Source organism: Aromatoleum toluolicum, from assembly GCF_012911005.2.
GTDB lineage: Bacteria > Pseudomonadota > Gammaproteobacteria > Burkholderiales > Rhodocyclaceae > Aromatoleum > Aromatoleum toluolicum.
In genome coordinates, this window is the sequence record NZ_WTVS01000023.1 from 1 (window position 1) to 57,671 (window position 57,671).

General features: G+C 65.7%; 47 protein-coding genes. 37 read left to right on the top strand and 10 right to left on the bottom strand.

Annotated features, from left to right (window positions below; all coding sequences use genetic code 11):
* The first annotated feature begins 1,117 nt into the window (after positions 1–1,117).
* Positions 1,118–1,408, top strand: a complete 291-nt coding sequence (locus GPA27_RS12260; protein ID WP_169140823.1) for a GYD domain-containing protein — start codon at positions 1,118–1,120, stop codon at positions 1,406–1,408.
* Between the two features lie 263 nt (positions 1,409–1,671).
* Positions 1,672–2,016, top strand: coding sequence for a TfoX/Sxy family protein (locus GPA27_RS12265; protein WP_246261059.1), 345 nt, complete (start codon positions 1,672–1,674; stop codon positions 2,014–2,016).
* A gap of 37 nt (positions 2,017–2,053) precedes the next feature.
* Here GPA27_RS12265 and GPA27_RS12270 read toward each other — a convergent pair whose 3' ends face one another.
* The gene (locus tag GPA27_RS12270) at positions 2,054–2,185 is read right to left on the bottom strand and encodes a hypothetical protein (protein ID WP_256222916.1); all 132 of its coding nucleotides are present in this window, start codon (positions 2,183–2,185) and stop codon (positions 2,054–2,056) included.
* A gap of 316 nt (positions 2,186–2,501) precedes the next feature.
* Here GPA27_RS12270 and GPA27_RS12275 point away from each other — a divergent pair, with 316 nt between their 5' ends.
* A complete protein-coding gene (locus GPA27_RS12275; protein WP_169140837.1) occupies positions 2,502–2,936 on the top strand; it encodes a CBS domain-containing protein in 435 nt (144 codons plus the stop codon).
* Positions 2,937–3,165: 229 nt separating this feature from the next.
* Here GPA27_RS12275 and GPA27_RS12280 read toward each other — a convergent pair whose 3' ends face one another.
* On the bottom strand, positions 3,166–4,551 hold the full coding sequence (locus GPA27_RS12280; RefSeq protein WP_169140839.1) for an alanine/glycine:cation symporter family protein: 1,386 nt from the start codon (positions 4,549–4,551) through the stop codon (positions 3,166–3,168).
* 40 nt (positions 4,552–4,591) lie between these two features.
* Positions 4,592–5,845, bottom strand: coding sequence for a D-amino acid dehydrogenase (locus GPA27_RS12285; protein ID WP_169140841.1), 1,254 nt, complete (start codon positions 5,843–5,845; stop codon positions 4,592–4,594).
* 282 nt (positions 5,846–6,127) lie between these two features.
* Here GPA27_RS12285 and GPA27_RS12290 point away from each other — a divergent pair, with 282 nt between their 5' ends.
* Complete coding sequence (locus tag GPA27_RS12290; protein ID WP_169140842.1) at positions 6,128–7,657, top strand: sigma-54-dependent transcriptional regulator; 1,530 nt, start codon at positions 6,128–6,130, stop codon at positions 7,655–7,657.
* A 29-nt stretch (positions 7,658–7,686) separates the two neighbouring features.
* Here the strand turns inward: GPA27_RS12290 and GPA27_RS12295 are convergent, their stop codons facing one another.
* Positions 7,687–8,610, bottom strand: a complete 924-nt coding sequence (locus tag GPA27_RS12295) for a LysR family transcriptional regulator (RefSeq protein ID WP_169140843.1) — start codon at positions 8,608–8,610, stop codon at positions 7,687–7,689.
* Positions 8,611–8,754: 144 nt separating this feature from the next.
* On the opposite strand from GPA27_RS12295, the gene GPA27_RS12300 reads away from it, so the two are divergent.
* The 9 genes from GPA27_RS12300 (at position 8,755) to GPA27_RS12340 (ending at position 19,155) form a co-directional block, all read left to right on the top strand.
* Positions 8,755–9,855, top strand: a complete 1,101-nt coding sequence (locus GPA27_RS12300; protein WP_169140844.1) for an alkene reductase — start codon at positions 8,755–8,757, stop codon at positions 9,853–9,855.
* A gap of 246 nt (positions 9,856–10,101) precedes the next feature.
* Positions 10,102–10,884: a S1 family peptidase gene (locus tag GPA27_RS12305; RefSeq protein ID WP_246261061.1), complete on the top strand. Its 783-nt coding sequence runs from the start codon at positions 10,102–10,104 to the stop codon at positions 10,882–10,884.
* Positions 10,885–10,991: 107 nt separating this feature from the next.
* Positions 10,992–12,053, top strand: coding sequence for a GGDEF domain-containing protein (locus tag GPA27_RS12310; RefSeq protein WP_256222918.1), 1,062 nt, complete (start codon positions 10,992–10,994; stop codon positions 12,051–12,053).
* A gap of 176 nt (positions 12,054–12,229) precedes the next feature.
* Positions 12,230–13,192, top strand: a complete 963-nt coding sequence (locus GPA27_RS12315; protein ID WP_169140845.1) for an MBL fold metallo-hydrolase — start codon at positions 12,230–12,232, stop codon at positions 13,190–13,192.
* A 300-nt stretch (positions 13,193–13,492) separates the two neighbouring features.
* Entirely contained in the window at positions 13,493–15,160 is a 1,668-nt protein-coding gene (locus tag GPA27_RS12320) for an FAD-dependent oxidoreductase (RefSeq protein ID WP_169140846.1), read from the top strand.
* 11 nt (positions 15,161–15,171) lie between these two features.
* A complete protein-coding gene (locus tag GPA27_RS12325; RefSeq protein WP_169140847.1) occupies positions 15,172–15,396 on the top strand; it encodes a DUF2783 domain-containing protein in 225 nt (74 codons plus the stop codon).
* 20 nt (positions 15,397–15,416) lie between these two features.
* On the top strand, positions 15,417–15,962 hold the full coding sequence (locus tag GPA27_RS12330; protein ID WP_169140848.1) for a VOC family protein: 546 nt from the start codon (positions 15,417–15,419) through the stop codon (positions 15,960–15,962).
* The gene (locus GPA27_RS12335) at positions 15,959–16,969 is read left to right on the top strand and encodes a fumarylacetoacetate hydrolase family protein (RefSeq protein ID WP_169140850.1); all 1,011 of its coding nucleotides are present in this window, start codon (positions 15,959–15,961) and stop codon (positions 16,967–16,969) included. The genes GPA27_RS12330 and GPA27_RS12335 overlap by 4 nt, the downstream gene beginning before the upstream one ends.
* A gap of 197 nt (positions 16,970–17,166) precedes the next feature.
* Positions 17,167–19,155, top strand: coding sequence for an acetoacetate--CoA ligase (locus tag GPA27_RS12340; protein WP_169140852.1), 1,989 nt, complete (start codon positions 17,167–17,169; stop codon positions 19,153–19,155).
* A 41-nt stretch (positions 19,156–19,196) separates the two neighbouring features.
* Here the strand turns inward: GPA27_RS12340 and GPA27_RS12345 are convergent, their stop codons facing one another.
* Together GPA27_RS12345 and zwf are read right to left on the bottom strand one after the other, a co-directional pair.
* Positions 19,197–20,198, bottom strand: coding sequence for a glucokinase (locus tag GPA27_RS12345; protein WP_169140854.1), 1,002 nt, complete (start codon positions 20,196–20,198; stop codon positions 19,197–19,199).
* Between the two features lie 53 nt (positions 20,199–20,251).
* A complete protein-coding gene (zwf, locus tag GPA27_RS12350) occupies positions 20,252–21,712 on the bottom strand; it encodes a glucose-6-phosphate dehydrogenase (protein WP_169140856.1) in 1,461 nt (486 codons plus the stop codon).
* Between the two features lie 384 nt (positions 21,713–22,096).
* Between zwf and GPA27_RS12355 the strand changes: the two genes are divergently transcribed.
* The 4 genes from GPA27_RS12355 (at position 22,097) to GPA27_RS12370 (ending at position 26,435) form a co-directional block, all read left to right on the top strand.
* Entirely contained in the window at positions 22,097–23,362 is a 1,266-nt protein-coding gene (locus tag GPA27_RS12355; protein WP_169140858.1) for an ABC transporter substrate-binding protein, read from the top strand.
* 109 nt (positions 23,363–23,471) lie between these two features.
* On the top strand, positions 23,472–24,416 hold the full coding sequence (locus GPA27_RS12360; RefSeq protein WP_169140860.1) for a carbohydrate ABC transporter permease: 945 nt from the start codon (positions 23,472–23,474) through the stop codon (positions 24,414–24,416).
* Positions 24,409–25,287, top strand: coding sequence for a carbohydrate ABC transporter permease (locus tag GPA27_RS12365; RefSeq protein ID WP_169140862.1), 879 nt, complete (start codon positions 24,409–24,411; stop codon positions 25,285–25,287). The genes GPA27_RS12360 and GPA27_RS12365 overlap by 8 nt, the downstream gene beginning before the upstream one ends.
* Positions 25,288–25,322: 35 nt before the next feature.
* Complete coding sequence (locus GPA27_RS12370; RefSeq protein WP_169140864.1) at positions 25,323–26,435, top strand: ABC transporter ATP-binding protein; 1,113 nt, start codon at positions 25,323–25,325, stop codon at positions 26,433–26,435.
* 166 nt (positions 26,436–26,601) lie between these two features.
* On the opposite strand, the gene GPA27_RS12375 is transcribed toward GPA27_RS12370, so the two are convergent.
* Positions 26,602–27,675, bottom strand: coding sequence for an oxidoreductase (locus GPA27_RS12375; protein ID WP_211164965.1), 1,074 nt, complete (start codon positions 27,673–27,675; stop codon positions 26,602–26,604).
* Positions 27,676–27,911: 236 nt separating this feature from the next.
* On the opposite strand from GPA27_RS12375, the gene GPA27_RS12380 reads away from it, so the two are divergent.
* Entirely contained in the window at positions 27,912–29,792 is a 1,881-nt protein-coding gene (locus tag GPA27_RS12380; protein ID WP_169140868.1) for a glucokinase, read from the top strand.
* A gap of 140 nt (positions 29,793–29,932) precedes the next feature.
* Here GPA27_RS12380 and GPA27_RS12385 read toward each other — a convergent pair whose 3' ends face one another.
* Entirely contained in the window at positions 29,933–31,201 is a 1,269-nt protein-coding gene (locus tag GPA27_RS12385) for an ABC transporter substrate-binding protein (protein WP_169140870.1), read from the bottom strand.
* A gap of 93 nt (positions 31,202–31,294) precedes the next feature.
* Between GPA27_RS12385 and GPA27_RS12390 the strand changes: the two genes are divergently transcribed.
* A complete protein-coding gene (locus GPA27_RS12390) occupies positions 31,295–33,883 on the top strand; it encodes a response regulator (RefSeq protein WP_246261063.1) in 2,589 nt (862 codons plus the stop codon).
* Positions 33,884–33,946: 63 nt separating this feature from the next.
* Here the strand turns inward: GPA27_RS12390 and GPA27_RS12395 are convergent, their stop codons facing one another.
* Complete coding sequence (locus GPA27_RS12395) at positions 33,947–34,828, bottom strand: helix-turn-helix transcriptional regulator (protein WP_169140872.1); 882 nt, start codon at positions 34,826–34,828, stop codon at positions 33,947–33,949.
* Positions 34,829–35,059: 231 nt separating this feature from the next.
* Here GPA27_RS12395 and GPA27_RS12400 point away from each other — a divergent pair, with 231 nt between their 5' ends.
* The 4 genes from GPA27_RS12400 to GPA27_RS12415 all read left to right on the top strand — a co-directional run bounded on the left by GPA27_RS12400 (position 35,060) and on the right by GPA27_RS12415 (position 40,122).
* Entirely contained in the window at positions 35,060–35,869 is an 810-nt protein-coding gene (locus GPA27_RS12400; protein ID WP_169140874.1) for a ThuA domain-containing protein, read from the top strand.
* Complete coding sequence (locus GPA27_RS12405) at positions 35,866–36,966, top strand: Gfo/Idh/MocA family protein (RefSeq protein WP_169140876.1); 1,101 nt, start codon at positions 35,866–35,868, stop codon at positions 36,964–36,966. The genes GPA27_RS12400 and GPA27_RS12405 overlap by 4 nt, the downstream gene beginning before the upstream one ends.
* Entirely contained in the window at positions 36,963–38,132 is a 1,170-nt protein-coding gene (locus tag GPA27_RS12410; protein WP_169140878.1) for an MFS transporter, read from the top strand. Before GPA27_RS12405 ends, GPA27_RS12410 begins: the two co-directional genes overlap by 4 nt.
* A 448-nt stretch (positions 38,133–38,580) precedes the next feature.
* Positions 38,581–40,122, top strand: a complete 1,542-nt coding sequence (locus tag GPA27_RS12415; RefSeq protein ID WP_169140880.1) for a carbohydrate porin — start codon at positions 38,581–38,583, stop codon at positions 40,120–40,122.
* A gap of 90 nt (positions 40,123–40,212) precedes the next feature.
* Here GPA27_RS12415 and GPA27_RS12420 read toward each other — a convergent pair whose 3' ends face one another.
* Positions 40,213–41,265, bottom strand: coding sequence for a substrate-binding domain-containing protein (locus tag GPA27_RS12420; protein WP_169140882.1), 1,053 nt, complete (start codon positions 41,263–41,265; stop codon positions 40,213–40,215).
* A gap of 248 nt (positions 41,266–41,513) precedes the next feature.
* Between GPA27_RS12420 and GPA27_RS12425 the strand changes: the two genes are divergently transcribed.
* The 14 genes from GPA27_RS12425 (at position 41,514) to GPA27_RS12490 (ending at position 57,632) form a co-directional block, all read left to right on the top strand.
* Positions 41,514–43,163, top strand: a complete 1,650-nt coding sequence (locus GPA27_RS12425; RefSeq protein WP_169140884.1) for a glycoside hydrolase family 13 protein — start codon at positions 41,514–41,516, stop codon at positions 43,161–43,163.
* A gap of 16 nt (positions 43,164–43,179) precedes the next feature.
* On the top strand, positions 43,180–44,886 hold the full coding sequence (locus tag GPA27_RS12430) for a glycoside hydrolase family 13 protein (protein ID WP_169140885.1): 1,707 nt from the start codon (positions 43,180–43,182) through the stop codon (positions 44,884–44,886).
* A gap of 52 nt (positions 44,887–44,938) precedes the next feature.
* Positions 44,939–46,207, top strand: a complete 1,269-nt coding sequence (locus GPA27_RS12435) for an ABC transporter substrate-binding protein (protein WP_169140887.1) — start codon at positions 44,939–44,941, stop codon at positions 46,205–46,207.
* Between the two features lie 261 nt (positions 46,208–46,468).
* Entirely contained in the window at positions 46,469–47,464 is a 996-nt protein-coding gene (locus GPA27_RS12440; RefSeq protein WP_169140889.1) for a carbohydrate ABC transporter permease, read from the top strand.
* Positions 47,461–48,306 (top strand): carbohydrate ABC transporter permease, encoded by an 846-nt coding sequence (locus GPA27_RS12445; protein WP_169140891.1) that lies wholly within the window; start codon positions 47,461–47,463, stop codon positions 48,304–48,306. The genes GPA27_RS12440 and GPA27_RS12445 overlap by 4 nt, the downstream gene beginning before the upstream one ends.
* A 34-nt stretch (positions 48,307–48,340) precedes the next feature.
* On the top strand, positions 48,341–49,522 hold the full coding sequence (locus tag GPA27_RS12450) for an ABC transporter ATP-binding protein (protein ID WP_169140893.1): 1,182 nt from the start codon (positions 48,341–48,343) through the stop codon (positions 49,520–49,522).
* A 137-nt stretch (positions 49,523–49,659) separates the two neighbouring features.
* Positions 49,660–51,168 carry an alpha,alpha-trehalase TreF gene (gene treF, locus GPA27_RS12455; protein ID WP_169140895.1) on the top strand — a complete coding sequence of 503 codons (1,509 nt, stop codon included), beginning with the start codon at positions 49,660–49,662 and terminating at the stop codon, positions 51,166–51,168.
* Positions 51,169–51,214: 46 nt separating this feature from the next.
* Positions 51,215–52,372 carry an MFS transporter gene (locus GPA27_RS12460; protein WP_169140897.1) on the top strand — a complete coding sequence of 386 codons (1,158 nt, stop codon included), beginning with the start codon at positions 51,215–51,217 and terminating at the stop codon, positions 52,370–52,372.
* Positions 52,373–52,449: 77 nt separating this feature from the next.
* The gene (locus tag GPA27_RS12465) at positions 52,450–53,415 is read left to right on the top strand and encodes an aldo/keto reductase (RefSeq protein ID WP_169140899.1); all 966 of its coding nucleotides are present in this window, start codon (positions 52,450–52,452) and stop codon (positions 53,413–53,415) included.
* Positions 53,416–53,549: 134 nt separating this feature from the next.
* Entirely contained in the window at positions 53,550–54,035 is a 486-nt protein-coding gene (locus GPA27_RS12470) for an adenosine-specific kinase (RefSeq protein ID WP_169140901.1), read from the top strand.
* Between the two features lie 161 nt (positions 54,036–54,196).
* Positions 54,197–56,602 carry a bifunctional diguanylate cyclase/phosphodiesterase gene (locus GPA27_RS12475; protein WP_246261065.1) on the top strand — a complete coding sequence of 802 codons (2,406 nt, stop codon included), beginning with the start codon at positions 54,197–54,199 and terminating at the stop codon, positions 56,600–56,602.
* A gap of 212 nt (positions 56,603–56,814) precedes the next feature.
* A complete protein-coding gene (locus tag GPA27_RS12480) occupies positions 56,815–57,003 on the top strand; it encodes a hypothetical protein (protein ID WP_169140903.1) in 189 nt (62 codons plus the stop codon).
* Between the two features lie 30 nt (positions 57,004–57,033).
* Positions 57,034–57,312 (top strand): type II toxin-antitoxin system RelE/ParE family toxin, encoded by a 279-nt coding sequence (locus GPA27_RS12485; protein WP_169140956.1) that lies wholly within the window; start codon positions 57,034–57,036, stop codon positions 57,310–57,312.
* Between the two features lie 11 nt (positions 57,313–57,323).
* Entirely contained in the window at positions 57,324–57,632 is a 309-nt protein-coding gene (locus tag GPA27_RS12490) for a HigA family addiction module antitoxin (protein ID WP_169140905.1), read from the top strand.
* The last annotated feature ends 39 nt before the right edge of the window (positions 57,633–57,671 follow it).

Consider the following 57,671-nt stretch of genomic DNA (forward strand, 5'->3'; position numbering starts at 1 on the left):
CGTGCTCCTGTCGAAGACGAGGCCGATTGCCTCATCTCCAACTTGGCAGAGCACTGCCTATAAAACCCGGGACGCCATGACCGTACGGAGCGGTTCAGCATGCCCTACCGCGCGAGCGGTTTAGTCCAAGGCCGATTATGTGGAGCTGTCGATTATGTGGAGCTGCGGGGGCGGATTGCGGCTGAGGGTAAGCAGCGAATGGGCAGGGGGTTACGCAGTGTCACTGCGAGCTCTACATAATTTCCGCGTTTGGCTGCCATCGTGCCGCCGTGTTCGCGGACGTCTAGAGGTCGCGGCGTCTCCGTTGCCAACGGCCAGCATGCCGGAAACCCCGGTCGGTTAAGGATATGACGAAGACGGAGGAAGGGGAGTTGTATCACAAAGGTCCTCCTGACTAGCGGATCAGCTCATTGCGGCGACTGTAATTATGTGTAGGACCGACCACCCGGATCCCGCTCCGTGCGTCGGTCTGGGCGTCTTCCGATCGCTTGGTCTCCATAATCGAGGCATCTACATAATCGGCCTTATGTGGAGCTCTACATAAGGCCGATGACTCGACGGACGCTGCGCATTCACGAGCGGCAGCAACATGGTCGGACCCGCCGGGCGGATGACCGGCTTGAGCAAACGAGCAAGGACTGGTCGTGGCCGTTATGGACAGCTGTGCATAACGGCCAGAACCGGTCTTCCAGCACCGTTCCGAAGCAGACATTTGATGGGCCCGCTTCACTCAGATAATCGACGGACGGGCTGCGATAGTTCAGTGACACGCAGGTTGCCGACAACCGTCGAAGTACGTTCAGCGCTGGCAAGCGACGGCGCTCAGCTCATTGAACTGCACTGGTATCGATCGACGCCGTAACGGTGAAGGACGGGCCCGCACTTACCCAATGCTTGTAGTCGCGTGAGGTGCCGACCGGCCGCGTTTGTCGGCCCCGAACCCACACTATCCACTACGGCTTTAACCCCCACGTGTAACACACGAGCGCCTGCGCAGGCGGAGGGCGATTCATTATTTCGCTAGCAATCGACGGCGTACGGTCTACGTTAGAGGAGGCGAAGGTCAGTGGGCACCGAACCCAGGGCGACGCCAAACCCCGCACAGAGGAGAAAGAAAATGGCCACCTTTGTTACGCTCGTAAATTTCACTGACCAAGGCATCCGGGCAGTCAAGCAATCTCCTGATCGCTTTGAGGCCTTTAGGGGCTTGATTGAGAAGATGGGGGGCAGCGTCAAAGCAGCATGGTGGACAGTCGGGAGCCACGACATGGTGGTGGTCTGCGAGGGCAGCGAGGAGATGGCCACGGCAGCGCTTCTTACAGTTGGCTCGCTCGGAAACGTGCGCACCCAGACGCTTCGCGCATTTGACGAGACAGAGATGCGCCGCATCATCGGCCTGATGCCGTAACCCGCAATCTCGCTCGGGGAAGCCGCTAGAGAGCCGAGACGACGAATGTCTCTTGAGGGTCGGGTCCGGCTGTAGCTCGACGTGACAAGCGGTCAATGAGCTCCCTCAGCGCCTGAACGGCAGGTGACCGTCGGCGCATTCTGAAAATATCGGGCCCGCTTGATTGCATCGGACCATGACATGATTCGCTTGCAGTCCCGCCGGATCTGGCGTATCACACGACGTTATTCAGCCGTTCTTTTATGACACTCGACGGAGATCCCTTGAATACTTGCGTACCAAATGCGAGCCGAAAGTCGCAAATCGATGAAGTTCTTCTTAAGCTTCCTGGCGTCAGGGCGAAGAAGATCAGTGGACTTGACGCCTACTTTGTTGACGACAAGATGTTCGCCTGCATAAGCGGCAACGGCGTCGGACTGCGCGTGCCTGCCGCCACCGCGATCGAGTTGCAGTTCTCAAGGGGCGACGTCGTCCCATTTCAACCCGGTGGCATGGCAAGTTCGAGGGAATGGATTCAAATCGACCGGGCCGACGCGGCAGACTACGAGCAGGATATTGAACTGTTCCGCGCCTCACTTGAGTTCGTGAAGGGCGCGCGGACGCGGTAATTTCCCGGCCCCGCAGGGGGTAGCGGCGTTCGACAGCTCAGCTGCCCAGGTACTGCGACGCGAGGCAACCGCCGGCGGTGGCTAGATTGCCACGCGCAATGAAGGGCTCGTTGAGCACCGTGACATCGGCTTGCTCGACCCAGTGGGATACCCGACCGAGCGCACTCATTTGGCGCCTGATGCCTCGTCGCATCCCGATACTGGTGCAGAGAGCAGCAACCCGAAAGTGCTGAGGTAACGCATAGCGCTGTTTTAACTGGGTTTTCTGGTCCGTGCTACAAAGGTCTGGAACTTGCATGATTTCTGCCGAGCGTCGATTGCCGCAAGGGCCGATATCAGGTGCTCAAGGAACAACACCTTGCGGTCAGCGCTCGTTAGCGACGTCATTCGGCCCGGGCCGACACCCTGTTCATCGGGTTCGTGTGCCGGACCGGCTCGCAGGAAGACCCGTTCGTCTTCATCCTTCGATCGAGAGGAGACATGCCATGCCCTACCGCCCCATTCACCAAGTCATTGGTCAGCGCCCATTCCCCACGGTCGCACCAGGCAGCACGATTCGAAATTCATCGATCATCATGCGGGAGATGAAATCCTCGGCAGTTCTGGTGGTGGGAAAGGGGAAGTTGCTCGGTATCCTCACCGAGCGGGACATCGTGTTCCGGGTCGTCGCCATGGGCCTCGATCCGGCGGCGACGTCGGTCGAGACCATCATGACGACGCAGGTGCAGACGATCCACGAGGACAAGCCGTTCGGCCACGCCTTGCATCTGATGTATGAAGGCGGGTTCCGCCACATGCCGGTCGTGGACGACAGGGGGACGCCGGTCGGATTGCTCGCCGCCCATGATGCGCTCGACATGGATGGTCTGCAGCTGGAGCACGATCTGGTTCGCCGCGAGGAGATCGCGGTCATTCTCTGAAGCTTGGCATGCAGGCGCGCGGATCAAGTGCGAGACGCGGCGGACCGATCGGGACATGCATCCGCAGTCAGCATCTGCGCAAGATCCGGCGTCTGCGCTTTCATTGCCTTCAATTACACGTGGCCGAAGGTCCTGCCCGCTTTCGTCATCGGGATTGCGCGGAGCGCGAGGCTCCGCCGCGTGGCGCCGATGACGAAAGGGTCGGGTTGGATAGCGTTGAACCGGGACCTTAGCGAGACACCTCGCCGGCCACCGCCCGGCCGACCGGAATACGACGCTCGGCAAAGTAGTCCTGCGTCAGTTTTGCGACGATCGGCGACAGAAGCAGCAGGGAGATCAGGTTCGGGATCGCCATGAAGGCATTCAGCGTGTCGGCGACCAGCCACACGAAGTCGAGCTGCGTCACGGCGCCAACCAGCACGAAGATCGTCCACAGCACGCGGTAGGGCTTTTCGACCGACGTGCCGACCAGGTATTCCCAGCACTTCTCGCCGTAGTACGCCCAGCCGAGGATGGTGGTGAAGGCGAAGATCGCCAGCGCGATGGCCAGGAACTGGCCGCCAAAGCCCGGGAACGCGGTGACGAAGGCGCTCGAACTCAGCGCCGCGCCCTTGAGGCCGCTGCTCCAGACGCCGGTCACGATCACCACCAGGCCGGTCATGGTGCACACGATGATGGTATCGATGAAGGTGCCCATCATGCCCACCAGGCCGGACTCGACTGGGTTCTTGGTCTGGCCGGCCGCCTGCGCGATGCCCGCGGTGCCGAGGCCGGCTTCGTTCGAGAAGATGCCGCGCGCCACGCCGTAACGCATCGCCATCATCACCGCAGCACCGGCGAAACCGCCCGTTGCCGCCGCGGGGCTGAAGGCGCTCGAAAGGATCAGCGAAAAGGCCGCGGGAATCTGGTCGGCATAGATGCCGAGCACCGTCAGCGATGCGACGACATAACCGATGCACATGAACGGCACCAGTTTTTCCGCCACCGCGCCGATGCGCTTGACTCCACCGAGCAGCACGCCGCCGGTGAATACCGCCATCACGACACCGGACACCCACGGATCGATGCCGAAACCGGCTTCCAGCGCACCGGCGATGCTGTTCGACTGGACCATGTTGCCGATGCCGAAGCCGGCGAGGCCACCGAACAGCGCGAACGCCGCGCCGAGCCAGCGCCAGTGGCGGCCGAGTCCGTTCTTGATCGCGTACATCGGCCCGCCGACCTGCTCGCCGTGGTCGTCGGTTTCGCGGTAATGCACCGCAAGCAGCACCTCGGCATATTTGGTGGCCATGCCGACGAGCGCGGTCATCCACATCCAGAACATCGCGCCCGGCCCACCGACGGCGATGGCGGTGGCGACGCCGGCGATATTGCCGGTCCCGACCGTTGCCGCCAGCGCGGTCATCAGCGCGGCGTAGGGCGTGATTTCGCCGGGTGCGCCGGGCGCCGCCTTGCGTCCGCGCCAGACCATGACGAAGCCGGCGATGATCTTGGTCACCGGCATGAACTTGAGGCGCAATTGCAGGAACAGGCCGGTACCGAGGATCGCGATCAGCATCGGCGGGCCCCACACGAGGTCATTGATCGCCGTGACGAACTGCGTAAGTGTTTCCATGGGTTGTCTCCGTTGTATGTGTTTAGAGGAACTGCGTGGATCAGGCGTAGCGGGCGATGCCGAGGTCGTCGATGTTGATTTCCGGGTTGCGGCCGCCGACCAGGTCGGCCATGACGCGGCCGGTGCCGGCGGCCATGGTCCAGCCGAGCGTTCCGTGGCCGGTGCTGAGGTACAGATTGGGGTAGGGCGTCTTGCCGATGATCGGCGTGCCGTCGGGCGTCATCGGCCGCAGTCCGTTCCAGAATTCGGCCTGGGCGATGTCGCCGCCTTTGGGGAAGAGGTCGCCCACCACGAACTCCAGCGTGCGGCGACGGGGCGCGTCCAGCTGCAGGTCGAAGCCCGACAGCTGCGCTGTGCCGCCGACCCGGATGCGATCGCCCAGGCGCGTGATGGCGACCTTGTGGGTCTCGTCCATGATGGTGGATTCGGGCGCCATCGCCGCATCGCCGATCGGCACCGTGATCGAGTAGCCCTTGACCGGGTAGACCGGGATGTCGATGCCGATCGGCTTGAGCAACTGCGGCGAGTAGCTGCCCAGGGCGAGGATGTACTTGTCCGCGGTGAGCACGCCGGCGTCGGTGCGCACGCCGGTGATGCGATCACCCGCGCGCTCGATGCCGCGAATATTCACGCCGAAGCGAAATTTCGCGCCGAGGGATTCGGCCATCGTGGCGAGGTTCTGGGTGAACTTGAAGCAGTCGCCGGTTTCGTCGCCCGGCAGGCGCAGCGCGCCGACGAACTTGTCCTTGACCAGCGCCAGCGCCGGCTCGTACTCGAGATAGGCGTTCCCTTCCAGCACCTGGAACGGCACGCCGTACTGCTTGAGGATCTCGACGTCCTTGCCGACCCCGTCGAGCTGCTTCTGCGTGCGGAACAGCTGCAGCGTGCCGTGGCTGCGCTCGTCGTAGCGGATGCCGGTGTCGGTGCGCAGTTCCTTGAGACAATCGCGGCTGTACTCGGCGAGCCGTACCATGCGGCTCTTGTTCACGCGGTAGCGCGCCTCCGTGCAGTTGCGCAGCATCGACATGCCCCAGCGCCACATCGCGGGGTCAAGCATCGGCTTGATGACCAGCGGGCTGTGATGCATCAGCATCCACTTGATCGCCTTCAGCGGCACGCCGGGGCCTGCCCACGGTGCCGAATAACCGGGGGAGACTTCGCCGGCGTTGGCGTAGCTGGTCTCCAGTGCCGGCCCCGGCTGCCGATCGACCACGCTGACCTCATGCCCGGCTCGGGCGAGGTAGTAGGCGATGGTGGTCCCGATGACACCACTGCCGAGTACGAGGACATGCATGCCACTTCTCCTTGATTTTTGTCCGTGGTCCTGCGCGGCGGAAGCGACGTGACCAGACTGGATTCAAGGCGGGTTTAGCAACGCCTGTGCCACTATGGAAAGTGCCAATAAAACAGATGGTTATTCGAAGAGCTGCAGCCCGTGCAGTTTTTGTTGTACGTAAATCAATACGCGGAACGCCGGACATGGCCCCGTTGTTGATGGAATTGAGTTTGCGATCAATGGCTTGTACTTTGTGTATTATTATCGATACATTGGAACGATATCGATACAGGAGGCCGCATGCGCATTGCCATCGACTTTGACGACCGCGTTGGCATTGCCCATGAAATCCTGGCCGAGCTCGCGCGGCGCTCGCTCAATGTCACGGCCGTCGAGGTCGATCCGCCGTACATCCACATCGAGGCACCGGCGCTGGAGCAAGCCGGACTCATCAAGTTGCGCAGCCAGTTGCTGCAGATTGCCGGCGTCCGCACCGTGGATGTCGTCGCCATGCTCCCCGGCGCGCAACGTCGCCTTTATCTGGAGGCCCTGCTGGCCTCGCAGGCCGATCCGGTATTTGCGGTCGATGCCAGCGGCCGCGTGATCATCGCCAACGGCGCCGCCGTCACGGCTAGCGGAATGTCGGAAGCCGAATTGCGGGCAAGCTCGATGCAGCAACTGATCGGCGATCCGGGACTGCTGGACGCGATGGTCGACGGGGGTTACCACCTGCCGGTACGCGAAATCGAGATCAACGGCGAACCCTATATGCTGGAGACCTTGCCCCTGCACGAAACGAGCGGACGCGTAGCGGGGGCCGTGATGACCCTGCACGCCCCCACGCGCATGGGCGAACGCCTGAGCGCGCTGCAGAATTACGACGCGGGCGGTTTCGAAGCCATCCTCGGCAATTCACCTGAAATCGATCTGCTCAAGCAGCGCGCGGCGCGCATGGCGCTCGTCGATGCGCCGCTGCTGATTACCGGCGAAACCGGCACGGGCAAGGAACTTCTCGCGCATGCGTGCCATGCCGGCAGCACGCGCAGCGCCGAGCCCTTCTTTGCGCTGAACTGCGCCGCGCTGCCCGAGAACCTTGCCGAGAGCGAGCTGTTCGGCTATTCGCCGGGCGCCTTCACCGGTGCGCTGCGCGGCGGCAAACCCGGCCTGCTCGAACTGGCGGACGGGGGCACGGTGTTTCTCGACGAGATCGGCGAGATGTCGCCCTACCTGCAGGCCAAGCTGCTGCGCTTTCTCAATGACGGCAGCTTCCGGCGGGTGGGCGGCGACCGTGAAGTCAAAGTGAATGTACGCATTATCAGCGCCACCCACCGCGCGCTCGAAGACATGGTGGCCGGCGGTCATTTTCGTCAGGATCTGCTGTTTCGCCTGAATGTGCTGACGCTGCATATGCCGCCGCTGCGCGAGCGACCGGGCGATATCCTCCCGCTGGCCCAGTTCTTCCTCGCACGCGCCTGCGCGCAGGCGGCGCGTCCCCTGATGCGCCTGTCGTCGGCCGCGTGCGCCGCCTTGCTCGCGAGTCCCTGGCCCGGCAACGTACGACAGCTTCAGAACGTGATCTTCCGCGCCGTGACGATGTCGGAACGGCTCGTGATCGGCGCAGACGAACTGGAACTCGCGCAAGCGGCAAACCCCGCCGGGCGAGACATGACGGGGGAAGTTGCGACGCTCGAACAGGCTGTCGCCGACTTCGAGAAGAACCTGTTGCAGCGCCTGTATGGCGATTTCCCGTCCACCCGGCGACTGGCCAAACGGCTTGGCGCCTCGCACTCGGCGATTGCCACCCGCCTGCGCCGCTACGGCATCTGCTGATGCGGCTGCAATGCCCGGGTATCCGTCGTCTACGCGTCGGCGGTCAGCATCTGCGCAATGTCCGGATCGCGGCTGAACGCTTCCGAAAAGTAGTTCACGAAACTGTTCACCTTCAGCGACGGCCGCCGCGCCGGCTGGAAGACGACGTTCAGCGGCAGCGAAGGCGCGCGGTAGCGGGTGAGGATGGGTTTGACGCGCCCGGCGCGCAGGTCGTCGCCGAACACCCAGATTGGCGAATAGCTGATGCCGAGCCCTTCGCAGACGGCCTGGCGGATGGCTTCGGAGCTGTTGGACTGGAAGTTGCCGTCGACGCGGACGACGTGGGATAGGCCGGCGGAGTCGCGATAGGACCATTCGTTGATGGCCGTGAGGCCGGTGTAGATGATGCAGTTGTGGCGGGGCAGCTCGTCGAGGTGTTGCGGTTCGCCGTGCCGCTCCAGGTAGGCGGGCGAGGCGAGCGTCGCGCGGTGGGCGGAGCCGATGCGACGGGCGACGAGGCGGCTGTCCTTGAGTTCGCCGACGCGGAAGGCGACGTCGATGCCGGCGGCGACCAGATCGACGAAGCCGTCGTCGAGTTGCAGGTGGACCTTGATCTTCGGATGGCGCGCATAGAAGGACGCCAGGCGGGGCACGATGTGCAGGCGCCCGAATGCGACGGGGGCGGCGACGCGCAGGACGCCGGAGATCTCGTGCTCGGCACGGTGCACCTCGAGCTGCGCTTCCTCCAGGGTGTCGAGCACCTGTCGGCAGCGCTCGTAATAGAGTTGCCCTGCTTCGGTAAGCGAATGGCTGCGCGAGGAGCGCACGAGGAGGGGCGCGCCGACGAGTTTTTCGAGGGCCTGCACCTGCTTGCTGACGGCCGACTGCGTGGTGTGCGCTTCGCGCGCGACGGCCGAGAAGTTGCCGGTCTCGACGACGCGGACGAAGGTTTCCATCAGGCGCATGCGATCCATCGCGGTTCCAGATTATTCCTGTGTGGAATAGATGCTATCACCGATTCGGGCTACTCCCGTGGATCAGGCATGGACATAATCGCCCCAAGTCGATCAGGTGACTGATCCCGTTCCCGATTGCGATTCACGAAGGAAGCCCGACCCATGACCATTACCCGCAAGCTCTTCCAGCCCGCCCGCATCGGCGACATCGAGGTCGCCAACCGCGTCGTGATGGCGCCGCTGACGCGCAGCCGCGCCGACGAGGCCGCCGGCGACATTCCCGGCAGCGCGATGAACGTCGCGTACTACCGCCAGCGCAGCAATGCGGGCCTGATCATCAGCGAAGGCACGCAGGTGTCGCCGGTAGGCAAGGGCTACATGGCGACGCCGGGCATCTACTCGGATGCCCAGGTCGAGGGCTGGAAGGCGATCACGCAGGCGGTGCATGCGGCCGGCTCGAAGATCGTCGCGCAGATCTGGCATGTCGGGCGCGTCACGCACCCGGACCTCACGGGTGGTGTCCAGCCGGTCGCCCCGTCGGCAGTGAAGCCCAAGGTCGTGGCCTATACGCACAACGGCAAGGTCGAGGTGCCGGAGCCGCGTGCGTTGAGCGTCGAGGAGATCGGCGAGGTCGTGCAGGAGTTCCGGCGTGCCGCCGCAAACGCGATCCGCGCGGGCTTCGACGGCGTAGAGATTCACGGCGCCAACGGCTATCTGGTCGACCAGTTCCTGCGCGATGGCGCGAACCGGCGCACCGACCAGTACGGCGGTTCGGTGGAGAACCGTGCCCGCTTCGCGCTCGAAGTGATCGACGCGGTGATCGCAGAGATCGGGGCGGGCCGCGTCGGTATCCGCCTGTCGCCGGTCACCCCCGCGAACGACCTGTCGGACAGCAATCCGCAGGCGGTGTTCGGCCATCTCGTCGAGGAGCTGAACAAGCGCGGCATCGCGTTCATCCACTTCGTGGAAGGCGCCACCGGCGGTCCGCGCGACGTACCCGGCTTTGACTTTGCATGGGCACGCCGGACGTTCAAGGGCACCTACATCGCCAACAACGGCTACGACGGTGCGATGGCGGTCGAGGCCGTGGAATCGGGCCGGGCCGATGCGGTGGCCTTCGGCCGGCTGTTCATCGCGAATCCGGACCTGGTGCCGCGCCTGAAGCGCAATGCGCCGCTCAACGCGCCGAACCCCAAGACCTTCTACGCGCCCGGACCGGAAGGCTATATCGACTACCCGGCGCTGGAGGAGGTCGCGGCGTAACCTCTCCCTCGGGACGAATCCGGAAAGGATGCAAGCGCATGGCGGGAAGACGCAGCACTTCCCGCCATCAAGCGCTGGATTGCAGCCGGATTCCCCCGCATTCATGCCGTTGGCGGGGAAACTCGGCAGCCCTGCGGGCCGCACGGTGGTAATCTGCCCGTAGCCTTTGCGGTACCAGCACATCGCGGAACGCGTGGTTCGGTTCGATCGCACTTATCCCGTGCGCGCGAGTGTGAGGAAGATCCATTGTCGCGGCCGGATTCCGCCCGGTCACGCACCCATCACGACGCGCCGCGAATGATCGAATCCCTTCTCCTGACGACCGTGCGGATCGTCACCTTCGATCGCCTGCGGCAACTGACCAACGCCAGCGGATTCTTCTTCGAGCACGATCAGCGCCTCTTCCTCGTCACGAGCGGGCATGTGCTGTTCGACAAGCCTGCCCGGCACTTCCCGGACCGGATCGAACTGGAGCTGCACAACAACCCGGACAACCTCGCGGAATCGACGGGGTTTTCGATACCCCTTTATCGCGATGGCCAGAGCCTGTGGCGCCAGGGTTTCGATGCGGCGGGCGGCATCGACGTGGCGGTCGTCGAGATCGATCGCGGGGCGCTGCCCGCGACGACCGTTTATCGCGCCTTCACATCTGCGCATCTGCCGGGGAGCCTCGATCACGTTGAAATCGGCACCTCGCTGCTGATCGTAGGCTTTCCGCTCGGCTTTCACGACACCTGGCACCACATGCCGGTAGTGCGTCAGGCGGTGGTGGCATCGTCGTTCGGATTGCGTTTCCAGGGCGAGGGCTATTTCCTTACGGATGCGCGCACGCACCGTGGCACCAGCGGTGCGCCGGTGGTCATGCGCGTGGCCAATCCGCCGCCGAGCTATGGCGATCTGCCGTGGATGCTGCTCGGTGTGCATTCGGCGCGGCTCGATGTTGGCACGCGCGATCTCCAGCTGGACGAGGCGCTGGGCCTGAATTGCGCCTGGTACCCCGATATTCTGCTAACGTTGGTCATGTCCTGACTGGTCGCAGGCCCAGGCGGCGCGTCCGTGCCGGCCTGTGCCGCTCGACGCCGCGGGGCAATCACGGAGGGAGAACTGCGATGGCTCAGGGACCGGCGGAGAGCTCCGTGGTGCTGCGACGCCTGCTTGCCCTTGCGCGTGATTTCCTGCAGGCCCCCGATCTGAGGGGAATCCTCGACCTGGCGGGGAGGGCGATCCCCGACCTTCTGCATTCGGACGGGAGCCTCCTGGTCGTGCATGACGGCGAGCGCGAGTTCGTCTCGGAGTTCGGCCGTCACCATCGGCCCATGCCCACGCCGGAAGCCTCTGCGTTGCTGCGCCATGCGCGACGCGCCATGTCCGACCGCACGCCTATCCTGCTGCCCGAGATTGCGGGGGATTCGGGCATGCGTGAGGACGAACTCACTGCGCTGGGCATCGCGAGCCTGATTGCATACCCGTTCCCGCCGGTCAGGCCCGTGGGGGCGCTGGTGTCGATGTGGTATCGGCAGGGGTCCCGGAAGGAGCTCGCACGCCTGATTCCGACCCTTCGCCTGCTCGGCGAGATCACGGGAGCGGCAATCGGCAATGTCAGCTCGCGGAAGTTGCTCGAGGAACGGATCGTTACAAAGGCGAGCGAGATTGAAGAGGCCGCCCGCCTGCACGCGGTCGAGTTGCAGAGGCGGGATTCCGTGGAAGAGGAAATCCACAGGATCTCGGTGACGGACATGATGACCGGCCTCCTGAACCGCCGGGGATTCTTCCTGCACGCCGAACGCAGTTACAAGCTTGCCCGCCGCCAGCAGGTTCCAAGCGTCCTTGTTTTCATCGATATCGATGGCTTGAAGGGGATCAACGACGCATATGGCCACGATGTCGGCGACAGTCTCATCGAGGACATGGCGCACATACTGCAGCAATGCTTTCGCGACGCCGACGTGGTTGCCCGTATCGGTGGCGACGAGTTTGCCGTGTTCACGATCGATGCGTCGCAGCCGGACGTGCTCCTGGCGCGGATGCACAAGAGCCTCGCCGACCATACGCTGCGACCGGATTGTCCCTACCGGATCTCGTTCAGCACCGGCATCGTGCAGTGTGACCCGTCATCCGAACTGAGCCTCTCCGACCATCTTCAGCGGGCGGACCAGTTGATGTATGCCGAGAAACGGAAGCGATTATCCGAGAGCTGAAGCGCCGATCGAGGCGAGTGCGTGATGGGCGGTCGCGCATTCACACATTGAACAGCAGCAGCCAGAGCCGACCGTGTCGGGGTTTTGGAATTTGTGAATAGCAAATCAGTTGCGTATAGACGAATTTATGTCTAGGATTCATATCGTCCACCCATCCCGACAGAGACCCCAAAATCATGACCACCAAGAAATTCGCCTCGCAGGCCGACCTCGAAGAAAAGAAGATCAGCTGGGACAAGCTTTCCGACAACGCCTACGCCTATACGGCCGAAGGCGACCCCAACACCGGCGTGATCATCGGTGACGATGGCGTGATGATCATCGACGCCACCGCCACGCCGGTCGCGGCGCAGGGCGTGATCGCCAAGGTGCGCGAGATCACCGACAAGCCGATCAAGTACGTCGTGCTGACGCACTACCACGCGGTGCGCGTGCTCGGTGCCTCCGGCTACAAGTCCGAAGGGCTCGAGCAGATCATCGCCAGCCGCGACACATACGACCTGATCGTCGAGCGCGGCCAGCAGGACATGGATTCCGAGATCGGCCGCTTCCCGCGCCTGTTTCAAGCGGTCGAGAGCGTCCCCGGGCTGACCTGGCCGACGATCACCTTCGAAGGCGAGATGACCCTGTGGATGGGCAAGCTCGAAGTGAAGATCAAGCAGATCGGCCGCGGCCACACCAAGGGCGACACCATCGTCTACCTGCCGTCGCAGAACATCTGTTTCTCCGGCGACCTCGTCGAGGCCGACGCGGCCTGCTACACCGGCGACGCCTACCTCGCCGACTGGCCGCAGACGCTCGACAACCTCGCCGCGATGAAATTCGACAAGCTGGTCCCGGGCCGCGGCCCGGCGCTGATCGGCCGCGAGGCGGTCGACTCGGGCCTCGCCTACACCCGCGACTTCGTGTCGACGCTGTATCGCAGCGCACAGGAGGCGGTCGGGCAGGGCATGGACCTGAAGGCGACGATGGCGCACACGCGCAAGAACATGGACCCGAAGTTCGGGCAAGTCTTCATCTATGAGCACTGCCTGCCCTTCGACGTGACGCGCGCGCACGACGAGGCGAGCGGCATCCGCGACCCGCGCATCTGGACGGCCGAGCGCGACCGGCAGATGTGGCATTCGCTGCAGGAGTGACCGTGTGGTGGTGTTGAGCCGGCGTCATATGACGTGTGCTCGGGCACGTTCTTCCTCCCCCTTCAAGGGGGAGGTTAGGAGGGGGATGGGTTTCTGCGGCGTCTGCTTAACCCATCCCCACCCCAACCCTCCCCTTGAAGGGGAGGGAGTAACCGTGCAGTACTCATGCTGACATCACGTAATTGCCACCCCGGCTGAGCAATCAGCCGATCAGCGTCGCGCCCTCACGGGCGCCGGACTCCGGGCCCTCGCACGCCAAGAGGCAGGCCCGGAGACGTGAAACAAACGGAGGAGACACCCGTGCTTAGCACGTTCCAATACCCGAAGTTCGACTACGTCCGCCCGCCGGAGATCGCCGAAGCGCGTGACGGGCACTATCCGGTGGTGATTGTCGGTGCCGGTCCCGTCGGCCTGACTGCCGCGATCGACCTTGCCCAGCAGGGGCAGCGCGTGCTGCTCCTCGACAACGACGACACGGTGTCCATAGGCTCGCGCGGCGTGTGCTACGCGAAGCGCACCCTTGAAGTTCTCGACCGCCTCGGTTGTGCCGAAGAGATGGTGCAGAAGGGTGTGTCGTGGAACGTCGGTCGCACCTTCTTCCGCGAGGAGGAGGTGTTCAACTTCAACCTGTGCCCCGAGCCGGACCATCATCGGCCGGGCATGATCAACCTCCAGCAGTACTACCTGGAAGACGACCTGATCAAGCGCGCGCGCCTGCTGCCGAACCTCGAGATCCGCTTCAGGAACAACGTGATCGGGGTGACCCCTGACGCGGAGAAGGCGACCTTGCGTGTCGAGACGCCGGACGGCGCCTACACGCTGTCCGCCGACTGGCTGATCGTCGCCGACGGCGCGCGCAGCCCGATCCGCACGATGCTGGGACTCGACATCGACGGCAAGATCTTCATGGACCGCTTCCTGATCGCCGACGTCGTGATGAAGGCGGAGTTCCCGACCGAGCGCTGGTTCTGGTTCGACCCGCCGTTCCACCGCAATCAGTCGGTGCTGCTGCATCGCCAGGCCGACAACGTCTTCCGCATCGACTTCCAGCTCGGCTGGAACGTCGATCCGGAGGAAGAGAAGAAGCCCGAGAACGTGATCCCGCGCATCAAGGCGATGCTTGGCGATGATCGGGAATTCGAGCTCGAGTGGGTCAGCGTTTACACCTTCCAGTGTCGCCGCATGAACCGCTTCAACCACGGCCGCGTCCTCTTCGTCGGCGATGCGGCGCACCAGGTCTCGCCCTTCGGCGCGCGGGGCGCCAACTCCGGCATTCAGGATACCGATAACCTGGTGTGGAAGCTGAAGCTGGTGATGGACGGAAAGGCGCCGGCGACGCTGCTCGACACCTACTCGGACGAGCGCTGCTACGCCGCCGACGAGAACATCATGAACTCGACGCGCTCGACGGACTTCATCACGCCGAAGAGTGCCGTCAGCAAGACCTTCCGCAACGCGGTGCTGGGGCTCGCCGAGCAGTTCCCGTTCGCCCGCGCGCTGGTCAACTCCGGCCGACTGTCGGTGCCGAGCTTCCTTGCCGATTCGCGCCTGAACACGGCCGATTCGGACGTGTTCGCCGGCAACATGATTCCCGGTGCGCCGATGGACGACGCGCCGGTCGCGATGGCCGACGGCACGCAATGGTTGCTCGGCGCGGCCGGCAACTGCTTCCAGTTGCTGCACTACATCCCCGATGCGGGGGCGCTGGATGCGGCGAGCGCGCAGGCGCTGCGCAGCCTTATCGACGCGCCGATTCCGGTCGAGGCGATCGTCGTCGCCGAACGCGGCACCGCGCCCGCCGGCCTGAAGACGCTGATCGATGCGAAGGGACGCGTGCGCGAGCGTTACGACCTGCGCGAAGGCACGAGCTACCTCGTCCGTCCCGACCAGCACGTCGCCGCGCGCTGGCGCGCGCTCGACCTCGCCCAGGTGCGTGCCGCCGTCGCGCGCGCCACCTGCAACGCCTGATGGAGACCGCCATGGCCCTCAACACGCAACCGAACCTGCATGAACCCGGCAAGCGCCACTTCCGCGCCTTCTCGCCCGGCGACGACTTCTACGAAGCGCTGATCGCGACGCACCGCGACCTGACGGACGAGCAGAGCGCGATGGTGAATGCGCGCCTGATCCTGCTGCTCGCGAACCACATCGGCGACATCTCGGTGCTGCGCGAGGCGATGCAGATCGCGCGCGAAGGCGCCTGAGAACGAATACGGAGACAAGAATGCTGATCCAGAAAATCCACCACGTAGCCTACCGCTGCCACGATGCACTCGAAACCGCACGCTGGTATGAGAAGCATCTCGGCATGAAGCTGATCCTGTCGATCGCCGAGGACGCCGTGCCCTCCACCGGTGAGGCCGACCCCTACATGCACATCTTCCTCGATGCGGGCATGGGCAACGTGCTCGCCTTCTTCGAGCTGCCGACCCGCCCGAAGATGGGCCGCGACGAGAACACTCCGGCGTGGACGCAGCACCTCGCGCTGCAGGTCGAGTCGGTCGAGGTGCTGATGGCGGCCAAGGCACGCCTCGAAGCGGAGGGAATCGACGTGATCGGGCCGACCGACCACGCGCTGTTCCTGTCGATCTACTTCTTCGACCCAAACGGCCACCGCCTGGAACTCGCCGCGAACACCGCGTCGCCGAAGATGCTCGAGGCGCTCGACGACGTGAAGTGGGAGATGCTCGAAGAGTGGGCGCAGACCAAGAAGGCGCCGAAGCACGCGGCGTGGATGCACGACGGCAGCTACAAGGAGATGTTCAAGTGAAGCTCGCGACCCTCAAGCAAGGTGGCCGCGACGGCACGCTCGTCGTCGTCAGCCGCGACCTGACCCGCTGCCGCGCCGTGCCGGCGATCGCCCGCACGCTGCAGGCCGCGCTCGACAACTGGTTCGACTGCGAGCCGCAACTGCGCCAGGTGTACGAAGCGCTCAACAGCGGGGCCGTCGATACGCAGCCCTTCGACGAGGCCGCCTGCCACTCGCCGCTGCCGCGCGCCTACCAGTGGGCGGACGGTTCAGCCTACCTCAACCACGTCGAGCTCGTGCGCAAGGCGCGCAATTCCGAAGTGCCCGAGAGTTTCTACTCGGACCCGCTGATGTACCAGGGCGGTTCGGACAGCTTCATCGGCCCGCGCGACAAGGTCGTCGCCGACGAGAGCTGGGGTATCGACTTCGAGGCCGAGGTGACGGTCGTGACCGGCGACGTGCCGATGGGCGCGACGCCCGAACAGGCGGCGAAGGCGATCCGCCTCGTGATGCTGGTGAACGACGTCAGCCTGCGCGGCCTGATCCCGAACGAACTGGCCAAGGGCTTCGGCTTCTTCCAGTCCAAGCCCGCGTCGGCGTTCTCGCCGGTCGCCGTGACGCCCGACGAGTTGGGCGACGCGTGGCGTGACGCGAAGGTGCACCTGCCGCTCGTCGTGCACCTCAACGACCGGCTCTTCGGCAAGCCGAACGCAGGCGTCGACGCGACCTTCAACTTCGGCCAGCTCATCGCGCACGTCGCGAAGACGCGCGAGCTCGAGGCGGGGTCGATCATCGGCTCCGGCACCGTTTCGAACAAAGCCGGCGACCTGTGGGGCTCGTCGATCGAGCACGGTGGCGTCGGCTACTGCTGCCTCGCCGAAGTGCGCACCTGGGAGACGATCGAGCAGGGCAAGCCGGCAACGCCCTTCATGCGCGACGGCGACACCGTGCGCATCGAGATGTTCGACGCCGACGGCCACAGCATCTTCGGCCGCATCGAAAACACCGTCGCTGCGCTCGCCGGCTGAACGGCGCAGCACATCGCCCGGAAGCTCTGCGCAGAATGGGGTAGAGCAGCATGTGCACATGAATCCCAGCGGTCGTTCGCGCGCCGACCACTGCGCGCGGGTGCTATGCGTGATGCCCAAGGGATAGAATGGGGCTGCAAACAGGGCCGGGCGAATCCCGCCGCCCGGATCCCCGCCGAGACGACATGGAGCTCCCTATGACCGACAACAACCTTGTACCGCTCTGGACGCCTTCCGCCGATCGCATCGCCGCCGCCAACGTCACTGCCTTCCGCCTTGCGGCCGAGAAGCGCTGGGGCGTGTCGCTGCCCGACTACGATGCGCTCTACGACTGGTCGATTGCCGCGCCCGAACAGTTCTGGGTCAGCGTCTGGGAGGGTGACAAAACCGGTGCTGGCGTGATCGGCGAGCGCGGCGAGCGCGTCTCGGTCGACGGCGAGCGCATGCCCGGTGCCAAGTGGTTCCCCGACGCGCGCCTCAATTTCGCGAAGAACCTGCTACGTTCGCGCGATGCGAAGGACGCGCTCGTCTTCTGGGGCGAGGACCACGTGCTGAATCGCATGACTCACGGCGAGCTGTATCGCGCCGTCGCCCACTTCGTCGCCGCGTTGCGCGAGATGGGCGTGCAGAAGGGCGACCGCGTCGCCGCCTACATGCCGAACATGCCCGAGACGGTGATCGCGATGCTGGCAGCGGCGAGCATCGGTGCGGTGTTCACGTCCGCGTCGCCGGATTTCGGCGTGCAGGGCGTGGTCGATCGCTTCGGCCAGACGGCGCCCAAGGTGCTGGTTGCCTGCGACGGCTACTTCTACGGCGGCAAGACCATCGACGTGCTTGGCAAGCTCGGCGACATCGTGCGCCAGTTGCCATCGGTGAAGCATGTGGTTGTCGTGCCCTATGTGCACGCCGAGCACGATCTGAAGGACATTCCGCACGCGCACATGTGGGCGGAGTTCATCGCGCCGTTCCATTTCGTCGACGACATCGCCTTCGAGCAGCTTCCCTTCGATCATCCGCTCTACATCATGTACTCGTCGGGCACGACGGGCGTGCCCAAGTGCATCGTGCATTGCGCGGGCGGGACGTTGCTGCAGCACCTGAAGGAGCATCGCCTGCATGCCGACGTGAAGCCGGGCGACCGCCTGTTCTACTTCACGACCTGCGGCTGGATGATGTGGAACTGGCTCGTGTCCGGCCTCGCGGCCGGCGCGTCGCTGCTGCTTTATGACGGCTCGCCGTTCGCGTCCGACAACCAGATCCTCTTCGACTACGCCGACGCCGAGCACATGACGCATTTCGGAACCTCGGCGAAGTTCATCGACGCCGCCGCGAAGTTCGGCATGAAGCCGCGCGAGACGCACAGCCTCGCCACCGTGCGCGCGATGATGAGCACCGGCAGTCCGCTGATGCCGGAAGGTTTCGACTACGTCTACCGCGACATCAAGGCCGACCTGCAACTGTCGTCGATCTCGGGCGGCACCGACATCATCTCGTGTTTCGTGCTCGGCTCGCCGGTGCTGCCGGTGTGGCGTGGCGAGATTCAGTGCCGCGGGCTGGGCATGGCGGTGGACGTGTGGGACGACGCGGGCCGGCCGTTGCGCGGGGAGAAAGGCGAGCTCGTGTGCACGAAGCCTTTTCCGGTGATGCCGATCGGCTTCTGGGGCGACGACGACGGGGCCAAGTACCACGCGGCCTACTTCGATCGCTTCCCCAACGTCTGGTGTCACGGCGATTTCTGCGAGATCACCGGGCACGGCGGGCTGGTCATCCACGGCCGTTCGGACGCGACCCTGAATCCGGGCGGCGTGCGCATCGGCACCGCCGAGATCTACCGTCAGGTCGAGCGCCTGCCGGAAGTGGTCGAGTCGCTCGTGATCGGCCAGGACTGGCCGCCGCAGAATCCGAACGACGTGCGCGTGGTGCTGTTCGTCAGGCTGCGCGAGGGGCTGACGCTCGACGACGCGCTGGTCGCGCGCATCAGGCAGACGATCCGCGACAACACCACGCCGCGCCACGTGCCGGCCAAGGTGCTGCAGGTTGCGGACATTCCGCGCACGAAGAGCGGCAAGATCGTCGAACTCGCCGTGCGCAACGTCGTGCATGGCCGGGCGGTGAAGAACCAGGAGGCGCTCGCGAATCCGGAGGCGCTGGCCTTCTTCCGCGACCGGAGCGAGTTGGCGGAGTAGGCAGTTGGCGGCGGGATTTCATCCCGCCTCTGCGGCCTCGCTCAGGTCCCCTGGCGAGGCGTGCCCGCACCGGCCGCGCGCTCGAGCGCACGCGCGGCCCCGGTCAGGCCGGGGTAGGGGGCGTGGATGACCCAGGTCGGGATCTGCGCGAGGTAGTCGCTGAAGCGCCCCTTCTGTTCGAAGCGTTGGCGGAAGCGCGAGCGCGCGAAGTAGGCGCCCAGCTTCGGCACGATGCCGCCGCCGATGTAGATTCCGCCGCGAGCGCCGAGCGTCAGCGCGAGGTCCGCCGCGACGGTGCCGAGCAGCGCGCAGAACGTGTCCACAGCGCTCGCGCACAGCGCTGAGCTGCCGTCGAGCGCACGCTGGCTAATCTCGGCTGCCGACAGCGCGGACGCGGGCTGGCCCGTGACGGCGGCTTCGGCTTCGTACAACGTGACCAGGCCCGGGCCAGACAGCACGCGCTCGGCGGAGACGTGCGGATGCCGCTCCGCGAGCCAGGCGATGATCGCAGCCTCGTGCGCATCGGAGGCGGCGAGCGTCACGTGGCCGCCTTCGCCTTCGAGCGGCACGTAATCCCGGCCGCAGGGTACGAGTCCCGATACGCCGAGCCCGGTGCCGGCGCCGAGCAGACCGATGGCGCGTCCGGCGAGCGGGGCGCCGCCGCCGACCTGTTCGAGTTCGGAATCGCGCAGCGCCGGTAGCGCGAGCGCCAGCGCCGTGAAGTCGTTGATGACCTCCAGGTGGGCAAGATCGAGCCGGGTCTGCAGATCGTGGATCGAGAAGGCCCAGTGATGGTTCGTCATCTTCACGAAATCGCCGTCGATCGGGTTCGCGATGCCGAAGGCGCACCAGCGTGGGCGTGGAAGTCCGGCGGTCGCGAGGTAGTGTTCGATCGCCTCGGCCGGGCCGGGAAAATCCGCGCACGGCAGGGTGCGCATCGCTTCCATGTCCTGTCCCGGCGCGCGGATCAACGCGAAGCGCGCGTTGGTGCCGCCGATGTCGCCGACGAGGCGGGGGTAGGAATCCGGGTGAGCGGAAAGCATCGGGTGTTCCTTGATTCGGTTCGTTGCGGGTGGGGTGGCCTTAGGGATGAGGCTCAGATTTCCTCGTGCCAGCACAGACCGTCACGCGAAAGTAGCGCGCTCGACGCGGACGGCCCCCAGGTGCCCGCGGTGTAGGGCTTGGGTCGCTCGCCGGACTGCTCCCAGCCGGCTAGGATGGGCTCGACCCAGCGCCAGGCGGCTTCCTGTTCGTCGCGGCGCACGAAGAGCGTCAGGTTGCCGCGCATCACGTCCATCAGCAGGCGCTCGTAGGCTTCCAGCCGGCGGCTGCGGAAGGCTTCGGCGAAGTCGAGGTTCAGGCGCACGGGGTGCAACTGCATGACGTCGCCGGGCTGCTTGGCGAGGAGGTGCAGGTCGACCGTCTCCTCCGGCTGCATGCGGATCACCATGCGGTTGGCGTGCATTGGCGAGGACGGCACGCCGAAGATCGAGTGCGGCACCGAGCGGAAGTTGATGACGATCTCCGCGACCTTCTCCTGCATGCGCTTGCCGGTGCGCAGGAAGAAGGGCACGCCGGCCCAGCGCCACGTGTTGATCTCGGCCTTCAGCGCGACGAAGGTCTCGGTGCGGCTGTCGGCGGCAATGCCGGGTTCTTCGAGGTAGCCTGGCACCGGCTGGCCGCTGCTAGCGCCGGCGCGGTACTGGCCGCGCACGCTGCGGGTTGCGACGTCGCCAAGGGTGAAGGGACGCAGCGCGCGCAGGATCTTGAGCTTCTCGTCGCGCACGGCGTCGGGGTTGATCGAGGCCGGTGGTTCCATCGCGACGATGCACAGCAACTGCAGCAGGTGGTTCTGCACCATGTCGCGCATCGCGCCGACGCGGTCGTAGAAGTCGCCGCGCAATTCGACTCCGACCTGTTCGGCGACGGTGATCTGCACGTCGCGCACCCACTCGCGCCGCCACAGCGGTTCGAACAGCGCATTGCCAAAGCGCAGCGCCAGCAGGTTCTGCACCGGCTCCTTACCGAGATAGTGATCGATGCGGTAGATCTGCTCTTCGCCGAAATGCCGGCCGACTTCGTCGTTGATCTGTCGCGATGAGGCGAGGTCGTGCCCGAGCGGTTTTTCGAGGACGACGCGGCTGTCGGGCGCGACGAGGCCGGTGGCGTCGAGGTTCCGGCAGATCGACGAGAACAGGCCGGGTGCGGTGGATAGATAGAAGACGCGCTGGCCGTCGGGACGTTGGCCCAGGCATTCGGCGAGCGTCGCGAAGCTGTCCGACTGCAGCGCATCGACGCATGCGTAGGCGAGGCGCTCCGCGAAGGTCTCCCAGTGGTCGGCGCGGAAGTCGCGGCCGAGGAAGCGCTGCGCCTGTTCGCGCGAAAACTCGCGATAGCCGTCGTCGTCGAGGCTGTCGCGCGCAACGCCGATGATGCGCGCCTCGGGCGCGAGCAAGCCGTCGCCGTGCAGGTGGTACAGGGCGGGCAGGAGCTTGCGCATCGCCAGGTCGCCGGTGCCGCCGACGATGACCAGATCGAGGGGACGGGGTGTAGACATGAAGACCTCTTCGCAGTATCCGCCGGAAAGGCGTCTTTCGACTTATGATGTAATGGAACTACAAAAAACGCAAGTAGAAAGATGCGCCGTGGTGGGAGGGGTTTCTTGGCGGATAGGATGTTGCGAGTGCGTTATGAAAGCTGTTATGGATTGGGTCAAGTCAGTGTAAATAGGCAGTATTGGCATGATGCGGTGCAGTACGACGATGGTTGATAAGGCGGAGTTTGTTATCCGGGCACAAAAATGTTTGCGTTTCTTGAAGTAGTGGAACTACACTTCGATTCAGTTTCAGCCGATATCCCCTGCCGGTGCCGAGCGCACCTGCAGCGGGCGGAAAAAATCAATCGCGCCTCTGGAAGGCCGGGAATTGGAAGGAGATGACACATGAAGATTCATACCGGGATCGTCCGCAGCTGCCTGATCGCCGCTTTCGGGGCGGGGCTGACCGTTGCGACGGGCGCCCAGGCCGCCGAGCTCGAAGTGCTGCACTGGTGGACGGCGGGCGGCGAGGCCAAGTCGGCGGCCGAGCTGAAGAAGATCCTCGAATCGAAGGGCCACAAGTGGAAGGACTTTGCCGTCGCCGGCGGCGGCGGCGAGAACGCGATGACCGTGCTGAAGTCGCGCGTGGTGTCGGGCAACCCGCCGGCGGCGGCCCAGATCAAGGGGCCGAGCATCGGGGAGTGGGGTGCGGAGGGTGTGCTGAGCAATCTTGACGCGGTCGCGAAGGCGGGCGGCTGGGACGGATTGCTCCCGCCGGTCGTTGCCAAGGTCATGAAGCACGACGGGCACTACGTCGCGGTGCCGGTGAACGTGCACCGCGTGAACTGGATGTGGGTGAATCCGGAGGTCTTCAAGAAGGCGGGGGCCGAGATCCCCAAAACCTGGGATGAATTCCCCGTCGCGGCCGAGAAGATCCAGAAGGCGGGCTTCGTGCCGGTCGCGCACGGCGGTCAGCCTTGGCAGGACTTCACCGTATTCGAATCGATCGCCTTGGGCGTCGGCGGTACCGACTTCTACCGCAAGGCGCTCGTCGAGCTGGATCAGGCGACGCTGAAGGGCCCGGCGATGGAGAAGGTGTTCACGACCTTCGCGAGCGTGCGCAAGTACGTCGACAAGGACTCGTCGAACCGTGTCTGGAACCAGGCCACCGGCATGATCATCAACGGCAAGGCGGCGATGCAGTTCATGGGCGACTGGGCCAAGGGCGAGTTCAGCAGCGCCGGCAAGGTGCCGGGCAAGGACTACGTCTGCGTCGCCGCCCCCGGCAGCGCCGAGGCCTTCACCTTCAACATCGACAGCCTCGTGATGTTCGAGCAGTCGTCGGGTGACGTGCGCAAGGGCCAGCAGGACCTCGCCAATGCGGTCATGAGTCCGGCGTTCCAGGAGGTGTTCAACCTCAACAAGGGCTCGATCCCGGCGCGCATGAACATGAACCTCGACAAGTTCGACGACTGCGCGAAGCTGTCGGCGCGCGACTTCGAGGCGGCCTCCAAGCGCGGCACGCTGGTGCCCAGCATCGCCCACCAGATGGCCGTGTCGGCGGCGACCGCGGGCGCCATGCAGGACGTTGTAACCCAGTTCTTCAACTCCCCGAGCATGAAGCCGAAGGACGCGGTCGAGAAGCTTGCCCGGGCCGCGCTCACGAAGTGAGCCTCCGCATCACGAAAGCTTCGAGTACGCATCACGAACCGGCGGCGCCCGTTAAGGCGCCGACCGGGGACGTCGCCACGCAAGACGGCGACGGACCGAGGAGAAGGGAATGGATCTGACTGCTCAAAGAGTGACTCTGACGGGAGGCGACGGCGCGGGAGCGGAGGCGAAGCCACGTCTTGCCGATCGCATCGACGCGTGGCTGCCGAAGATCGTGCTGGCGCCGACCTTCGTCTGCGCGCTGGTCTTCATATACGGCTACATCCTGTGGACGGCGGTGCTGTCGGTAACGCCGTCGCGCATGCTGCCCAAATACGAGTTCGCGGGCCTCGTGCAGTACGAGGCGCTGTTCGCGAACGAGCGCTGGTGGCTCGCGCTGAAGAACCTGGCGCTGTTCGGCGGCACCTTCGTGCTGGTGTGCCTCGCCGTCGGGCTGCTGCTGGCGATTCTGCTCGACCAGAAGATCCGCGGCGAAGGCTTCATCCGCTCGATCTACCTGTACCCGATGGCATTGTCCTTCATCGTCACGGGTACCGCATGGCGGTGGATCCTCAACCCCGAGTTGGGGATCGAGCGCCTGCTGCACGACTGGGGTTTCGAGAATGCGCGGTTCGACTGGCTGATCGACCCCGAGATGTCGATCTACACCGTCGTCGTGGCCGCCGTGTGGCAGTCGTCGGGCTTCGTGATGGCGCTCTTCCTCGCGGGGCTGCGCGGCATCGACGACTCGATCATCAAGGCGGCGCAGGTCGATGGCGCCTCGATGCCGACGATCTACCGCCGCATCATCATCCCCAGCCTGCGGCCGGTGTTCTTCTCGAGCTTCATGATCCTCACGCACATCGCGGTCAAGAGCTTCGACCTGGTGATGGCGCTGACCAATGGCGGGCCGGGCTTCGCATCCGACGTGCCGGCGACCTTCATGTACTCCTTCGCCTTCACCCGCAACCAGATCGGCCTCGGCGCCGCCAGCGCGATGATGATGCTGATGATCGTGGTCGCGGTGATCGTGCCCTTCATGTATTCGGAACTCCGGAGGCCGCGCCATGGCTGAGCTTTTCCAAACCCGCAACACCGGCCACACCATCGGCCGCGTGATCGTGTACGGCCTGCTGGTGCTGGTCTGCTTCTACTACCTGATGCCGCTCTTCGTGATGGTCACGACCTCGCTGAAGAGCCTCGACGAGATCCGCGCCGGCAACCTGCTGTCGCTGCCGCAGGACCCGAACCTCGATGCCTGGGGCAAGGCCTGGTCCTCCGCGTGCACCGGCGTGCAGTGCGAGGGCCTCGCCGGCTTCTTCTGGAACTCGGTGTCCTTCGTCGTGCCGGCAGTGCTGATCTCGACGCTGATCGGCGCGGTGAACGGCTACGTGCTGACGATGTGGCGTTTCCGCGGCAGCGACCTATTGTTCGGCCTGCTGATGATCGGTTGCTTCATCCCCTTCCAGGTCGTGCTGCTGCCGATGGCGCGCACGCTCGGGGCGATGGGCATCGCGAACTCGACGGCGGGTCTCGTCTTCGTCCATGTGGTGTACGGCCTCGCCTTCACGACGCTGTTCTTCCGCAACTACTACGTGACGATCCCCGACGAACTCGTGAAGGCGGCGAAGATCGACGGTGCGGGCTTCTGGCTGATCTTCCGCCGCATCATCCTGCCGTTGTCGGCCCCGATCATCGTCGTCAGCATCATCTGGCAATTCACCCAAGTGTGGAACGACTTCCTGTTCGGCGTGGTGTTCTCGTCCGGCGAGCGCCAGCCGATCACCGTCGCGCTGAACAACCTGGTCAATACCTCGACCGGGGTCAAGGAATACAACGTCGACATGGCCGCGGCGATCATCGCCGCATTGCCGACCCTCTTCGTATACGTCGTCGCCGGCAAGTACTTCGTGCGCGGTCTAACCGCCGGTGCCGTCAAGGGCTGAAGGCCCTGGTCTTCAATACAAAGGAGCGAGACAAAATGGGCGCTTTATCCATCCGCGACGTGCGCAAGTCCTACCAGGGCACCGAAATCCTCAAGGGGATCAACCTCGAGATCGAGAAGGGCGAGCTGCTGATCCTCGTCGGCCCCTCGGGCTGCGGGAAATCGACGCTGCTGTCGATGATCGCCGGCCTCGACACCGTGACCTCGGGCGAGATCCGCATCGGCGACCGCGTCGTCAACAACCTCAGCCCCAAGGACCGGGACATCGCGATGGTGTTCCAGTCCTACGCGCTGTATCCGAGCATGACGGTGCGTGAGAACATCTCCTTCGGCCTGGAGATCCGCAAGGTCGGCAAGGCCGAACAGCAGAAGATCGTCGAACGCGTCGCGCACACGCTGCAGATCGGGCACCTGCTCGACCGCAAGCCCTCGCAGCTCTCCGGCGGGCAGCGCCAGCGCGTCGCGATGGGGCGGGCGATCGCGCGCGATCCGTCGCTCTTCCTGTTCGACGAGCCGCTGTCGAACCTCGATGCGAAGCTGCGTGTCGAGATGCGCGTCGAGATCAAGCAGCTGCACCAACGCATGGGCACGACCATCGTCTACGTCACGCACGACCAGATCGAGGCGATGACGCTCGGCGACAAGATCGCCGTGATGAAGGCGGGCGAGGTGCAGCAGTTCGGCACGCCGCAGCAGATCTACGACAACCCGGCGAACCTCTTCGTCGCGGGCTTCATGGGCTCGCCGTCGATGAACTTCATCCCGGCTCGCGTCGAGGCGATGGGCAGCGGCCACGGCGTGCGGCTGGAGAGCGGGGCGAACACCTACGTCTTCCCAGCGGTGTCGGCGAACGGCAAGCTCAAGTCCTGGGAAGGCAAGGAAGTCGTGTTCGGCATCCGCCCCGAGCAGATCACGCACAAGGTCGAATCGGGCCTCGTCGGCGAACACATGGCGACCGCGACGATGCCGATCAGCCTCACCGAGCCGACCGGTCCGGACACGCTGGTGCTGGTGCCGGTGAACGGGCGCGAGGTCACGTGCCGCGTGCACCCGGCGCATGCGCGTGCGCCGGGTGAGAACATGGACCTTATGTTCGACCTGTCGAAGGCGGTGTACTTCGATCCCGCGTCGGAGCTGCGGATCGCGTGACGTGGCACGGATCGTAGGGCGGATGCGCCGAAGGCCTCATTTCGCCACTGCGCCGCCGAATGGGACGGGGCGAACCCCCGGAGGCAGATCCATTCGGCGGGAGGCGCTTCGCTTTTGCCTGCAGCGAAGCGTCGTTCTGGCCGCCGCCAAGATCTCGTTTCCCGCCCTACGATCCGGCATTCCAGTTTTCCCGCTCCGCATCGGTCAGCGGCAGCGGCAGCATGCGCCCCTGTTCCGCTGCGGCGGTCGCGGTCTCGATCACCGCCATTACCGCGACCGCCTGTGCCGGTGTTACGGGATTGTTCCCGCGACTGTGGATCGCGGCTTCGACTCCGGCGTAGTACGCCGCGTAATCGCCGACCGGAACCGCCTCGTCGCAACGGCTGCCGTCGCCGGGGTAGAACGTGCCGGCCAAGGGATCCGAGCCCCAGCCCGGATCGCCGGGGCGCATGCCCGCGAGCAATTGCGACTCCTGCACGTCGAGTCCGTACTTGACCCAGCTTCCGCCGCGGCCGTGCACCGCAAATCTCGGCATGCCGCCGCCGACCAGCGTCGAGGCGTGCAGCGTCATCTGCGGACGCCCGTAGTCGAGCTGGATCTGGCACCAGTCGGGTGTCTGCGCGCCTTCGCGCATCCTTCCAAACAGACCTCCGATCCGCTCCGGCAGGCCGAAAAGCTGCAGGGCCTGGTCGACAAGGTGCGGCCCGAGGTCGTACCACAGGCCGCCACCCGGCACATCCTGCTCGCGCCAACGTTCACGTACGAGGGGCCGGAAGCGGTCGAAGCGCGATTCGACATGGACGATCTCGCCGAGCTTCCCTTCGGAGACGATCGCCCGCAGCGCGAGAAAATCGCTGTCCCAGCGCCGGTTCTGGAACACCGACAGCACGCGCCGCTGCCGCTCCGCGAGAGCCGCAAGGTGGCGCGCCTGACCGAGTGTGACGGTGAACGGCTTGTCGACGACGACATGCTTGCCGGCCCGCAGCGCGGCTTCGGCCAGCGGTGCATGCGAGTCGTTGGGGCTGGCGATGACGACCAGGTCCACCTCGGGACGGGCCAGCGCGGCAAGCGGGTCATCGACGACGCTCGCGTCCGGAAGGTCGGCGCGCACCTTGTCGGGCTGACGCGAGGCGACGACCGACAGGCGCAGGCCGGGGGTGGCGCACAGCAAGGGCATGTGGATCGTCCGGCCGGCGTAGCCGTAGCCGATCAGTGCGACTTCGATCGGAGAGGACTTCATGGAGTGTCTCATTTGATGCAGGCGAAGGCGGGAAGGCGTGCCGGAGGCTCGAAGATAGGCGATATGACGTTGCCGCGATGCGTCAAAATACCAATTCTTGCGATTTGCGGCGTAACGGGTCGGGCGCGGGGCGCCGGTCCGACTGAATCGCCGAAAGTCTCCCGGGTCTGGACGGGCGGCGCCACGCCACGCCGCGTCGCGTCGCGTCGCGACTGCACTGGGGTAATGGAGTCGACATGCGTATCGAAGAAAAAACTGATCTGAATCGCGAGTACGTGCAGGAGTTCGGAGACGGTCCCCGCCTCCTCGCGGACATCGGCGCGACCAATGCGCGTTTTGCGCTGGAGCGCGCGCCCGGCCGCGCCGAGGCGATCGAGGTTCTGCACTGTGGAGACTACGCCGGCATCGTCGACGTCATCCAGGCCTACCTGCGGCAACAGGGCGGCCTGGGTCCGCGCCATGCGGCGATCGCGATCGCGAACCCGATCGACGGTGATCACGTGAAGATGACGAACCGCGACTGGCAGTTCTCCATCGAGGAGACGCGCCGTGCGCTGGGCTTCGATACCCTGCTGGTCGTGAACGACTTCACCGCGCTCGCGATGGCGCTGTCACGGCTGTCGACGGGCGAGCGGGTGCAGGTGGGCGGAGGCGAGCCTGCCCCCGACGGCGTGATCGGCCTGATCGGCCCGGGCACCGGCCTCGGCGTGTCCGGCCTGATTCCCGCCGAGGACCGCTGGATCACGCTGGGCAGCGAAGGCGGCCACACCACGTTCGCGCCGGCGGACGAGCGCGAATTGTTCCTCCTGCAGTACGCGTGGCGCGAAATGCCGCACGTGTCGTCGGAGCGTTTCGTTTCCGGACCCGGTCTGGAACTGATCCACCGCGCGCTCGCCGAACGCAATGGCGTGGCGGGTGTGCAGCCGCTGAGTGCGGGCGACATCGTCACGCGCGCGCTCGCGGGCGGCGATCCCCTATGCGCGGAAGTCGTCGATTGCTTCTGCGCGATGCTGGGCACCGTCGCGGCCGACCTCGCATTGACGCTCGGGTCAGTCGGCGGCATCTACATTGGCGGCGGCGTCGTGCCGCGGCTGGGGGAGCTCTTCCAGCACTCGCCCTTCCGGCAGCGTTTCGAGGCCAAGGGGCGCTTTGCGGACTACCTCGCACGCATCCCGACCTACCTGATCACCGCGCCGTATCCCGCCCTGCAGGGCGTTTCGACCATCCTCGGGCACCACTTGCAGGCCGGTACCGGTGGCAGTCCGCTGATCGAAAAGGTGCGCGCCGCGCTGCCTAACCTGAGCAAGGCGGAGCAGCGCGTCGCGCGCCTGCTGCTGGAGCAGCCGCGCAGCTTCGTGAACGATCCGGTAGCGGATATCGCGCACCACGCCGACGTGAGCCAGCCGACCGTGATCCGCTTCTGCCGAACGATGGGCTTCACCGGCCTGTCCGATTTCCGCCTGAAGCTTGCTTCGGGCCTCACCGGCACGGTGCCGGTGCGCCACAGCCAAGTGAAGGCTGACGACGCCGCGCCCGACCTGTCGGCGAAGGTGCTCGACAACACGGTGTCGGCGATCCTGCGCCTGCGCGACGGGCTGGACCCCGCGGCGGTGGAGCGGGCAATCGGACTGCTGCAGAAGGCCGCGCGCATCGAGTTCTACGGTGCGGGCAACTCCAGCGTCGTGGCGCTCGACGGCCAGTACAAGTTCTTCCGCTTCCGCATCCCGGCGGTCGCCTATGCCGATCCGCGTCTGGAAGCGATGGCGGCGGAGCTGCTGGGGCCCGGCGACGTGGTGGTCGCGATCTCGAGTTCCGGGCGGCTGCCGGAACTGCTGCACGCCGTGGATCTCGCGCTCGCGGCCGGCGCTGCGGTGATCTCGATCACCGCGAGCCACTCGCCGCTCGCGAAGAAGGCGACCGTGAATCTCGCGGTCGATCACTCCGAGGACATCACGACCCACCTGTCGATGATCTCGCGCATCCTGCACCTGCTGATGCTGGACGTGCTGGCGGTCGGCGTCGCGGTACGCGGTGGCGTGCGGCGAGCGGGGCTTCCGGGCTCGCGGCGCTCGCCCGACGCGGGCGACGCGGGAGCCCTGGTGTCGCACGCGAGCTGACAATCAAGGCGGCAACGGACTGAAACCGTTCGCCCTCAGCCCGTCGAAGGGGCTTGGCGGGCCTCGCCAAGCTCGGTCCGAACGGGATCTGTCCTCGCGGTCGATTACCGTTGCGGCAGGTGGGGGCAATCCTCCACAGTTCAGCGTTTGACGAGCGGGCAGCCGCCCTCGGCAAGCGGCTTGAAGGCCTGTTCGGCGGGGATGGTCCGCAAGATGCGCAGGTAGTCCCACGGGATGGTGATCTCGGCGGGCTTCTTCACTTCCATCAGGTAGGTGTCGTGCACCATGCGGCCGTCCTCGCGCAGGCGGGCATTACGCACGATTGGGTCGCGGATCGGCAACTCGCGCATCTTCGCGACCACGGTCGTGCCCTTGTCGCTGCCGCTCGCCGCGACGGCCTTGAAGTAGTGCGTCAGCGCCGAATACACGCCGGCCTGCATGTCGTTGGGCATCGCCCCGGTGCGCGCGCGGAAACGTTCCGACCAGGCGCGCGCCTCCGGGTCGCGGTTCCAGTAGAAGGCGTGCGCAAGCTTGAGGCCCTGGGCCAGTTGCGGCTTCATCAGGTGCACGTCGTTGAGCGTCGTCGCGACCGCCGCGAGCACCGTCTGCCCCTTGCTCACGCTCAGCAGGTCGTAGCTCTGGCGCACGGCGCGGACCATGTCGTCGCCGGCGTTGACCAGCGCGATCGCGTCGGCGCCGGACTGCGCAGCCTGCCGGAGCTGGGCGAAGAGCTGCTCCTGCCCCAGGGTGTGGCGCGCCGCGCCGATCACGTGGCCGCCGTTGGCAGCGATCACCTTCGTCAGGTCGGCCTGCACATTCTGGCCGAAGGAGTTATCGACGGTGACGAAATACCACGAGCGCGCACCCCCTTGCGTGAGCTCGCGTCCGATCGCGGTCGTGAAGGCATAGCCGTCGTACATCCAGTGGATGCCGGTGGGGGCGCAGGCGGAACCGGTGAGCTGCGAGGTCATCACGCCGTTGTAGAAGACCACCGCGCCGCGCGTGCGGTTGAGCTCCTGCACGGCCAGCGCAGCAGGTGAGGCGACGACGTCGGCGATGACGTCCACGCCTTCCTCGTCCAGCCAGCGGCGCGCGGTCTCGACCGCCCGGACGACATCGTTGCCGTGATCCGCGACGACGAGTCTGATCGGACGGCCGGTGACCTCGCCGCCGGCGTCCTCGACCGCCATCCGTGCGGCGGTCGCCGATCCGTGCCCCGAAATGTTGGCATAGATGGAGCTCATGTCCACGAGCAGGCCGACCCGCACTTCGCCGTCGGAAATCGTGGCTGACGCCGGCGCCGCGCTGCACGCGATCGCCACGTACGCCGCTGACGCGAACAGGCGCATCCGGCGCAGCAGGCGCGGACGCCGCCGAAGCGGGAAATTGCGGCCGCGCATATTGTCCATCGGGTGTCCTGAGTGGAAAATGACCGTGATGATAAGAGGGGTTTGCAGCAGCTACAACCGCCGGCGTGTCCGGACCGCAAGGGGACGTTCAGATTGAAGGACCATTCGAAGGGGGCGCAGCGCCTGCCTTTCATCATTTACGTCGTCGCGGTGCTGGCGGGTGTGATGCTGATGATCGGTTTCGCGCGTTTCAATACGCTGCATGAGGTGTTCCTGGGCGCCAACTTCAACGCCGTGCATGGCGCACGCACGCTGCTGAAGGCGCGCTACTTTCTCGGCCATGCGCAGGAACGCATCGAACGTGCCGGCGACGACGTCCTGAAGCGCAGCCAGCACCTCGCCCGCGCCGCGGAAGCGCTCGCACTCGCGGAGAGCTACGGCGCGGAAGGGCAGGACGCGGACCCCGCGCTGCGCCGCTCGCTGTTGAGCCGAATCGCCCCGATCCGCGAATCGGTTTCGCGCGTGGCGATGCTCGACAGCGCTGCAGCGGACGAACAGCTCGCCGAGGTCGTCCGCGAGGTGCGCCGGCTGGCGGGCGATTTCGAGGAGGCTGAACTCGACCGCTGGGGGGTGCTGTCCTCGCTGAACGCGCAGCTTGCCGATCGCATGGACGGCATGCGCCTGATCATTGCCGCGATCGTTGCCGGTTTTGCCCTTCTTATGTGGATGCTCGGCTGGGCGCTGCTGCAGGCGCGCCGGGCCGAGGTCGGGCTGCGACGCGCCAAGGAGGGGCTCGAGGCGGTCCAGCAGACCACCCTGGATGCGGCTGCCGTCGGTATCGCCTACGTGGATACGAGCAACCCCGCCGACCACCGCATCACGCGGGCCAATCGCCAGATGGCGGCGATCTTCGGTTATTCGGAAGGCGGGCTGATCGGTCTCAGGACGGCGGATCTGTTTCCCGATGCGCGATCCCACGAACAGTTGGCGAGCCGGGTGCTGCCCGCGCTTGCGGCAGGCGAGGTGCTGCGCATGGAAACGCAAATGCGTCGTCGCAGCGGAGAGCTGTTCTGGTCCGCATTGTCGTGCAAGGCGATCGATCCCGACGATCTCGGTCGCGGTGTGGTGTTGACCTTCGACGACATCACCGAGCGCAAGGCGGCGGAAACGGAGGTGCGTGATGCGCGCGAACGTGCGGAGGCCTGCAGCCGTGCGAAGAGCGACTTCCTCGCCAACATGAGTCACGAGATCCGCACGCCCTTCACGGGCATTCTGGGCGTGCTCGATCTGCTGCGTCACGCGAACCTGACCGACCAGCAGGACCGCTACGTCCGCCTCGCGCACGACAGCGCGCGGCAGTTGCTGGGCATCGTCAACGACATCCTCGACATTTCCCGCATCGAGGCGGGCAAGCTCGTGATCCGGCCGGAGAGCTTCGAGCCGCGTTCGCTGTTCGGCGATGTCGCGCTGATCCACGAGGCTGCTGCCGAGCGCAAGAAGCTGCGCTTCAAGATCTCCTGGAGCGGGGACATTCCGCCGCTGCTGCAAGGTGACCCGGTGCGCTTGCGTCAGGTCGTCGACAACCTGCTCGGCAACGCGGTGAAGTTCACCCCCGTCGGCGGGATCGCGCTGAGCATCGGCTGGTTGCCGATGGATGCCGGCAGAGGGCGTCTCAGGGTGGAGGTTCGCGACACCGGCATCGGGATCGCGCGGGAGTGCCAGGAAAGCATCTTCGAGAAGTTCGGGCAGGCCGATTCGTCGACGACGCGCACGTTCGGCGGCAGCGGGTTGGGCCTCACGATCTGCCGGCAGCTTGTCGGGCTGATGGGCGGCGAGCTGGGCCTCAAGAGCCGCGAGGGCTCGGGCAGCACCTTCTGGTTCGAGCTCCCGCTTGCGCTGGGCGATCCGCTGCCCGTTCCGGTACCGCGAGCCGTGCCGCACGCGGTCGCGGCGCGCCTGGCGGGCGTACGGGTCGTGCTCGCGGACGACGTCGAGATAAGCGTTGAAGTGCTCGGCGAATACCTGCGCGCAGGCGGCTGCGTCGTGCGGTCGGCGCGCAACGGCGACGAGGCCGTCGAACTGGTGCACGCGTGGAAGCCCGACCTGGTGCTGATGGACTGCCAGATGCCGGGCACGGACGGCTACGAGGCGACGCGCCGCATCCGCCTGCTCGAGGATTCGGCGCGCCACACGCCGATCATCGCCCTGACGGCATTCGCAATGAGCGGGGACCGCGACAAGTGCCTCGAGGCCGGCATGGACGACTACCTGTCGAAGCCGGTGGAGCGCGACGTGCTGCTGGGGACGCTCGTGAAGTGGCTGCGGTGCGAGGGCTCTGCGCGCTCGGGGCGGGCGGAGTTCGTCGGGCGGGTCCTGCTCGTCGACGACGATCCGGGCATCCGCGAGGCGAGCTGCGGCCTGCTGGAAGCGCTGGGCTGCGAAGTGAAGGTTGCCGCCTCGGGCCACGAAGCGCTTGAGGTCGCACGTAACGATGCGAACCTCGATATCGTGCTGATGGATTGCCGCATGCCCGGCATGGACGGCTGGGAAACGAGTCGCGCGTGGCGCGAGCACGAGCGCGAACGCGGCCGGACCCCCACGGCGATCGTCGCGCTCACGGCCGGCGAGCGCGACGAGAACTTCGAGCGTTGCCGCGAGGCGGGAATGGACGACTTCCTCGGCAAACCTTTCTCGCCGTCCGAATTGAGCGGGCTGCTGGGTCGCTGGCTTGCCCGGGCGTGAGCGCATCGGAAGCCGTCCTGTCTGTCGGTCGCGGGCCGCAGGCGGCGCAGTGGCGTCGGCCCCTTAGCCTTGCGCGCCGTGACCGCTTCGCCAAGCCTTCGGTGTCAAGCCGAAATACGCACGGAAACTGCGGATGAAATAGCTTTGGGTCGCGAATCCGCAGGCCCAGGCGATCTCCTTGCCGGCCATGCCGGTTTCGCGCAGCAAGCGCGCGCCGCGCTCCATGCGCTGGCGATTGATGTAGGCGACCAGGTGTTCTCCGGCGGTCTGCCCGAAAAGGTGCGAAAGATAGTCGGCGGTGCAGCCGAGTTGCCCGGCCAGGCGCCTCACGCTCAGCGTGTGGTCGCCCAGTTGATTCTGGATCAGCACGCGCGCGCGGGCCACTAATGGCGGCTCCGGGCGGACCTCCGCCTGGACCTCGTCGAGCGCCTGAAGCACACCCGCGAGTGCGGCCGATACGAGGGCGCGCGTCTGAACGTCCGTCCAGGCCGGAAGGCTGGCATCCGTCGCTCCATCTACGCCACGCGCGAGCCGCGCCGCGTCCCCGAGCCAGTTGTGGATGTGCGCCGCCCGCGTGTGATGCCGGACTTCCAGGTGCAGGATGCCGGGCCTCCCTGGCGATTCCTCGTGCGCGATGTGGCAGCTCAGCGAGGGCGCCTCGGCATAGATCACGACGTTGCAGAAGGGCTCGCCGTCGGCCCCGGCGCGGACCTCCTCGGCATGCAGCAGCCGGGGCGGCACCACGAGCGCCTCGCCCGCCGCGAGATCGATCTCGGTGTGCGGAAAGCGGAACCGCGTTGAGCCGGCCACCTGCAGGAACAGCTCGGGTACGAGGTGGAAGTGGCCATCGACGCGCGGGACGGAATCGTCCACGGTGCCAGGCAGTCGCAGCGGGAGGGAGCCGGCGGCGATCCGGCGCAGGAAGTCGTCGAGGTAGCCGCGCATGTGCCGTGCCTGATCCGGGCTGGCTAGCCGCGGACCGTCGATGCGGCCCCACGCCTGACGGCATTCCAGGTTTTTTGACATCGTTTGCGGATTTTTTGCAGTGATTCCGATTGAGGGTGGGACCGCCGGAACTTAGTCTTTACGCATCCGGTGGCACTGAATCCCCCGTGCAGCGGGAGTCGCCGGAGAGCGCGCCATTGCCGGCGCCGCATATTCCCAGGAGAGAAAAGTATGATCGGATCAAAGATTTCTGTCATCGTTTGGAACGAGTTTCAGCACGAACGCGAGAACCCGGCCGTGCGCGCGATCTATCCCGAAGGGCTGCACGCGACCATTGCCGCCGCGTTGCGCGAGACGCCGGCCCTCAACGCCGGTGCGCTGCCGCTCGAGATCGGCACCGCTACCCTTGATCAGCCCGAACACGGCCTCGACGAAGAACGGCTGGCCGCCTGCGACGTGCTGGTCTGGTGGGGCCACAAGGCGCACGAGCAGGTCTCGGATGCCGTCGTCGAGCGCGTCCAGCGCCGCGTGCTTGAAGGCATGGGGCTGATCGTGCTGCACTCGGGGCACTTCTCGAAGATCTTCCGCCGCCTGCTCGGCACGAATTGCTCGCTGAAGTGGCGCGAGGCGGATGAGAAGGAGCGAGTGTGGGTGGTCGAACCTTCGCACCCGATCGCTGCCGGGCTGGGCGAATACTTCGAGCTGCCGTGCGAGGAAATGTACGGCGAGCGCTTCGACGTGCCAGCGCCGGACGAAACGGTGTTCATCTCGTGGTTCGAGGGGGGTGAGGTGTTCCGCTCCGGCCTGTGCTGGCAGCGCGGCCACGGCCGAATCTTCTACTTCCGTCCGGGGCACGAGGCCTATCCGACCTACCACGATGCCAGCGTGCAGCGGGTGATCGCGAACGCCGTGCGATGGGCTGCGCCGCGCGTGCGCATTGCCGACCGCTGCCCGATGTCGCCGCCACTTGAGAAGCTCTCGCCGAAGACGGGCGCCTTCGCACGCGTCGGGATCGTGCAGGAAAAGGGGGAGGGCAAATGAGCGGCTACCAGGAAAGTGCCCGCGCAGCGGCGGCCGGGGCTCCGGCAGCGGACGAACGGCGGCTGCGGATCGGGGTTATCGGCCTGGGGATCGGGCGCATGCACATCGAGGGCTGGCGCCGGCATCCGGCGGTCGAAGTGGTCGCGATCGCCGATACGGATGCGGCGCGTCTCGCCACCGTCGGCGAGCAGTTCGGCATCGTTGCGCGCTACACCGATGCCGAGAAGATGCTTGCCGTCGAGGATCTCGATGTCGTGAGCGTATGCACGCCGAACAAGTTCCACAAACCGCTGACGATCGCCGCGTTTGCAGCCGGTTGTCACGTGCTGTGCGAGAAGCCGATGGCGATGAACGCCGACGAAGGGCGCGAGATGCTGGCTGCCGCGCGACGCGCCGGCAAACGCCTGATGATCAACTTCTCGTACCGCTTCAGCGCGCAATCGCGGGCCCTGAAGGCGCAGGTCGATGCGGGACTTTTCGGTGACTTCTACTTCGGGCGCTCGGTGTGGCACCGTCGCCGCGGGCTGCCCGGTTTCGGCGGCTGGTTCGGCACGAAGGCGCTTGCGGGCGGCGGGCCGCTGATCGACCTCGGCGTGCATCGTCTCGACCTTGCGCTGTGGTTGATGGGGTATCCCAAGCCGGTCTGGGTATTGGGCAGCACGTATGATCCGATCGCGCGGGAGCTCGCGGAGAAGTCCGGCAAGCGTTTCGACGTCGAAGACTTGGCGGCGGCGCTGATCCGCTTCGACAATGGCGCGACGCTCGTGCTCGAGGCGTCCTGGGCGGCGAACATCGGCGAGGCGGAATTGATGGAAACGCGTCTGCTCGGTACCCGGGCAGGATTGTTGCAGCACAACCTCGACGAAGGATACCGATTCGATGCCCATGTGTTCACCGAGCAGAACGGTGCGCAGTTCGACCTGCACCTGCATCCGCCGACTGGCGATGCGCCTTCGGCGATGCATGAGTTCGCTGCGGCAATCCTCGACGAGCGGCCCCATCCTGCGAGCGGAGAGGAGGGCCTGATCGTGATGGAGATCCTCGACGCGATCTACGCGAGTGCCCGCAGCGGCGAGCCGGTGAGGATCGCCGCATGAGCACGGGGGCGGCGAACCTCGCTGGCGTGCGCGATCTACCGCTGCGCCGCGCGCGCTGGGCGACCCGCGTGCAGTTCGCCGTCCTCGGCGTTCTCGCAGGAGCGTGGGGCGCGCACCTGCCCTCCGTCAAGCAGCGCTATGCGCTCGATGAGGCTGAGCTCTCCATCGTGCTGCTCGCGGCCGCTCTCGGTGCTGTGTCCACGCTGTTGTTTGCCGGCCGGGTGGTTGCGCGCTTCGGTGCCCGCCGTGTGGTGCTCGGGGGCGGGGTGGCGATGTGTGCGGCCATCGCGCTCGTGCTGGTGCTGCCCGGCTTCGCACTGCTGCTGCCGGTTGCGCTGGTGTTCGGTGCCGGGATGAGTCTCTTCGATGTTTCGATCAACAGCGAGGGGTCGGAACTGGAGCATCTCACGGGGCGCGCCATCATGAGCAATCTGCACGGTATGTTCAGCGTCGGCGGGATGGCGGGCGCAGCCGCCGTTGCGGTGCTGCTGCGGGCTGACGTCGCGCCTGCGGCACAGCTCGCGGGGATCGGCGCTTGGCTCGCTCTCGCGGTCGGCGCCGCGGCGCGGGGGATGCTCGACACGCATGCGGGTGGTGAGGGACAGGCTCACTTCGTCTGGCCGAGAGGCGTCCTGCTGCTGATCGGCCTGCTGATCCTGGCGGGCATGATTGCCGAAGGGGTGATGTACGACTGGTGCGTGCTGTACCTCAAGCAGGAGTTGGGGATGCCGCAGGCGGACGCAGCCCTCGGATACGCGGTGTTCTCGGCGGCGATGGCCCTGTCGCGTTTTGGCGGCGATGCGTTGCGCGAACGATTTCCCGAGCGGGTGGTGCTCCGTGCGGGAGCAAGCCTTGCGGCGGTCGCGATGGCGACCGTATTGCTGTCGGCAACGCCATGGGTCGCGCTGGTCGGATTTGTACTGGTGGGGGCGGGTCTCGCTCCGGTCGCACCCATTCTCTTCAACGCCGCGACCAGGGTTCCGGGCGTGAGCCGCGCCGCGGCTATTGCGTCGGTGACCTCCATCGGTTACAGCGGGTTCATGGTCGGGCCGCCGCTGATCGGCGGGCTCGCGCATGCCAGTTCGTTGACGGCGGCCCTTTCGGTCGTGGTCATCGGTGCCGCGCTGCTGGCCCTCGGCGCCGGCAGGATTTCCGCCAGAGACTGATCGATTATTCGCGCGGGCGATGTTCCGAGCCCCCAAACGCGCCGTGCCAGCGCGTCGGAGAACGTCTTGGCCTTGTACCGGAAGCGCTTTCGGGAGGAAAGCGCCAAAGAAAGTTGTGTAGTTGGAACAAATACACATCCTCAGAATCGGCTTTAGGTTGATTCGATAAAGCCCCGAAAAATGCGCAAAAAACTCGATATATAGCGCTAACAGTATGCAATCCAGTATTTTCTGGCACGTCTCCTCAGCGGCTTCTTTGTGAAATAGATACAAAGTATTTGCACTCCGAAAGTAGCAATACTACACTTCGCATCAACACGGATCTGGCGAGGCCGGTCCGCGTCCGGAGAGCAAGTCGACAAACGTTTCCGTCCGGCTGCACACGCCCATAGAGGTGTGGTGGCGGGCGGCAGGGCACGAAGAAATCGAGGAAGAGGAGACAACCAGGATGATTACGAAGAAAACCGCCATCGCTCTCGGCATCGCGCTGGCTTTCTGCGGAAGCGCCGCCGCGGCCGACAAGACGAAGCCGACGCGCGTCGAGGAACTCGAGGCGCGCATTGCCAGGCTCGAGGAAATGCTGCGTCAGGTGACCACGGCCGCCCAGCAGGCGACCACTGCGGCCCAGCAGGCTACGGCCGCCGCGCAGCAGGCGAGCAGCAGCGCCCAGCAGGCCGGCGAAGTCGCACGCAAGGCCGACACCACTGCGTCGGCGGCGAAGGCGGCCAGCGATGCGCAGGCGCCGCTGACCAAGGCGGCGGCCGAAACCGCGTCGTCCTTCGAATTCCACGGTTACGCGCGCTCGGGCACCGTGTCGAACAGCGACATGTTCACCGTGAAGGGGGTAGGCCCCTACATCACGCCGGCAGGCAATCTGGGTGGCGCGGTGGGCCGCCTGGGCCTGGAGACCGATACCTATGCCGAAGCGAAGTTGCTGAAGAACTTCCGCTCGGATGACGGCAGTTGGGCGACCTTCGGCTTCATGCTCGCCGACGGCGTCAATAGCAACAACGACTGGACCGGTGGCGAGAACGGCATCAACGTTCGCTGGGCGTATGCCGAAATGGGCAACCTTCCGACCTTCAAGGGCACGGCGCTGGAGAACGCGACGATCTGGGCGGGCAAGCGCTTCGACAAGAAGAACTTCGACATCCATTTCTTTGACAGCGATTTTGTCTTCCTTTCGGGCACCGGTGCGGGGGGCTACGACGCCCAGGTGACGCCGGACTGGAAAACCAACGTGTCGGTGTACGGCCGCGACTTCCTCAATGAGGACGACGAAGGCATCAAGAGCTACGTCTTCACGATGAACAACTACGTCGGCAACTGGCAGTTCATGCTCAACGGCATGCATGCGAAGAACAACGACGTGAACGGCAGCGACCGTGCGACCAGCGGCTTGCACGGCCTGTTCGCCTATCATGCACCGAGCTTCTACGGGTTCGCCGATGGCTTCTCGAAGACCGGCGTGCTGGCAGGTCGGGGCTTGGGGGCGGAGGTCAAGCGGCTCGGCGCGGTCGGTAATCTGCTGGAAGACGCTCAGGCGCTTCGCGTGATGAGCTTCGGTGTAACTGACCTCGCGCCGAACTGGAAAGTCTCGCCCGCGCTGATGGCCGAAGTCAGCAAGGATCGCTTCAACAAGGGCGACGAGTACAAGTGGGCGTCCGCCAACTTGCGCTTCACCAACGCGATCAACAAGAACTTCGCGATGCAGTACGAAGGCAGCTTCCAGTACATGGATCTGGACAGCACCTTCACCCAGGCGAGGGGCAACTTCTACAAGCTGACGGTCTCACCGACCTTCAAGCTCGACACCGGCGCCGGCTTCTTTGCGCGGCCCGAGCTGCGCCTCTTCGCCACGTGGATGGGTTGGGACAAGGATCTGAACGGTTTCACCTACGACGGCAGCGCGAACGAGGGTTTCGGCAGCACGAAATTCACCGGCGACAGCAAGTGGCTGGTCGGCGCGCAGATGGAGGTGTGGTTCTGAGCCTGAAGGCCTGAACAGGGTGAAACCATGGAGCCCCGCCGCAGCACGCGGTCCTCATGGGCAGCCATCCCCGGCCACGCCGGGGGCGGGCTAGCCGAGCGCCTTCGCGCGCGGGCGTCGGGCAGGGGCGGGCGGCGGGCCGTCCGTCTCGCCCGCGCCGACGCACGGCTGCCCGAGGCGGTGCAGGTCGGCGAGCGGCTTGCCGGCGAGCACGTCGAGCACCAGATCAGCGAGGGCGCGGCCGGTCGATTCGCCGGTCGGCTGCAGCACGCCGGTCACCGTGCAGGTGAGCGGAATCTCGGACGGGATGCCGTCGTACACGATCAGCGACATCCCGCTGCCGGGTTTCCAGCCCTTGTCCCCGAGGGCGCGCAATGCGCCCACGCCCGCGACGTTGTTGTCGACCAGCAGCGCGGTGGGCGGCTTCTTCATCGCCAGCAGTCTGCCGACGGCCTGGTATCCGCCGATGCGGTTGAGCGGGGCCTCGATGACCAGTTCGGGATCGGGTTCGAGGCCGGCTTCGCGCAAGGCCGTGATGAAGCCCTTGTAGCGCTGCGCCGCGAAGGTCAGGTCCAGCGGCGCGTGGATCAGGGCGATGCGGCGGTGGCCCAGTTCGAGCAGGCGCCGGGCGGCCATGCGGCCACCGGCTTCGTTGTCGAAGTCGAACCACGCATAGGGGAGCGCCGTTTCGGTGCGGCCGTAGGCGACGAACGGAAAGTTGCGCTCCTGCAGGAAGCGGATGCGCGGATCGTCCAGGCGCGTGCGCGCAACGATCAGCGCGTCGACGCGGCGGCCATCGATGAGGCGGCGGTAGGTGTCGAGCTCGACGTCGGGGCGCGACGAATGGATCAGCAGGTCGATGCGGTGTTCCGCGAGCCGTTCGGTGAGGCCGGACACGACCTCGCCGAAGCGCATGTCGCCGATGTCGCTCGCGCCGAACGGATACACGATGCCGATCGCGTCGGCGCGGCCGGTGGCGAGCTGCCGCGCCTGGGGGTTGGGCTGGTAGCCGAGCTGGCTTGCGGCCTCGATGACGCGCTGGCGCGTGGTCTCGCTGACGTCCGAATAGCCGTTGAGCGCACGGCTCACGGTGGTTTGGGAAAGTCCGAGCGACTCGGACAGCATTTTCAGATTGACCTTCATCGGCGTTCCTTCGGCCCGTATCGGGCATCCATGGGCCGTTTGCGGACGGCTCGCGCTATGACCCAAGTCTAGCGAGTTTTCGGGAGCGGATTCCTCACACAAAAAACAGTTTACATCCAAAGCGCTTCGGATTACGATCCAAACCGCTTTGGAAGATTTTATAGCTTCATCAAACATATTCATCAAGAGCGGGTTTTCAATGTCCCCGGCGCACGTGTCGTGCGGGGCGCAGAGCGAGGAGCAGGGTCTTGGAAACGAAGTGGTGGCACGACGCCGTGGTGTATCAGATCTACCCGCGCAGCTTCTGCGACGCGAACGGCGACGGCATCGGCGACCTCGCCGGGATCATCGCCAGGCTGGATTACCTGCGCACGCTGGGCGTGAATGTGATCTGGCTGTCGCCGGTATATCGCTCGCCGATGGACGACAACGGCTACGACATCTCGGATTACTGCGACATCGCGCCGGAGTTCGGTACGCTTGAAGAGATGGATGCGCTGATCGCCGAGGCCGCCCGGCGCGACATCCGCATCGTGATGGACCTCGTCGTCAATCACACCTCGGACGAGCACCCGTGGTTCGTCGAGGCACGCAAGTCGAAGGACAACCCCTACCGCGACTATTACATCTGGCGCGCGCCGCAGGCCGACGGCTCGGCCCCGGACGTGCAGCGCTCCTGCTTCGGCGGCAGCGCCTGGGAGTTCGACGCTGCGACCGGCGAGTACTACTTCCACCTGTTCTCGAAGCGCCAGCCGGATCTGAACTGGGCGAATCCCAAGGTCCAGCGCGAAGTGCATCGCATGATGAACTGGTGGCTCGATCGCGGCATCGGCGGCTTCCGCATGGACGTCATCGACCTGATCGGCAAGGACGTCGATGCTGGCGTCACCACCAACGGCCCGCGCCTGCACGCGTTGCTGCGTGAGATGAACGCGGCGACTTTCGGCGAGCGCGACGTGCTGACCGTGGGCGAGGCGTGGAGCGCGACGCCGGAGATCGCGAAGCTCTACTCCGATCCGCTGCGCCGCGAGCTGTCGATGGTGTTCCAGTTCGAGCACATCACGATCACGCACGACCCCGTTGAGGGCAAGTGGAAGCCGCGTGCCTTCGACCTGCGCGAGTTCAAGAAGGTGATCACGAAGTGGCAGACCGCGCTCGCCGACACTGGCTGGAACTCGCTCTTCTGGAACAACCACGACTTGCCGCGTGCGGTGTCGAAGTACGGCGATCCGGGCCGCTACCGCGTCGAGTCCGCGAAGATGCTCGCGACCGCGCTGCATTTCCTGAAGGGCACGCCCTACGTCTATCAGGGCGAGGAGATCGGCATGACCAACGTGCGCTTCGACTCGATCGCCGACTACCAGGACATCGAGTCGCTGAACCTCTACCGCGAGCGCACCGCGGCGGGCGTGCCGCACGCGGCGATGATGGAAGGCATCTACGCCAACGGCCGCGACAACGCGCGCACGCCGATGCAGTGGGATGACACGGTCAATGCCGGCTTCACGGCCGGCACGCCCTGGCTGAAGGTGAATCCCAACTACCGCGAGATCAACGCCGCGGCAGCACTCGACGACCCGAATTCAATCTTTCATCACTACCGCCGCCTGATCGCGCTGCGCAAGGAGCGCGCGGCGATGGTGCACGGCGACTACCGGCCGCTGTTCGAGGCGCACCCGCAGGTCTTCGCCTACGAACGCAAGCTCGGCGGCGAGTGCATCGTCGTCATCAGCAACTTTTTCGCGGAGCCGGTCGAGCTGGAGCTGCCGGACGGGCTGCGCGGCGTGCGGGGCGAATGCCTCGTGAGCAACTACGACAGCTGCGGCGAGCTGGGCCACACGCTCGCGCTGCGCCCCTACGAATCCTTCGCCCTCGCGCTCGGCGCGCGGGCAGCCTGACGAGAGGAATCCCCCAATGAGTGAACAGCACAACAAGGTCGTGAAGACGCAGTGGTGGAAGGAGGCGGTCGCCTACCAGATCTACCCGCGCAGCTTCATGGACTCCAACGGCGACGGCATCGGCGACCTGAACGGCATCACCGCGCGCCTCGACTACCTGAAGGCGCTCGGGATCGACGTGATCTGGATCTGCCCGATGTACAAGTCGCCCAACGACGACAACGGCTACGACATCGCCGACTACCACGCGATCATGAAGGAGTTCGGCACGATGGCCGACTTCGACCGCCTGCTCGACGCGGTGCACAGCCGCGGCATGCGCCTGATCCTCGACCTGGTGGTGAATCACACCAGCGACGAGCACGCGTGGTTCATCGAGTCGCGCTCGTCGAAGGACAACCCGAAGCGCGACTGGTACGTGTGGCGCGACGGCAAGGATGGCAAGGGGGGTGAAAAAGGCAATGAGCCGAACAACTGGGAAAGCATCTTCAAGGGTTCGGCGTGGAAGTTCGACGAAACGACGGGCCAATACTTCCTGCACCTCTTCTCGACGCGCCAGCCCGACCTGAACTGGGAAAACCCGGAAGTGCGCACGGCGATCAACGACATGGTGCGCTGGTGGCTGGACAAGGGCATCGACGGGTACCGTCTCGACGCCGTGAGCCACATGAAGAAGGTCGCCGGCCTGCCCGACATGCCGAATCCGGAAGGGCTCGACCACGTGTCCTGCCTGCCGATGCACATGAACGTCGATGGCGTCCTCGACTACATGGACAACCTGTGCCAGAACAGCTTTGCGGACTACGACATCATGACGGTGGGCGAGGCCAACGGCGTGTCCGCCGAGCAGGCCCGCGACTGGGTCGGAACCGACCGCAACCGGCTGAACATGATCTTCCAGTTCGAGCACCTGCACCTGTGGGCGCAGGACCCGCAGGCGGCGCTGGACGTCGTCGCGCTGAAGAAAGTGTTCTCGCGCTGGCAGGGCACGCTGCACGGCGTGGGCTGGAATGCGCTGTTCCTTGAGAACCATGACATCCCGCGCATCGTGTCGAAGTGGGGCGACGTCGAGCACTACTGGCGCGAGAGCGCGACCGCCCTCGCGACGATGTACTTCCTGATGGAAGGCACGCCCTTCATCTATCAGGGCCAGGAGATCGGGATGACCAACACCCGCTTCGACAGCATCGCCGACTTCAATGACGTGTTCGCGAAGAACGAGTACGCGTTGCAGCGGGAGAAAGGCGTGCCGGCCGACGAGATCATCGCCACGCTCGCGGTCACGTCGCGCGACAACTCGCGCACGCCGATGCAGTGGGACGCCTCGGCCAACGCCGGCTTCACGACCGGCACGCCGTGGCTGAAGGTGAATCCCAACTACCCGCAGATCAACGTCGCGCAGCAGGAAGCCGACCCCGATTCGATCCTGAACTACCACCGCCGCCTGATCGCGCTGCGCAAGGCCGAGCCGGTGCTGGTGCATGGGCGCTACGCGCTGCTGATGGAGAGCGACCCGCAGGTCTATGCCTACACCCGCACGCTGGGCAGCGAGCAGATCGTCGTGCTGACGAACCTCACCGGAAAGGACGCCCGCGTCGAGCACGACGGCTTCGCGCTGCGCCACGAGGATCTGCTGCTCGCGAACCACGCCGTCGCCGCCCATGGCGACGGGCGCCAACTGACGCTGCGCCCTTACGAGGCCCGCGTGTATCGCGTGCGCTGAGCCCGAACCGCAAACGTATTACCGGAACCCGAGAAAAGGAGGAGACACAATCATGAAGAAACTGCTTCCCGCCACCCTGACCGCGCTGATGTTCGGCGCCATCCCTGTCGCCCACGCCGACACGCTGAAGATGGCGTGCAACGTTTCCGGCGCGATGAAGCCCTACTGCGAGCACGTCAAGGGACGTTTCGAGAAGGAGACGCAGCACAAGCTCGCCTTCGTCGAAATGCCTGCCGCTTCGGACGAAAAGCTCGCGCTGTACCAGCAGATCTTCGCCGCGAAGGATGCCGACGCGGTCGACGTGCTGTCGATCGACGTGATCTGGACCGGCCTGCTCGACAAGCACCTGCTCGACCTCACCGACAAGGTGAAGGACCTCGAGCCGTCATTCTTCCCGAACAACTGGAAGAACAACATCGTCAACGGCCGCATCAAGGCCGTGCCCGGCCAGCTCGACGCCGGCATGATGTACTACCGCAAGGACCTGCTCGCGAAGCACAAGGAGCAGCCGCCCAAGACCTGGGAGGATCTGACCCGAATCGCCAAGACCGTCCAGGAAGCCGAGCGCGCGGCCGGCAACAAGAACTTCTGGGGCTTCGTCTTCCAGGGCAAGGCCTACGAGGGGCTGTCGTGCGACGTGCTGGAATGGGTCGCGTCCTACAACGGCGGCACCTTCGTCGATCCGGCCGGCAACATCACGATCAACAACCCGAAGGCGGCGAAGGCGCTCAACACCGCGGCGAGCTGGGTCGGCACGATCGCGCCGAAGGGCGTGATGGGCTACCAGGAGGAAGAGTCGCGCGCGGTGTTCCAGAACGGCGACGCGCTGTTCATGCGCAACTGGCCGTACGCCTACGTGCTCACGCAGGCGGACAACAGCCCGGTCAAGGGCAAGGTCGGTGTGATTCCGATCCCGAAGGGCGGCGAGGATGGCCTGCACGCGGCAACGCTGGGCGGCTGGCAGTGGAGCGTGAGCGCCTATTCGAAGAACCCGGACGCGGCGATCAAGCTTGTGCGCATCCTGTCGGAAGCCGAAACGCAGAAGCGCGCCTTCATGTTGCTGGGCATCCCGCCGGCCCGCGTCGATACCTATCAGGACGCGGAGGTGCAGGCCAAGGCGCCGTACCTCGCGGAGTTCAAGGACGTGTTCGCGAACGCCGTGCCGCGCCCCTCGACCCCGACCCGGTCGCAGTTCCCGAAGGTGTCGAAGGCGATGTTCAACGCCGGCTACGACGTGCTGAGCGGCCGCGCAACCGGCGAACAGGCGGTGGCCGACCTCGAAGACAAGTTGAAGCGCATCAAGGGCCGCGAGTGGAAGTGATTGCGATGCCGGCGTGACAGCTTCGGCGCATCGTTCCTCCCCCTTCAACGGGGGCGGAGAAGGGGTTTCGGCGAGCACTGCTCGCCGCCTGCGGAGCGGCGAGGCGAAGCCGAGACTACCGGTTAGGTGGGGGATGGGTTTCTGCGGCGTTTGGTTAACCCATCCCCACCCCAACCCTCCCCTTGAAGGGGAGGGGGCTACCGTGCAGCACTCAGCCGGACTTCACGCGATTGCTGGCCGGGTTAATACGAGGTATCAACGATGACTCACAATTCCGAAAGCCTGCTGCCATCGGCCGCGGTCGCACCGCCCCCGACGGCGAGCGCGCCGGGCCGCAAGCGCAGCCTGCAGCAGCGCCGCGCCCGCGCGGCATGGGTGCTGGTCGCGCCGGCGCTGATCCTGCTTTTCGCGGTCGCCGGCTGGCCGCTGCTGCGCACGGTGTTCTACAGCTTCACCGACGCCGCGATGGACACCCCCGAGGACTACAACTTCGTCGGGTTCGCGAACTACCTCGACTTCGCCGAGGGCGAGAGCTTCGGCGTGCTGGCCGACCCGTTGTGGTGGCAGGCGGTGGGCAACACGCTGTGGTTCACGGCCTGCTCGGTGTCGCTGGAGCTGTTCTTCGGCATGCTGCTCGCGCTGCTGATGAACGAGAAGTTCCGCGGCCAGGGTCTCGTGCGTGCGGCGATCCTGGTGCCGTGGGCGATCCCGACCATCGTCACGGCGAAGATGTGGGGCTGGATGTTCCACGACCAGTACGGCGTGATCAACGATCTGCTGCAGCGCGTGGGTGCGATCGCTGCGCCGCTGGCGTGGATCGCCGAACCTGACCTGTCGATGTGGGCCGTCGTCATCGCCGACGTGTGGAAGACGGTGCCCTTCATGGCGCTGATGCTGCTCGCCGCACTGCAGATGATCCCGTCCGACCTCTACGAGGCCGCGCGCGTCGACGGCGCCACCGCCTGGCAGCGTTTCCGCCGCATCACGCTGCCGCTGATCATGCCGGCGATGATCGTCGCGCTGATCTTCCGCGTGATGGACGCGCTGCGCGTGTTCGACCTGATCTACGTGCTGACCTCCAACAGCGAGGCGACGATCTCGATCTCCGGCTACGCCCGCGAGCAGATGGTGTCCTTCCAGGAGATGGGTGTCGGCTCCGCCGCGTCGGTGCTGGTGTTCATGATGGTCGCGGGCATCGCTGCCTGCTTCCTGTGGATCAATCGCTTCAGTCACGAAGGCAAGGAGGCACGGGAATGAAGCTCACTCGCCAACAAAGGGAATTGGGGAAGAAGTTCTGGATCTACCTGACGGCGCTCGTCGTCAGCGTGATCTGCGTGTTCCCCTTCTACAACGCGGTGCTGACCTCGCTGCGCACCGGCCAGGAGCTGTTCCTGACCAACTACCTGCCGACGACCTTCCACTGGGAGAACTACGTCAGCGCGCTGGGCGAGAACGGCGTTGGGCGCAGCCTGCTCAACTCCTTCCTCGTCGCGTCGATCACCGTCGGCATCTGCCTGCTGGTATCGATCACCGCGGCCTTCGCGCTGGCGCGGGTGCGCTTCCGCGGGCGCAAGTACATCCTCTTCACGATCCTCTGCGTGTCGATGTTCCCGCAGGTCGCGGTGCTGTCGGGGATGTTCGAGCTGGTACGCTTCATGGGCCTGTACGACTCGATCGGCTCGCTGATCCTGTCGTACACGACCTTCTCGCTGCCCTTCACGGTGTGGGTGCTGACGACCTTCATGCGTTCGCTGCCGGTGGAATTGGAGGAGGCGGCGATCGTCGACGGCGCGAACCTGTGGGTCATCATCACCAAGGTGTTCGCGCCCATCATGGGGCCGTCGCTGGTGACGACCGGGCTGCTGGCGTTCATCGGCGCGTGGAACGAGTTCATGTTCGCGCTGACCTTCATCATCTCCAACGAGAACCGCACCGTGCCGGTCGCCATCGGCATGCTGCAGGGCGCCTCGCAATACGAACTGCCGTGGGGGCACATCATGGCCGCGTCGGTGGTCGTGACCATCCCGATCATCGCGCTGGTGCTGATCTTCCAGAAGCGCATCGTCAGCGGCCTGACCGCTGGCGCCGTCAAAGGCTGACCTGCGACCCCCGACCCCGACAAGGAATACGAACATGGCACAACTGACACTCGAGAAACTCAACAAGCGCTACGGCGATGCCGCCCAAGTCATCAAGGCCATCGACCTGCAGGTCAACAGCGGCGAATTCGTCGTCATCGTCGGCCCGTCCGGCTGTGGCAAGTCGACGCTGCTGCGCATGATCGCCGGGCTGGAGGACATCTCCGGCGGCAACATGTACATCGACGGCACCCGCGTGAATGACGACACGCCGTCCGAGCGCGGCATCGGCATGGTGTTCCAGTCCTACGCGCTGTACCCGCACATGAGCGTGTACGAAAACATGGCCTTCGGCCTGCAGCTCGCGAAGCTGCCGAAGGACGAGATCGCGCGCCGCGTGGAGGCGAGCGCCCGCATCCTGCAGCTCGAGCCGCTGCTGCAGCGCCGGCCGAAGGATCTCTCCGGCGGCCAGCGCCAGCGCGTCGCCATCGGCCGCGCCATCGCGCGCGAGCCGAAGCTCTTCCTCTTCGACGAGCCGCTGTCCAACCTCGACGCGGCGCTGCGCGTGCAGATGCGCATGGAGATCGCCGCACTGCACCGCCGCCTGAAGTCCACGATCATCTACGTCACCCACGACCAGGTCGAGGCGATGACGCTCGCCCAGCGCATCGTCGTCCTGAATCGCGGCAACGTCGAGCAGGTCGGCACCCCGCTCGAACTCTACGACCACCCGGCCAACGAATTCGTCGCCCAGTTCATCGGCTCGCCGAAGATGAACCTGATGCCGGCGACTCTCGTGCACGCCGGGCAGACCGAGAGCGTCGTGCGCCTGTGGAGCGGCAAGGAGCTCGTCATCCCGATCGCCACGCCGACCAGCGCCGAAGGCACGAAGGTGAAGCTGGGAATCCGCCCCGAACACATCGAGTGGGGCAGCGTCGCCGAGGCGCCGAACCTCGCCGACGTGCTGTTCGTCGAGCACATGGGCAACGAGACCTACCACTACCTCGACAGCGGCAAGCTGGGCGAGCCGTGGGTGGTGCGCGACTCGCGCCGCTCGGACATTGCCGCCGGCGACACGGTCGGCTACTCGCTTCCGCCCGAGCACTGCCACCTCTTCGACGAGTCGGGCCAGGCCTTCGCACGTCGCGCCGTCGCCAACGGCGCGAGCCGCCTGCCGGGCATGGACGCGCCCCCGATCACCTTTGCCGAGCCGGCACGCACGAACGTGATGCACTGAAGGACCGCAGGGCGGAAGTGCGAAGCGCATATCGCCGGATGCCCGGTGTTTGACGCCCATGTGGCGGATAACGCCGCTGCGCGGCTCATCCGCCCTACGCAATCCGTCGTGACCGTTCCGCGCGACAAGGAAAAGAAGTGACAGAAAACGGACTCCAGACCTCGGGCGCACTGTTCGAGGCCGTGCAGCTCGCGCGCGTGTTCGAGGATTCGAAGACTTTCCCCGACAGCGTCCCGCTTGCGCCGCCGGAGCGGATCCGCGACGAGTTCAACGCGCTCGTCGGCGATTTCGTGCGCAGGCGTTTCGCGCTGCCGGGGCAGGGCGCGGGCATGTCCGAATCTGTGCGGCCGGCGCCAAGCCTCGCCGCCCACATCGACCGGCTGTGGCCGACGCTCACGCGTCCCGCCGACCGCGCCGACGCGCCGCACGGCTCGCTGATCCCGCTGCCCCATCCCTATGTCGTACCCGGCGGGCGCTTCCGCGAGATCTACTACTGGGACAGCTACTTCACGATGCTGGGCCTGCTCGCGTCGAAACGCCTCGACCTCGTCGAGAACATGGTGCGCAACTTCGCGTGGCTCGTCGACACGCACGGCCACATCCCCAACGGCAACCGCAGTTACTTCCTCAGCCGCTCGCAGCCGCCGATGTTCGCCTTCATGCTGCGGCTGCTCGAGCGCGAACGCGGCATCGACGCGATCCGGCCGTACCTGCCGCAAGCGGAGCGCGAGTATGCCTACTGGATGTCGCGCACGCCGGCACCGCACAACGGTCGCGCGATGCCCGACCGCCACACGGTGCGCCTTGCGGACGGCGCGCTGCTCAACCGTTACTGGGACGCGCGCAACACGCCGCGCGAGGAATCCTTCGCCGAGGACGTCGAACTCCATGCCCGCGCGGCCCCGCAGCAGCAGGACGAGCTCTACCGCAACCTGCGCGCCGGCGCAGAGTCGGGCTGGGATTTCAGCAGCCGCTGGTGCGATGAGGATGGGCGGCTGGATAGCATCCGCACGACCGAATTGATCCCCGTCGACCTCAACTGCCTGCTATTCCGCATCGAGCGGATGCTCGGCGACTGGCTCGCGCAGCTGGACGAGCCCCGTGCCGTCGATTACCGGCTCGCAGCGGAACGTCGCCGCGCAGCAGTCGTGAAGCATTGCTGGAACGAAGACCGGGGCTGGTTCTTCGACTGGTCGTGGCGCGACGGAGCGCAGAGCGGATGCTGGTCGCTGGCCGGCGTGTTTCCCCTCTATTGTGGTCTCGCGGATGAGGCGCAAGCCGCACGCGTCGCGCGCAACGTCGCCGAACGCTTCCTGCGGCCGGGCGGAGTCGTGACAACGCTGACCGACTCGCATGAACAGTGGGATTCGCCGAACGGCTGGGCGCCGCTGCAGTGGGTGGCGGTGCAGGGGCTGCTCGACTACGGATATGAGGAACTCGCGCGCGAGATCGCAACCCGTTTCGTCGGTCTGGCCGACCAGGTGTGGCGCCGCACAGGCAAAGTGATGGAAAAGTACGACGTGTGCGACCTGTCGCTCGACGCGGGCGGCGGCGAGTATCCGGTGCAGGACGGCTTCGGCTGGACCAACGGTGTCGTGCGCGCCTTCATCGAGCGCTTCGAGCTCGACGCGTATCGGGGCTCCTGAATCCTCGATCGCCTCGCTTCCCCCGTTTTCCTGTCACGAGGACATCATGCTGAAGTTCCCTGCCGGCCCCCTGTGGGCGCTGGTGACCGGTTTTGCCGCGCTGGGTGGTGTGGGCAGCGTCCTGATGACGCGCCAGCCGGAGTTCTATCACCGCTGGAACCTGGATAACGCGGAGTGGGGCTGGGCGCTGTTCGCCACCGGCCTCGGCGGCGTGCTGGCCTATCCGCTCAACCGCTGGCTGTTGGCACGCTGGGGCGGTCGCGGGATGCTGCACCGCTTCGGCACGGCCGGCGGCATCGTGCTGGCGGTCATCCCCTGGCTGCCCGGGGTTCCCTGCCTGCTCGCGGGGCTCTTTGCGCAGGGCGTGATCTACAACGGCGTCGGCGTCGCGATCAACCAGCAGGCGTCGCAGTGGGAACTGCAGCGTGGTACGCGCATGATGGGACGCCTGCACGCCACCTTCTTCATCGGCAGCGTGCTGTCGGCCTTTATCAGCAGCCTGCTCGCGGCGCTCGCCGTCAGCTTGCCGCTGCACATGGCCGCGGTCGGCCTTGTCGCTGCGCTGATCCATCGCGCCGCTGCGGCGACGCTCGAGGCCGAGGCCGCCCGATCGACCACGCCCGTCGCCGTGCATCATGCCCCCGAATCCTGGCTCGGCCTGGGCGTGCTGTTGTGCGGGTGCACCGTGCTCGAAAGCGGCGTCATGGGCTGGGCCTCGGTGTATCTCAACCAGAGCCTGAACGCAAACGAGAGCCTGTCCGGCATCGGCCTCGCGCTGTTTTCCGGGGCGATGGCGGTGGGGCGGCTCTTCTCGGACGGTCTCGTCACGCGTCATGGCGCGCTGTGCATCGTCCGCACGGGCGCCATCGTCTGTGCGATCGCCCTCGCGCTGGCGGCCTGGCTGCATCAGTTGCCGGTCGCCATGCTCGCCTTCGCCGTCACCGGATTGGGGCTCGCCGCGGCCGCGCCGGTCATCTTCTCGGTCGCCGGGCGGATGGGCGGGGAGGCGCTCGCCTTGATCGCCGGCCTCGGCGCGCTCGGTGGCCTTCTCGGGCCGGTGATCCTCGGCCGCGTCGCGAGCTACCTGTCGCTCGACTGGGTGCTCGCCACGCTCGCCGCGGTCGCTGTCGCGATCGCCCGGCAAGCGGCGGTCCTCGCGGCGAGCCGGCCGCCGGTTGGCGCCGTGTCCGCGCCGGTGCATTGAGAACACAAACCGCCGCCGCGCCCGCACCGTGCGCGAATTCGACGCACGGCGTTCAATGACTCGAAGGACTCACAAGAATGGAAACATTCCTCATCCCCGGCACCGACCTGCGGCTTTCGCGCCTCGCGTACGGTTGCATGAACATCGGCGGTGCGATGGACGATTCGCCGCTTAACCCGGAACTGCGCCGTTCGGCCCGCGAGGCGGTCGAAGCCGCCCTGGAAGCCGGAATCAACTTCTTCGATCACGCCGACATCTACGCCGCGGGCAAGTCCGAAGCGGTGTTCGGCGAGATCCTCGCGGCGAGCCCCGGCCTGCGCGATCGCATCGTCCTGCAGTCAAAATGCGGCATTCGCATAGCCGCGGGGCCGCGCGAGCCCAAGCGTTACGACTTCAGCTACACGCACATCGTCGGTTCGGTCGAGCGCATCCTTCGCCGTCTCGCGACCGATCGCCTCGACATCCTCCTGCTGCATCGGCCCGACCCGCTCGCCGAACCCGAGGAGGTCGCGCGTGCCTTCGATGATCTGCACGCGAGCGGCAAGGTGCGTTACTTCGGCGTCTCCAACCACGCGGCCTCGCAGATTGAGCTGCTGCGCCGGCACGTGCGTCCACCGCTGGTGGTCAACCAGCTCCAGCTGAGCCTCGCGCATGCGTCGCTGATCGACGAGGGCGTGACCCACAATCACGGCGACGCGCCGCCTCCGGTCGCCGGCACACTCGACTACTGCCGCGCGCTCGACATTCGGGTCCAGGCGTGGGCGGCACTCGGCGGAACCCGCTTCCTCGATTCCTCCGTGCAGACGGACGAGGCGACGAGGCGGACGGTCGCGCTCGTCGGCGAATTCGCGGCGGAGAAGGGCACCGCCCCGGAGGCGATCCTGCTCGCGTGGTTGCTGCGCCATCCGGCCGGCATCCAGCCCCTGATCGGTAGCACGCGCCCCGAGCGTATTCGCGCCTGCGCCGCGGCGGCCACCGTGCAGCTCTCGCGCGAGGAGTGGTACGCGCTGTTCACGGCGGCGCGCGGCGCGAAGCTGCCCTGACGGCTGCGCTCGCCGGAGCCTGTGTTCCGCTTGGCGCGTGCTATGTTGAGATCGACAGCCGCCCACGGACGCCCCGGAGAGGGTCGTCGCAGCGCAGCGTGGTTCCGCGGCGGGACGCGAGGAGGAGCACCGCCATGAACCTGATTGCCGTGAGGATCGACAAGCCCGAGCCCATCAACTTCATCCTCGGCCAGACGCATTTCATCAAGTCGGTCGAGGACATCCACGAAGCGCTGGTGAATGCGGTTCCGGGCATCCGCTTCGGGCTCGCGTTCTGCGAAGCGTCCGGCGATCGCCTGATCCGCTGGTCGGGAACCGACCACGCGATGGTCCTGATGGCCCAGGCCAACGCGCAGGCGATCGGTGCGGGGCACAGCTTCATCGTCTTCCTCGGCGAAGGCTTCTATCCGGTCAACGTCCTCAACGCGATCAAGCAGGTGCCCGAGGTATGCCGCATCTTCTGCGCGACGTCGAATCCGGTGGAGGTCCTATTGGCGGAAACGGGGCAGGGGCGCGGCATCATCGGCGTCGTCGACGGCTACCCGCCGCTCGGGATCGAGGACGAGGAGAAGATCGAAGCGCGCAAGAAGCTGCTGCGGCAGATCGGCTACAAGCTCTGAGTGCGTGACGGCGGAAGCGCGCGAAGCCCGTCGCGTGTCGTCGGAGACGCACGGGGCAGGGTCTCGCCGTTTTGTGCTCGCACCAACCTTGTGGTGCATGAAGTGTCTAACTTCGGCGCTGACCCGAGCACGAGCGGCCAGCAGCTGATCAGGGGCGTGCCATGACGATGGACGAGCAGTTGTCGCTTAAGGAGGCAATGGCGGCGACGCATCCGCACGCGGAAGCGCCGGAGCTTGGCAGCGCGCTGACCGCGCTGCGCGTGACCAACGCGGCGGTGCGCGCCGCGACCGATGAGCCCGGACTGCTGCGCGATGTCTGCCGGGCGGTCGTCGATGCGACGGCTTTCCGGTTCGCGGCGGTCAGTCACGCCGATGCGGATTGCCGCACGCTGCAGCGCATCGCATGGTCCATGCCGTTGTTGGACGACGTCGGCGACGAGACCCTTGTGCTCGATGACTCGCCGTGGTGTGCGGCCGCGCGAGAAGCCTTGCTGGCCGGGCGGCCGTTCCTTGCGCCGGCCGGGCTCGCGTCGATTCTTGCGGTGTTGCCGCTGCGCGACGGAACGCAACTGCTCGGCGCGTTGCAGATCGCATGCATGCGCGCGGACGGCTTCGCCGTCGGCTCCATCGATCTCCTGCAGGAGGCGGCCAATGCGCTCGCCTACGGCATGGTCGTCCTGCGCAAGGCCGAGCGCCATGCCGCCGTCGAGGAGGCCCTGCGCCGTGTGAACCGCGCACGCAAGACCCTCAGCGAGGCGAACCGCGCGCTCGTCCGTGCCACCGAGGAGCAAGGCCTGTTGCAGGACATCTCCCGGATCATCGTTGAGGAAGGCGGTTATCGCTTCGCATGGGTGGGGTATGCACAGCACGACGATGCGAAGAGTGTGGCGATTATGGCGTTTCACGGTATCGATCGCGAGTTTCTCGACTGGCAGCGTCTTACATGGGGTGAGGGCGAACGTGGACATGGCGCCACAGGCGTCGCAATCCGTACCGGGCAGCCCAGCATCGGCCGCAGCATCCGGAAGGACGAAGCCCTTGCCCCGTGGCGTGACGAAGACCTGCGGCGGGGGATCGCTGCGGTCAGCGCGTTTCCGTTACGGCAGGGCGACGAGGTCCTGGGCAACCTCACGATCGCCGCCACCGAGGAAGACGCCTTCGACGAGGCCGAAGCCAACCTGCTGGGCGAGCTGGCCGACGACCTCTCGTTCGGCATCGCAACGCTGCGCCTGCGCGAACGCAATCGGGAGGCGCAGGAGACGATCAAGCGCATGGCCGAGGAAGACGCGCTCACCGGCCTGCCGAATCGCTGGCGGCTGCGCATGCGCCTCGTCGCCGAGATCGACGCCGCAATGGCGCGCAGCGGTCCGTTGGCGCTGCTGGTGCTCGGCTTGAACCACTTTCCGGAGGTGAACGAGACGCTCGGCTACCAGCAGGGCGACTTGATGCTGTGCGAGGTCGCCGCCCGCATCCGGCGCGTCGTGCAGGACGCTTCCGGCGTCGCCCGCGTCGGCGAGTCGGAGTTCGCGATCCTGCTGCCGCACGCGGACGCCGCGGCTGCATCACGCGCGGCACAGCGCCTGCTGACTGAGCTGCTCGAACCCGTTCCGCTCGGCGAAATCATGCTGGACGTGAGCGGCAGCATCGGCATTGCCGTATTCCCGGGCCACGGCGCCGAGGCCGACGCCCTGATCCGCCGCGCCAATGTCGCGATGCACCAGGCGCGCCAGCAGGGCCACGGGCATGCCCTCTACACCGGCGGGCGCGACCGCGAATGTGCGCGGCGGCTCGCGCTCATCGGCGATCTCCACCGAGCGATCGATGCCGGCCAGATGCGGCTCTACTGCCAGCCCAAGGCCAGGCTCGCGAATGGCGAGTTGTGCGGTGTCGAAGCGTTGGTGCGGTGGGAGCATCCGCAGCGCGGAACGCTGTGGCCGAACGAATTCATCAGTCTGGCCGAGCACAGCGGACTCATCAGCCCGCTCACCGACTGGGTCATGCAGGCCGCCTTCCGGCAAAGCTACGTCTGGCGTCAGGAGGGATTGAGCGTGCCGGTGGCCGTGAACCTGTCCGCGCGCGACCTACGCGATCCCAAGCTGATCGAGCGCGTGCGCAATCATTTCGCGACTTGGGGCGCCGACGCCGGGGACATCCAGTTTGAACTCACCGAAAGCGCGCTGATGCAGGATCCGCAAGGCAGTCTCGAGTGTCTGCACAGACTGAAGGACCTGGGCAGCGCCCTGTTCATCGACGACTTCGGCACCGGTTATTCCTCGCTCGCCTACCTGCAGAAGCTGCCCGTCGACGCGATCAAGATCGACAAGTCCTTCGTGCAGGACATGCTCTCGAACAATGATTCGAACGTCATCGTCCGTTCGACCATAGACCTCGCACATGATCTCGACCTCGAGGTCGTCGCGGAGGGCGTCGAGGACCGGGCCGGGTGGGAACACCTGTCGGCGCAAGGGTGCGACGTCGCGCAGGGCTATGTCATCAGCGAACCGATCCGCGCCGAGGCGTTCGCGGCGTGGCGCTCAGAACGCGCACGTAAGACGCCTACGCACTGAGGCGAACACTGCGCGCCGGCGGAGGCAGGGCAGGGAGGCAAAAAGGCCCGTCAGGCGAAGGCGATCAGGGATCATGCCTGACGATCACCCTGCATCTCTGCTTCGCATCCGCTGCCTTACGGCAAGCAGGAATGTCCCGCGCCTTCCAGCGCTGCGACCGATGGTCAAACGCGCTCATCATCGTGCATGGAAGGTAGTGCGATAATATCCAAATGGAATTGCGTCGCGACGCTGAATCGAATCGGCACAACATACCACGTGCCGAAGCCGAGGCACTTTGCTGCGACATGTTGCGCCAGTGGCACACGGAGGTTGAGGGTTCGATTCTGGTGCAGATCGGCATCGAGCAACCGGACGAGCAGACGGAAGGCGCGAGACTGAGACTCGTCGTCAAATGTTGATAAGCGAAACGCTACGCTATACACTTGATCATGATAAGAACCTTTGCCCACAAGGGGCTGCAGGCGTTCTTCGAGAGTGGCAGCGAGGCAGGGATTCAACCGCACCACGCGCCGAGGCTTCAGCGCCTGCTTGTGAGGCTGGATCTATCCCGAGCGCCGGAGGATATGAATGTGCCGGGATGGCGACTTCACCCGCTCGCGGGAGACCTTGCCGGTCACTATGCCGTGACGGTAAATGGCAATTGGCGCCTGACGTTCCGATTTGAGGGAGAGGACGCCGTTCTGGTGGATTACCAGGACTACCACTGAGGAAAATTGAAATGACAACCATGCACAACCCGCCGCATCCTGGTGAGACCTTGCGCGAGGACGTGCTGCCGGCTCTCGGACTGACCGTTACGGAAGCTGCCGAGCAGCTTGGCGTGACGCGCGCTGCGTTGTCGCGTGTGCTGAACTGCCGCGCTGCCATCTCGCCGGAAATGGCGCTTCGAATCGAAGCCTGGCTCGGAGTCGAAAATGGCGGTCGCGCGGATGTGTGGCTCGGCCAGCAGGCTGCTTATGACCTCTCGAAGGCGCGTAGTGCTGGCATCCCCGCAGTGAAGCGCGCTCCTGAACTACTCGCAGTCTGACCGACGCGCTTTCGACATGACGGCCGCGCACAACCGGAG

Excerpts from the sequence above, each read along its gene's own strand:
- GPA27_RS12260 (WP_169140823.1), top strand. The coding sequence starts at position 1,118 with ATGGCCACCTTTGTTACGCTCGTAAATTTCACTGACCAAGGCATCCGG.
- GPA27_RS12270 (WP_256222916.1), bottom strand. The coding sequence starts at position 2,185 with ATGAGTGCGCTCGGTCGGGTATCCCACTGGGTCGAGCAAGCCGATGTC.
- GPA27_RS12275 (WP_169140837.1), top strand. The coding sequence starts at position 2,502 with ATGCCCTACCGCCCCATTCACCAAGTCATTGGTCAGCGCCCATTCCCC.
- GPA27_RS12280 (WP_169140839.1), bottom strand. The coding sequence starts at position 4,551 with ATGGAAACACTTACGCAGTTCGTCACGGCGATCAATGACCTCGTGTGG.
- GPA27_RS12285 (WP_169140841.1), bottom strand. The coding sequence starts at position 5,845 with ATGCATGTCCTCGTACTCGGCAGTGGTGTCATCGGGACCACCATCGCC.
- GPA27_RS12290 (WP_169140842.1), top strand. The coding sequence starts at position 6,128 with ATGCGCATTGCCATCGACTTTGACGACCGCGTTGGCATTGCCCATGAA.
- GPA27_RS12295 (WP_169140843.1), bottom strand. The coding sequence starts at position 8,610 with ATGGATCGCATGCGCCTGATGGAAACCTTCGTCCGCGTCGTCGAGACC.
- GPA27_RS12300 (WP_169140844.1), top strand. The coding sequence starts at position 8,755 with ATGACCATTACCCGCAAGCTCTTCCAGCCCGCCCGCATCGGCGACATC.
- GPA27_RS12315 (WP_169140845.1), top strand. The coding sequence starts at position 12,230 with ATGACCACCAAGAAATTCGCCTCGCAGGCCGACCTCGAAGAAAAGAAG.
- GPA27_RS12325 (WP_169140847.1), top strand. The coding sequence starts at position 15,172 with ATGGCCCTCAACACGCAACCGAACCTGCATGAACCCGGCAAGCGCCAC.
- GPA27_RS12330 (WP_169140848.1), top strand. The coding sequence starts at position 15,417 with ATGCTGATCCAGAAAATCCACCACGTAGCCTACCGCTGCCACGATGCA.
- GPA27_RS12340 (WP_169140852.1), top strand. The coding sequence starts at position 17,167 with ATGACCGACAACAACCTTGTACCGCTCTGGACGCCTTCCGCCGATCGC.
- GPA27_RS12345 (WP_169140854.1), bottom strand. The coding sequence starts at position 20,198 with ATGCTTTCCGCTCACCCGGATTCCTACCCCCGCCTCGTCGGCGACATC.
- zwf (WP_169140856.1), bottom strand. The coding sequence starts at position 21,712 with ATGTCTACACCCCGTCCCCTCGATCTGGTCATCGTCGGCGGCACCGGC.
- GPA27_RS12355 (WP_169140858.1), top strand. The coding sequence starts at position 22,097 with ATGAAGATTCATACCGGGATCGTCCGCAGCTGCCTGATCGCCGCTTTC.
- GPA27_RS12360 (WP_169140860.1), top strand. The coding sequence starts at position 23,472 with ATGGATCTGACTGCTCAAAGAGTGACTCTGACGGGAGGCGACGGCGCG.
- GPA27_RS12365 (WP_169140862.1), top strand. The coding sequence starts at position 24,409 with ATGGCTGAGCTTTTCCAAACCCGCAACACCGGCCACACCATCGGCCGC.
- GPA27_RS12370 (WP_169140864.1), top strand. The coding sequence starts at position 25,323 with ATGGGCGCTTTATCCATCCGCGACGTGCGCAAGTCCTACCAGGGCACC.
- GPA27_RS12375 (WP_211164965.1), bottom strand. The coding sequence starts at position 27,675 with ATGAAGTCCTCTCCGATCGAAGTCGCACTGATCGGCTACGGCTACGCC.
- GPA27_RS12380 (WP_169140868.1), top strand. The coding sequence starts at position 27,912 with ATGCGTATCGAAGAAAAAACTGATCTGAATCGCGAGTACGTGCAGGAG.
- GPA27_RS12385 (WP_169140870.1), bottom strand. The coding sequence starts at position 31,201 with ATGGACAATATGCGCGGCCGCAATTTCCCGCTTCGGCGGCGTCCGCGC.
- GPA27_RS12395 (WP_169140872.1), bottom strand. The coding sequence starts at position 34,828 with ATGCGCGGCTACCTCGACGACTTCCTGCGCCGGATCGCCGCCGGCTCC.
- GPA27_RS12400 (WP_169140874.1), top strand. The coding sequence starts at position 35,060 with ATGATCGGATCAAAGATTTCTGTCATCGTTTGGAACGAGTTTCAGCAC.
- GPA27_RS12405 (WP_169140876.1), top strand. The coding sequence starts at position 35,866 with ATGAGCGGCTACCAGGAAAGTGCCCGCGCAGCGGCGGCCGGGGCTCCG.
- GPA27_RS12410 (WP_169140878.1), top strand. The coding sequence starts at position 36,963 with ATGAGCACGGGGGCGGCGAACCTCGCTGGCGTGCGCGATCTACCGCTG.
- GPA27_RS12415 (WP_169140880.1), top strand. The coding sequence starts at position 38,581 with ATGATTACGAAGAAAACCGCCATCGCTCTCGGCATCGCGCTGGCTTTC.
- GPA27_RS12420 (WP_169140882.1), bottom strand. The coding sequence starts at position 41,265 with ATGAAGGTCAATCTGAAAATGCTGTCCGAGTCGCTCGGACTTTCCCAA.
- GPA27_RS12430 (WP_169140885.1), top strand. The coding sequence starts at position 43,180 with ATGAGTGAACAGCACAACAAGGTCGTGAAGACGCAGTGGTGGAAGGAG.
- GPA27_RS12435 (WP_169140887.1), top strand. The coding sequence starts at position 44,939 with ATGAAGAAACTGCTTCCCGCCACCCTGACCGCGCTGATGTTCGGCGCC.
- GPA27_RS12440 (WP_169140889.1), top strand. The coding sequence starts at position 46,469 with ATGACTCACAATTCCGAAAGCCTGCTGCCATCGGCCGCGGTCGCACCG.
- GPA27_RS12445 (WP_169140891.1), top strand. The coding sequence starts at position 47,461 with ATGAAGCTCACTCGCCAACAAAGGGAATTGGGGAAGAAGTTCTGGATC.
- GPA27_RS12450 (WP_169140893.1), top strand. The coding sequence starts at position 48,341 with ATGGCACAACTGACACTCGAGAAACTCAACAAGCGCTACGGCGATGCC.
- GPA27_RS12460 (WP_169140897.1), top strand. The coding sequence starts at position 51,215 with ATGCTGAAGTTCCCTGCCGGCCCCCTGTGGGCGCTGGTGACCGGTTTT.
- GPA27_RS12465 (WP_169140899.1), top strand. The coding sequence starts at position 52,450 with ATGGAAACATTCCTCATCCCCGGCACCGACCTGCGGCTTTCGCGCCTC.
- GPA27_RS12470 (WP_169140901.1), top strand. The coding sequence starts at position 53,550 with ATGAACCTGATTGCCGTGAGGATCGACAAGCCCGAGCCCATCAACTTC.
- GPA27_RS12475 (WP_246261065.1), top strand. The coding sequence starts at position 54,197 with ATGACGATGGACGAGCAGTTGTCGCTTAAGGAGGCAATGGCGGCGACG.
- GPA27_RS12480 (WP_169140903.1), top strand. The coding sequence starts at position 56,815 with ATGGAATTGCGTCGCGACGCTGAATCGAATCGGCACAACATACCACGT.
- GPA27_RS12485 (WP_169140956.1), top strand. The coding sequence starts at position 57,034 with ATGATAAGAACCTTTGCCCACAAGGGGCTGCAGGCGTTCTTCGAGAGT.
- GPA27_RS12490 (WP_169140905.1), top strand. The coding sequence starts at position 57,324 with ATGACAACCATGCACAACCCGCCGCATCCTGGTGAGACCTTGCGCGAG.